48 protein-coding genes and 2 rRNA genes (1 of these 50 cut by a window edge) are annotated in these 47,500 nt (G+C 60.2%); 29 read left to right on the plus strand and 21 right to left on the minus strand.

Annotated elements, in window-relative coordinates; genetic code table 11:
• Together ONZ54_RS00375 and rrf are read left to right on the plus strand one after the other, a co-directional pair.
• Positions 1-1,072: ribosomal RNA gene (locus ONZ54_RS00375) — 23S ribosomal RNA — on the plus strand (it extends 1,814 nt beyond the left edge of the window).
• A gap of 121 nt (positions 1,073-1,193) precedes the next feature.
• Positions 1,194-1,308 (plus strand): 5S ribosomal RNA (gene rrf, locus ONZ54_RS00380).
• Between the two features lie 87 nt (positions 1,309-1,395).
• On the opposite strand, the gene ONZ54_RS00385 is transcribed toward rrf, so the two are convergent.
• Positions 1,396-3,966 carry a bifunctional acetate--CoA ligase family protein/GNAT family N-acetyltransferase gene (locus tag ONZ54_RS00385; RefSeq protein ID WP_271787244.1) on the minus strand — a complete coding sequence of 857 codons (2,571 nt, stop codon included), beginning with the start codon at positions 3,964-3,966 and terminating at the stop codon, positions 1,396-1,398.
• Between the two features lie 91 nt (positions 3,967-4,057).
• Positions 4,058-4,249, minus strand: a complete 192-nt coding sequence (locus ONZ54_RS00390) for a hypothetical protein (protein WP_021140974.1) — start codon at positions 4,247-4,249, stop codon at positions 4,058-4,060.
• Between the two features lie 172 nt (positions 4,250-4,421).
• Here ONZ54_RS00390 and ONZ54_RS00395 point away from each other — a divergent pair, with 172 nt between their 5' ends.
• Entirely contained in the window at positions 4,422-5,282 is an 861-nt protein-coding gene (locus ONZ54_RS00395; protein WP_271787245.1) for a type 2 periplasmic-binding domain-containing protein, read from the plus strand.
• On the opposite strand, the gene ilvY is transcribed toward ONZ54_RS00395, so the two are convergent.
• A complete protein-coding gene (gene ilvY, locus ONZ54_RS00400) occupies positions 5,271-6,164 on the minus strand; it encodes an HTH-type transcriptional activator IlvY (RefSeq protein ID WP_005321302.1) in 894 nt (297 codons plus the stop codon). The two genes, ONZ54_RS00395 and ilvY, sit on opposite strands and share 12 nt — an antisense overlap.
• Positions 6,165-6,352: 188 nt before the next feature.
• On the opposite strand from ilvY, the gene ilvC reads away from it, so the two are divergent.
• On the plus strand, positions 6,353-7,834 hold the full coding sequence (gene ilvC / locus ONZ54_RS00405) for a ketol-acid reductoisomerase (protein ID WP_271787246.1): 1,482 nt from the start codon (positions 6,353-6,355) through the stop codon (positions 7,832-7,834).
• Between the two features lie 169 nt (positions 7,835-8,003).
• Here the strand turns inward: ilvC and pgi are convergent, their stop codons facing one another.
• A complete protein-coding gene (gene pgi / locus ONZ54_RS00410) occupies positions 8,004-9,653 on the minus strand; it encodes a glucose-6-phosphate isomerase (protein WP_271787247.1) in 1,650 nt (549 codons plus the stop codon).
• A 422-nt stretch (positions 9,654-10,075) separates the two neighbouring features.
• Here pgi and ONZ54_RS00415 point away from each other — a divergent pair, with 422 nt between their 5' ends.
• Entirely contained in the window at positions 10,076-10,264 is a 189-nt protein-coding gene (locus tag ONZ54_RS00415) for a hypothetical protein (RefSeq protein WP_034524411.1), read from the plus strand.
• A gap of 161 nt (positions 10,265-10,425) precedes the next feature.
• On the opposite strand, the gene ONZ54_RS00420 is transcribed toward ONZ54_RS00415, so the two are convergent.
• The 4 genes from ONZ54_RS00420 to coaBC all read right to left on the minus strand — a co-directional run bounded on the left by ONZ54_RS00420 (position 10,426) and on the right by coaBC (position 13,885).
• A complete protein-coding gene (locus ONZ54_RS00420; RefSeq protein WP_021140968.1) occupies positions 10,426-11,262 on the minus strand; it encodes a mechanosensitive ion channel domain-containing protein in 837 nt (278 codons plus the stop codon).
• 150 nt (positions 11,263-11,412) lie between these two features.
• Positions 11,413-12,009, minus strand: coding sequence for a nucleoid occlusion factor SlmA (gene slmA / locus ONZ54_RS00425; RefSeq protein WP_005321293.1), 597 nt, complete (start codon positions 12,007-12,009; stop codon positions 11,413-11,415).
• Positions 12,010-12,078: 69 nt separating this feature from the next.
• Entirely contained in the window at positions 12,079-12,537 is a 459-nt protein-coding gene (gene dut / locus ONZ54_RS00430; protein WP_005321291.1) for a dUTP diphosphatase, read from the minus strand.
• 145 nt (positions 12,538-12,682) lie between these two features.
• Positions 12,683-13,885, minus strand: a complete 1,203-nt coding sequence (coaBC, locus tag ONZ54_RS00435) for a bifunctional phosphopantothenoylcysteine decarboxylase/phosphopantothenate--cysteine ligase CoaBC (RefSeq protein ID WP_271787248.1) — start codon at positions 13,883-13,885, stop codon at positions 12,683-12,685.
• 147 nt (positions 13,886-14,032) lie between these two features.
• Between coaBC and radC the strand changes: the two genes are divergently transcribed.
• From radC to ONZ54_RS00465, 6 genes are all read left to right on the plus strand, one after another.
• Entirely contained in the window at positions 14,033-14,707 is a 675-nt protein-coding gene (radC, locus tag ONZ54_RS00440; protein ID WP_271787249.1) for a RadC family protein, read from the plus strand.
• 136 nt (positions 14,708-14,843) lie between these two features.
• A complete protein-coding gene (rpmB, locus tag ONZ54_RS00445) occupies positions 14,844-15,080 on the plus strand; it encodes a 50S ribosomal protein L28 (protein WP_005321271.1) in 237 nt (78 codons plus the stop codon).
• Positions 15,081-15,091: 11 nt separating this feature from the next.
• Positions 15,092-15,259, plus strand: coding sequence for a 50S ribosomal protein L33 (gene rpmG / locus ONZ54_RS00450; protein ID WP_005307500.1), 168 nt, complete (start codon positions 15,092-15,094; stop codon positions 15,257-15,259).
• Positions 15,260-15,352: 93 nt separating this feature from the next.
• Complete coding sequence (locus ONZ54_RS00455) at positions 15,353-15,808, plus strand: hypothetical protein (protein ID WP_021140695.1); 456 nt, start codon at positions 15,353-15,355, stop codon at positions 15,806-15,808.
• A 25-nt stretch (positions 15,809-15,833) separates the two neighbouring features.
• Positions 15,834-16,646 carry a bifunctional DNA-formamidopyrimidine glycosylase/DNA-(apurinic or apyrimidinic site) lyase gene (gene mutM / locus ONZ54_RS00460; RefSeq protein ID WP_271787250.1) on the plus strand — a complete coding sequence of 271 codons (813 nt, stop codon included), beginning with the start codon at positions 15,834-15,836 and terminating at the stop codon, positions 16,644-16,646.
• A 178-nt stretch (positions 16,647-16,824) separates the two neighbouring features.
• Positions 16,825-17,703, plus strand: coding sequence for a VirK/YbjX family protein (locus ONZ54_RS00465; protein WP_271788231.1), 879 nt, complete (start codon positions 16,825-16,827; stop codon positions 17,701-17,703).
• A gap of 78 nt (positions 17,704-17,781) precedes the next feature.
• Here the strand turns inward: ONZ54_RS00465 and coaD are convergent, their stop codons facing one another.
• Positions 17,782-18,264 carry a pantetheine-phosphate adenylyltransferase gene (coaD, locus tag ONZ54_RS00470; RefSeq protein ID WP_005321264.1) on the minus strand — a complete coding sequence of 161 codons (483 nt, stop codon included), beginning with the start codon at positions 18,262-18,264 and terminating at the stop codon, positions 17,782-17,784.
• A gap of 233 nt (positions 18,265-18,497) precedes the next feature.
• Between coaD and ONZ54_RS00475 the strand changes: the two genes are divergently transcribed.
• The gene (locus ONZ54_RS00475) at positions 18,498-19,541 is read left to right on the plus strand and encodes a glycosyltransferase family 9 protein (RefSeq protein ID WP_058395976.1); all 1,044 of its coding nucleotides are present in this window, start codon (positions 18,498-18,500) and stop codon (positions 19,539-19,541) included.
• 61 nt (positions 19,542-19,602) lie between these two features.
• On the opposite strand, the gene ONZ54_RS00480 is transcribed toward ONZ54_RS00475, so the two are convergent.
• Positions 19,603-20,391, minus strand: coding sequence for a glycosyltransferase family 2 protein (locus tag ONZ54_RS00480; protein WP_271787251.1), 789 nt, complete (start codon positions 20,389-20,391; stop codon positions 19,603-19,605).
• Between the two features lie 241 nt (positions 20,392-20,632).
• On the opposite strand from ONZ54_RS00480, the gene waaF reads away from it, so the two are divergent.
• Together waaF and waaA are read left to right on the plus strand one after the other, a co-directional pair.
• Positions 20,633-21,748 (plus strand): lipopolysaccharide heptosyltransferase II, encoded by a 1,116-nt coding sequence (gene waaF / locus ONZ54_RS00485; protein ID WP_271787252.1) that lies wholly within the window; start codon positions 20,633-20,635, stop codon positions 21,746-21,748.
• Between the two features lies 1 nt (position 21,749).
• A complete protein-coding gene (waaA, locus tag ONZ54_RS00490; protein ID WP_271787253.1) occupies positions 21,750-23,015 on the plus strand; it encodes a lipid IV(A) 3-deoxy-D-manno-octulosonic acid transferase in 1,266 nt (421 codons plus the stop codon).
• A gap of 65 nt (positions 23,016-23,080) precedes the next feature.
• Here waaA and ONZ54_RS00495 read toward each other — a convergent pair whose 3' ends face one another.
• From ONZ54_RS00495 to ONZ54_RS00505, 3 genes are read right to left on the minus strand one after another with little or no spacing between them, the layout of a single operon-like run.
• Positions 23,081-24,337 carry a PTS ascorbate transporter subunit IIC gene (locus ONZ54_RS00495; protein WP_096119128.1) on the minus strand — a complete coding sequence of 419 codons (1,257 nt, stop codon included), beginning with the start codon at positions 24,335-24,337 and terminating at the stop codon, positions 23,081-23,083.
• A 53-nt stretch (positions 24,338-24,390) separates the two neighbouring features.
• On the minus strand, positions 24,391-24,678 hold the full coding sequence (locus tag ONZ54_RS00500; protein WP_005321257.1) for a PTS sugar transporter subunit IIB: 288 nt from the start codon (positions 24,676-24,678) through the stop codon (positions 24,391-24,393).
• Between the two features lie 32 nt (positions 24,679-24,710).
• Positions 24,711-25,154, minus strand: coding sequence for a PTS sugar transporter subunit IIA (locus ONZ54_RS00505; protein ID WP_271787254.1), 444 nt, complete (start codon positions 25,152-25,154; stop codon positions 24,711-24,713).
• A 252-nt stretch (positions 25,155-25,406) separates the two neighbouring features.
• Here ONZ54_RS00505 and ONZ54_RS00510 point away from each other — a divergent pair, with 252 nt between their 5' ends.
• The 4 genes from ONZ54_RS00510 (at position 25,407) to ONZ54_RS00525 (ending at position 28,109) form a co-directional block, all read left to right on the plus strand.
• A complete protein-coding gene (locus ONZ54_RS00510) occupies positions 25,407-26,429 on the plus strand; it encodes a LacI family DNA-binding transcriptional regulator (protein WP_271787255.1) in 1,023 nt (340 codons plus the stop codon).
• A 32-nt stretch (positions 26,430-26,461) separates the two neighbouring features.
• A complete protein-coding gene (gene acuI, locus ONZ54_RS00515; protein WP_271787256.1) occupies positions 26,462-27,442 on the plus strand; it encodes an acrylyl-CoA reductase (NADPH) in 981 nt (326 codons plus the stop codon).
• Positions 27,443-27,516: 74 nt separating this feature from the next.
• Positions 27,517-27,639: a hypothetical protein gene (locus ONZ54_RS00520; protein ID WP_005321250.1), complete on the plus strand. Its 123-nt coding sequence runs from the start codon at positions 27,517-27,519 to the stop codon at positions 27,637-27,639.
• A 137-nt stretch (positions 27,640-27,776) separates the two neighbouring features.
• A complete protein-coding gene (locus tag ONZ54_RS00525) occupies positions 27,777-28,109 on the plus strand; it encodes a DUF2799 domain-containing protein (protein ID WP_034283891.1) in 333 nt (110 codons plus the stop codon).
• Positions 28,110-28,136: 27 nt separating this feature from the next.
• On the opposite strand, the gene ONZ54_RS00530 is transcribed toward ONZ54_RS00525, so the two are convergent.
• A complete protein-coding gene (locus tag ONZ54_RS00530; protein ID WP_005321246.1) occupies positions 28,137-28,301 on the minus strand; it encodes a hypothetical protein in 165 nt (54 codons plus the stop codon).
• 105 nt (positions 28,302-28,406) lie between these two features.
• Positions 28,407-28,841, minus strand: a complete 435-nt coding sequence (locus ONZ54_RS00535; protein ID WP_005321244.1) for a flagellar basal body-associated FliL family protein — start codon at positions 28,839-28,841, stop codon at positions 28,407-28,409.
• A gap of 145 nt (positions 28,842-28,986) precedes the next feature.
• Here ONZ54_RS00535 and ONZ54_RS00540 point away from each other — a divergent pair, with 145 nt between their 5' ends.
• Both ONZ54_RS00540 and ubiA read left to right on the plus strand, forming a co-directional pair.
• Positions 28,987-29,523: a chorismate--pyruvate lyase family protein gene (locus ONZ54_RS00540; protein WP_059169545.1), complete on the plus strand. Its 537-nt coding sequence runs from the start codon at positions 28,987-28,989 to the stop codon at positions 29,521-29,523.
• Complete coding sequence (gene ubiA / locus ONZ54_RS00545; protein WP_271787257.1) at positions 29,520-30,389, plus strand: 4-hydroxybenzoate octaprenyltransferase; 870 nt, start codon at positions 29,520-29,522, stop codon at positions 30,387-30,389. The genes ONZ54_RS00540 and ubiA overlap by 4 nt, the downstream gene beginning before the upstream one ends.
• A 58-nt stretch (positions 30,390-30,447) precedes the next feature.
• Here ubiA and plsB read toward each other — a convergent pair whose 3' ends face one another.
• Positions 30,448-32,871, minus strand: coding sequence for a glycerol-3-phosphate 1-O-acyltransferase PlsB (gene plsB, locus ONZ54_RS00550; protein ID WP_219614897.1), 2,424 nt, complete (start codon positions 32,869-32,871; stop codon positions 30,448-30,450).
• 204 nt (positions 32,872-33,075) lie between these two features.
• On the opposite strand from plsB, the gene lexA reads away from it, so the two are divergent.
• From lexA to ONZ54_RS00570, 4 genes are all read left to right on the plus strand, one after another.
• On the plus strand, positions 33,076-33,699 hold the full coding sequence (lexA, locus tag ONZ54_RS00555; protein WP_005321237.1) for a transcriptional repressor LexA: 624 nt from the start codon (positions 33,076-33,078) through the stop codon (positions 33,697-33,699).
• Positions 33,700-34,151: 452 nt separating this feature from the next.
• Positions 34,152-34,439, plus strand: a complete 288-nt coding sequence (locus ONZ54_RS00560) for a hypothetical protein (RefSeq protein WP_005321232.1) — start codon at positions 34,152-34,154, stop codon at positions 34,437-34,439.
• Between the two features lie 209 nt (positions 34,440-34,648).
• A complete protein-coding gene (locus ONZ54_RS00565; RefSeq protein ID WP_005321230.1) occupies positions 34,649-35,275 on the plus strand; it encodes an SCO family protein in 627 nt (208 codons plus the stop codon).
• Positions 35,276-35,297: 22 nt separating this feature from the next.
• Positions 35,298-36,683: an MATE family efflux transporter gene (locus ONZ54_RS00570; protein WP_271788232.1), complete on the plus strand. Its 1,386-nt coding sequence runs from the start codon at positions 35,298-35,300 to the stop codon at positions 36,681-36,683.
• Here ONZ54_RS00570 and trmL read toward each other — a convergent pair.
• From trmL to ONZ54_RS00585, 3 genes are all read right to left on the minus strand, one after another.
• Positions 36,665-37,129: a tRNA (uridine(34)/cytosine(34)/5-carboxymethylaminomethyluridine(34)-2'-O)-methyltransferase TrmL gene (trmL, locus tag ONZ54_RS00575; RefSeq protein ID WP_005321220.1), complete on the minus strand. Its 465-nt coding sequence runs from the start codon at positions 37,127-37,129 to the stop codon at positions 36,665-36,667. The genes ONZ54_RS00570 and trmL overlap by 19 nt on opposite strands.
• An 81-nt stretch (positions 37,130-37,210) precedes the next feature.
• On the minus strand, positions 37,211-38,566 hold the full coding sequence (locus tag ONZ54_RS00580; RefSeq protein ID WP_005321218.1) for an ATP-binding protein: 1,356 nt from the start codon (positions 38,564-38,566) through the stop codon (positions 37,211-37,213).
• The gene (locus tag ONZ54_RS00585; protein ID WP_005321216.1) at positions 38,563-39,258 is read right to left on the minus strand and encodes a response regulator; all 696 of its coding nucleotides are present in this window, start codon (positions 39,256-39,258) and stop codon (positions 38,563-38,565) included. Before ONZ54_RS00585 ends, ONZ54_RS00580 begins: the two co-directional genes overlap by 4 nt.
• Positions 39,259-39,344: 86 nt before the next feature.
• On the opposite strand from ONZ54_RS00585, the gene fieF reads away from it, so the two are divergent.
• From fieF to ONZ54_RS00605, 4 genes are all read left to right on the plus strand, one after another.
• A complete protein-coding gene (fieF, locus tag ONZ54_RS00590) occupies positions 39,345-40,256 on the plus strand; it encodes a cation efflux pump FieF (RefSeq protein WP_005321213.1) in 912 nt (303 codons plus the stop codon).
• 8 nt (positions 40,257-40,264) lie between these two features.
• A complete protein-coding gene (cysE, locus tag ONZ54_RS00595) occupies positions 40,265-41,044 on the plus strand; it encodes a serine O-acetyltransferase (protein ID WP_011899226.1) in 780 nt (259 codons plus the stop codon).
• Between the two features lie 21 nt (positions 41,045-41,065).
• Complete coding sequence (locus tag ONZ54_RS00600) at positions 41,066-42,346, plus strand: hypothetical protein (RefSeq protein ID WP_219591579.1); 1,281 nt, start codon at positions 41,066-41,068, stop codon at positions 42,344-42,346.
• A gap of 258 nt (positions 42,347-42,604) precedes the next feature.
• Positions 42,605-42,814: a cell division protein ZapB gene (locus tag ONZ54_RS00605; protein ID WP_011899225.1), complete on the plus strand. Its 210-nt coding sequence runs from the start codon at positions 42,605-42,607 to the stop codon at positions 42,812-42,814.
• 71 nt (positions 42,815-42,885) lie between these two features.
• Here the strand turns inward: ONZ54_RS00605 and elbB are convergent, their stop codons facing one another.
• Positions 42,886-43,536: an isoprenoid biosynthesis glyoxalase ElbB gene (gene elbB, locus ONZ54_RS00610; protein ID WP_219591580.1), complete on the minus strand. Its 651-nt coding sequence runs from the start codon at positions 43,534-43,536 to the stop codon at positions 42,886-42,888.
• Between the two features lie 400 nt (positions 43,537-43,936).
• On the opposite strand from elbB, the gene polA reads away from it, so the two are divergent.
• Entirely contained in the window at positions 43,937-46,702 is a 2,766-nt protein-coding gene (gene polA / locus ONZ54_RS00615) for a DNA polymerase I (RefSeq protein ID WP_271787258.1), read from the plus strand.
• Positions 46,703-46,786: 84 nt separating this feature from the next.
• Here polA and ONZ54_RS00620 read toward each other — a convergent pair whose 3' ends face one another.
• Positions 46,787-47,326 carry a gamma carbonic anhydrase family protein gene (locus tag ONZ54_RS00620; protein ID WP_271787259.1) on the minus strand — a complete coding sequence of 180 codons (540 nt, stop codon included), beginning with the start codon at positions 47,324-47,326 and terminating at the stop codon, positions 46,787-46,789.
• Positions 47,327-47,500 lie beyond the last annotated feature (174 nt).

The raw sequence follows: 47,500 nt of genomic DNA on the forward strand, positions 1-47,500 counted from the left end.
CTGCCCGGTGCCGGAAGGTTAATTGATGGGGTTAGCGCAAGCGAAGCTCTTGATCGAAGCCCCGGTAAACGGCGGCCGTAACTATAACGGTCCTAAGGTAGCGAAATTCCTTGTCGGGTAAGTTCCGACCTGCACGAATGGTGTAACCATGGCCATGCTGTCTCCACCCGAGACTCAGTGAAATCGAATTCGCCGTGAAGATGCGGTGTACCCGCGGCTAGACGGAAAGACCCCGTGAACCTTTACTACAGCTTGGCACTGAACATTGAACCTACATGTGTAGGATAGGTGGGAGGCTTTGAAGGCGTGACGCCAGTTGCGCTGGAGCCGTCCTTGAAATACCACCCTTGTATGTTTGATGTTCTAACGCAGGGCCCTGAATCGGGCTCGCGGACAGTGCCTGGTGGGTAGTTTGACTGGGGCGGTCTCCTCCCAAAGAGTAACGGAGGAGCACGAAGGTTGGCTAATCCTGGTCGGACATCAGGAGGTTAGTGCAATGGCATAAGCCAGCTTAACTGCGAGACGGACAGGTCGAGCAGGTACGAAAGTAGGTCATAGTGATCCGGTGGTTCTGAATGGAAGGGCCATCGCTCAACGGATAAAAGGTACTCCGGGGATAACAGGCTGATACCGCCCAAGAGTTCATATCGACGGCGGTGTTTGGCACCTCGATGTCGGCTCATCACATCCTGGGGCTGAAGTCGGTCCCAAGGGTATGGCTGTTCGCCATTTAAAGTGGTACGCGAGCTGGGTTCAGAACGTCGTGAGACAGTTCGGTCCCTATCTGCCGTGGGCGTTGGATGATTGAAGGAGTTGCTCCTAGTACGAGAGGACCGGAGTGAACGAACCTCTGGTGTTCGGGTTGTCACGCCAGTGGCACTGCCCGGTAGCTAAGTTCGGAATCGATAACCGCTGAAAGCATCTAAGCGGGAAGCGAGCCCTGAGATGAGTCATCCCTGACCCCTTGAGGGTCCTAAAGGGCCGTTGGAGACCACAACGTTGATAGGTGGGGTGTGTAAGCGCGGCGACGTGTTGAGCTAACCCATACTAATTACCCGTGAGGCTTAACCATACAACACCCAAGAAGTGTTCTAAGGCTTGTAGCAAATCGAAGAACTACTACCTAATTCAGTGATAACGAAGCCAACAGGCAAATCGTTATTCACGTCAGCTTTCTCAGATTGAAGAATTTGCCTGGCGGCCATAGCGCCGTGGAACCACCTGATCCCATGCCGAACTCAGAAGTGAAACGCGGTAGCGCCGATGGTAGTGTGGCATTCGCCATGCGAGAGTAGGACACTGCCAGGCACCCAACACGAAAAACCCCGCTCATCGAGCGGGGTTTTTTATTGCCTGGAATTTATCATTCCTGCGGTGTCCTCTGCGCTATGCCCCTTAGGCTCTCTCCGCACAGGGCAACTCCATATTGACCACCCCATCTTCCAGCTGGATATCGATCTTGAAACCAAGACGCTTGGCCAGATTGATCATGCCGCGATTGCTGGGCATGGTCATGCCGGATAGCTGGCCAATCCCTCTCTCTCTGGCGTAACGTACGATTTTCTCCATCATCAACTTGCCGAGCCCCAGCCCCTTTAGGTCGGATCGCACCAGAATGGCAAACTCCGCATCGGACTGATCCGGGTTTGAAATGGCTCGCACCACCCCCAGAATTTGCTGACTGAAGGCCCCGTCCTGTCCTACCGCGACGAAGGCCATCTCCCTGTCGTAGTCAATTTGGGTCATACGAGCGAGCTCTTCGTGGCCCAGTTCTCCCACGTCAGCAAAGAAGCGTTTGTACCTATCTTCATCGGAGACCTTGAGCACAAACTGTTTGTGAGCGGGTTCATCCTCCGGCCGGATCGGTCGGAGTAGCACATGGCTCTGGTCCTTGAGCCAGGCCCCCTCTTCCAGCTCGGTGGGATAGGGGCGTATCGCCAAGGGGCAACGCTGCTGTGTCATCGGCATCAGTGTCAGGCTGGCATCCAGAATCACCATCTCGGCCCCGCATGCTTGCAATGGATGCAGGTCCAGCTCCTGGATCTCGGGAAACGCCAGCAGCAGTTCCGATAGCTGGCACAACACCTGACCAAGCGCATCGATATCGAGTCTTTCGGGGGTGGCCTGCTCGCGGATCTTGCGGCTCTTGAGGGCGCCGATGACCTGGTAGCGCGCGAGAGCCTGGTTCAGTGGCGGGAGTGCGGCGACCATCTCCGGGGGTTCTGCTCCCGACTCGCCGAGCAGGATGACCGGACCGAAGACGGGATCCTGTTGCAGGCGGATCCTCAGTTCCAGCCCTCCGCTGCGGCGTGCCATGCGCTGCACCAGCAAGCCTTCGATGCGGGCCCCGGCATCGTGCTGTCTGACCCGATCCAGAATGGCATCTGCCGCCTGCGCGACCTCGGCAGAAGTGCGCAGGTTCAGCATGACGCCGTGTACCGCAGACTTGTGGGCAATGTCCGGCGAGCGCAATTTTACTGCTACCGGATAGCCGATCTGTTCAGCCGTCAGGGTGGCTTCGATGGCGTCGGAGACAATCCAGGTCGGCAGGGTCGAGAGCCCGGCGGCTTGCAGTATGGGTTGCACCAGATGGGTATCGAGGGTGAGTTGTTTGCGTTCCAGTGCTTGCCGGATCAGTTGTTGGCAGAGTTCGACGTTGAGCTTGTCCCCCTGCAGGGACGCGGGTGTTTCCATCAGCTGCTTCTGGTTGCGACGGTATTCCACCATATGCATGAAGGCGGCCACTGCACTTTCGGGCGTGCGATAGGTCGGAATGCCCGCCTCGGTGAAGAGCTTGCGTCCTTCCTGTGCCGAGTATTCCCCGGCCCAGTTGGTCAGGATATTGAAGCGCCTGGCTCTGGGATGCTGCCTGAGGTAATCGATCAGACTGCGCGCCAATTCGGCCCCGCGTGCTGTGAGGGAAGGCGCATGAATGAGCAGGATGGCATCTGCTTCATTCCCTTGCAGCAAGGTATCGAGTGCCTGCTGATAGGCGGTGATATCGGCATCACTACCTATGTCTTTTGGTGGCATGGCCAGTTTTCCGCCCCGCTCAAGCAGCACATCGACCGCCATGTTGGCCAGTCCGCGGCCGTTGGAGATGATGGCCAGCCGTTCCCCCTTGAGGGTCAGCGAATGGCTCAGGGTTTCGACCGCGGCAAACAGCTCGTGGGTATCTCGTACCCGCAGCATGCCTGCTCGCCGGATGGCGGCATCGTAGACGTTGTCCAGCCCCTTAGCCGGATCGTGGCGACCGCTCTTGAGCACCAGTATTGGCTTGTTGCGCGAAGCCGCCCGCGCTGCCGAGAGGAAGTGGCGGGCGTCGTGCAACTTGTCCATATAGAGCAGGATGGCGCGAGTGGTGCCGTCGCGAGAGAGCTGATCGAGCAGCTGGCCGAAGTCGATGTCACAGTGATCGCCGAGGGAGATAAAGGCGGAAAAGCCCAGCTCATGCTGTTTGGCCCAATCCAGTATGGTCGTGCTGACGGCCGCCGACTGGGAGACAAAGGCTACCTGCCCAGGTTTGGCTGCGATGGGGGAGAAGCTGGCGTTGATGCCCTGCGCTGGCAGTAACATGCCCATGCTGTTGGGGCCAAGCAGGCGAATGTCATATTGGCTGCTCAGGCGCTGCAACTGTGCCCTCTCTTCCTGCGAAAAATCGGCGGCCAGTATGATGGCGGCCCCGGCCCCTTTTTTGCCGAGCGCTTCGATGAGCGACAGTACCCGTTCGCGTTTGGTGCAGATGATGGCGAGATCGGGGGAGAGTGGCAGGCTGGCAATGTTGGGATAAGCCAGCACTCCGGCGATGGCTTTGTTATGGGGGCTGACCGGCAGTATGGGGCCCTTGAACTGGCCTGCAAGCAGGTGCCTGATCACCACGTGACCCGCTTTCTGCGGGTCGGTCGAGGCACCGATGACGGCGATTGACTGGGGTTTGAAGAGCCGATCCAGGCCGCTTGGTTTCATGGGCACTCCTCATGGCGACCCCCGGAGGCGAGGGTGACGGATGGTGCCAGTGTAATACGCTTTGATTGCCTGTTCTGTGACCGGTTGCGGATCACTGTTTGGTCAGGGCGCTGGCTCGCAGATAAAACTTCATCTTGCCCTGAATTTGGCGCACTGCCGCCAGCGGGCGCTCTTGCAGATAGATATCCTGTTCGTGATCCAGCAAGGTTTGTGGCACTCCCAGACTCTGCAGGTACTCTTCAAACAGCTGTGAGCTGTTGATTTCGATCAGGTGACGCATCATGGCGAGGCTTTTTCCATTCAGGTTGAACACCGAGCCTAGTCTGTGATCTGGATCTTGCTCTGACCATTGTCAGATTTGACACCAAGTCGCTCACACATCTGTGGGTCCATGCATCAGAACTGGGCGCTCACGCGTTATAGTGAGTGCATCAAGATCAGAGGTACGAGGCGCAATGCTCAGGATTTGGCTGTGGTGCATCACACTGTTTGCGGGGAGTGTCCTGGCTGCCGAGTCGCACATTCGGGCCTGGAACCTGCTGTTGGAGCACCCCAATCCGGCTGTGGCGGGCTTGCTGCGGTTGTCGCTCGATCTCACAGTGCCTGAATATGGTCCCTATCAGCTGATTGCGAGTCCGCCAATGGAGCAGGGGTGGGCAGTCAAGGCGTTACAGGAGGGCGTCCTGGTACAGATAGGAGTTTTTGCCCCTGATGAAGAGCGGGAGCGTTCCCTGCTGGCGGTCCATATTCCGTTGGCGAAGGGGTTGCTGGGCTGGCGGGTCTGCCTCATCCGGCCGGGGGATGAGGGGCGCTTTAGCGGCATAGGGTCGCTGGCGGACTGGCATAGCGCCGGACTCACCATCGGTCAGCACAGATCCTGGCCCGATACCCGCCTGCTCAAGGCCAACGGCCTCAAGGTAACGGTGGGCAATCTCTACGAGGCGCTGTTCAAGCGGCGTTTTGACTGCTTTCTGCGTTCCGTCATCGAGATAGAGGATGAACTAAAGCAGCATCCGGAGCTCGCAATCGAGCCCCATCTGGTGTTCCGTTATCCGCTGGCGCTGCTGTTCTTTGTTTCCCCCCAATATCCCGAACTGGCACAGCGCATCGAGCTCGGGCTGCAGCGGGCTCGCCAGTCCGGTGCCTTTGATCAGATCTTTGAAAAGGAGTTTGGCAGCACGATTCGTCGGTTGAAGCTGGACGAGCGGGTCATGCTTGAGCTGCATAACCCGGATCTGCCCGCCAGGAGCCGCATCATGATGGCTGACCCCTCGCTAATCTATGCGCCGGTCACTGCCACCCCGTCAGCGCAGTGAACCTTGGCCGCGCGCCGTATCCCAGAAGGCGCGGATAAGAGGCTCTTCCAGCCGCTTCTTGAGTACTGCGATACCGACGTCGAATGGCTTGAGCGCCGGTCTGGGCTCGACGATGCGCACCTTCTCTCCCATGGGGCTGTGATCGATCACGGCGGCAGGCACCAGCCCGACGCCAAAACCGAGCGCCACCATGGCGACTATGCCCTCGTTGCCCGCCACCTCGGCATAGATGTTGGGGGCAATTCCCTTGTTGCGAAACCACTGGTCACAGCGCTTTCGTGCCAGACCCTGTTCGGAGAGTATCAGCGGCAGTCGCTCCCAGTCCGGCTCACCCTGCAAGAACCACTGGCTCTGTTGCGGTGCGGTACGGGGGGCAATGAATACCAGCGGCACCTGCTGCAGGCTGGCAAATTCCAGCTTGGCGGAGAGCGCATCCGGCCGCGCGGCGATGGCGAGATCGGCCTCGTCGGCCAGGATCTTGTCCACCGCCAGCGCCGGGTCGCCGGTCTCCAGCTTGATCTCCAGTTGGGGGTAGCGGCGGCGGAAGCGCTCCAGCACTTCGGGCAGCAGAAAGTAGCTGGCGGTGACCGAGCAGAACACCCGCAGCCTCCCCTGCAGCGGTTCGTCGCTGCGTTTGAGCTCCTGCTTGAGCTGGCGCCACTCCTGCAACAGGCTGCCGCCAAACTCCCGCAGTTTCTCACCCGCCGAGGTGAGTCGCACGCTGCGGTTGTCCCGCTCGAACAGCACGCAGCCGGTCTCCTGCTCCAGTCGCTGAATGGCGCGGCTCAGGGTGGAGGGGCTGACCGCCATGGCATCGGCACTCTTGCCAAAGTGAAGGGAGTCGGCGAGGTGGAGAAACAGCTCGAGATTGCGAAGATCCATCTTTCTATTCCTGCGGCGGCGCGTTTGCTGACGTGGGGGAGAAACAGCTTGAGATTGCGAAGAATCATATTTCAATTCCTGCAACGTACTGTTTCGAATATATCAGTTCAGGCAATGAGTGTCCCGCGCTATAGTGGTTCAGACAACGCCGTTATCCGGCATGGAATCAATCGAACGGAGCAATCACCATGGCTAACTATTTCAACACCTTGAACCTGCGTCAGCAGTTGGCCCAGCTGGGCAAATGTCGTTTCATGCAGCGGGCGGAATTTGCCGACGGTTGCGACGTGCTGAAGGGCAAGAAGGTGGTGATTGTGGGCTGTGGTGCCCAGGGTCTGAACCAGGGTCTGAACATGCGCGACTCCGGGCTGGATATCTCCTACGCCCTGCGCAAGGCAGCCATCACCGAGAAGCGCGCCTCCTGGCTGAAGGCTACCGACAACGGCTTCGCGGTTGGCACCTATGAAGAGCTGATCCCGACCGCCGATCTGGTGCTGAACCTGACTCCGGACAAGCAACACTCCGACGTGGTGAAAACCGTGATGCCGCTGATGAAACAGGGCGCCGCGCTGGGCTACTCCCACGGCTTCAACGTGGTGGAAGAGGGTCAGCAGATCCGCGCCGATATCACTGTCGTCATGGTAGCGCCCAAGTGCCCGGGAACCGAAGTGCGTGAAGAGTACAAGCGCGGTTTCGGTGTGCCGACCCTGCTCGCCGTCCACCCGGAGAACGATCCCAAGGGTGAAGGCATGGCCATCGCCAAGGCGTGGGCCTCTGCCACCGGCGGCGACCGTGCCGGCGTACTGGAATCCTCCTTCGTGGCGGAAGTGAAATCTGACCTGATGGGCGAGCAGACCATCCTCTGCGGCATGCTGCAGGCCGGTTCTCTGCTCTGTTATGACAAGCTGGTTGCCGAAGGGACAGACCCGGCCTACGCCGGCAAGCTGATCCAGTTCGGTTGGGAGACCATCACCGAAGCCCTGAAGCAGGGCGGCATCAGCCTGATGATGGACCGCCTCTCCAATCCGGCCAAGCTGCGTGCCTTCGAGCTGTCCGAGCAACTGCGCACCCTGATGCGCCCGCTGTTCGAGAAGCACATGGATGACATCATCGCTGGCGAATTCTCCCGCGGCATGATGGCCGACTGGGCTGAGGATGACGTCAAGCTGCTGACCTGGCGTGAAGAAACCGGCAAATCTGCCTTCGAAAACGCTCCGGCGTTTGCAGGCAAGATTGCCGAGCAGGAGTACTTCGACAATGGCGTGGTCATGGTGGCCATGGTCAAGGCGGGTGTCGAGCTGGCGTTCGAGACCATGGTGGCTTCCGGTATCTACGAGGAGTCTGCCTACTACGAATCCCTGCACGAGCTGCCGCTGATCGCCAACACAGTTGCCCGCAAGCGTCTGTACGAGATGAACGTGGTCATCTCCGACACCGCCGAGTACGGTAACTACCTGTTCGCCAACGCCGCCGTGCCCTTGCTGCGCGAGCACTTCATGCCGACCCTGAAGGCGGGCGACTTGGGTGCCAGCAAGGCGGAAGGGCAGAACGTCGACAACCTGGCGCTGCTGGCGGCCAACGAAGCGACCCGCAACCATCCGATCGAAAAAATCGGCCAGGTACTGCGTGGCTACATGAAAGACATGAAACGCATCGCTGTTGGCGGTTAAGCCAGCATTGGGCTGGATGATGAAGGGGCGGGGATGACGATCCCCGTCGCCGGTCGGACTGGACACCCGACCGGCCAGCCAGAAAATCCGGCCCGACAGCTATAAAAGACGGCCACAAAAAAGCCCCGCTCATCGAGCGGGGCTTTTGCATTCAGAAAGGCTGGATAAATCAGGCTTTCCACGCTTTCCAGGTGTTGATCAGACCGTTGGTGGAGCCGTCGTGGCTGGTGACAGCCGCATCGGTGTTGAGCTCCGGCAGTATCTTGTTGGCCAGCTGTTTGCCCAGCTCCACGCCCCACTGGTCGAAGGAGAAGATGTTCCAGATTGCGCCCTGTACGAAGATCTTGTGCTCGTACATGGCGATCAGGGCACCCAGGGTTTTCGGGGTCAGGCTCTTGAACAGGATGGAGTTGGTCGGACGGTTGCCTTCGAACACCTTGAACGGCACCAGATCCTTGACCTGATCCAGGGTTTTGCCAGCAGCCAGGAACTCGGCTTCGACCTGTTCTTTGCTCTTGCCGAAAGCCAGCGCTTCGGTCTGGGCGAAGAAGTTGGCCAGCAGTTTCGGATGGTGGTCACCGATCGGGTTGTGGCTGATGGCCGGTGCCAGGAAGTCACAGGGGATCAGCTTGGTGCCCTGGTGGATCAGCTGGTAGAAGGCGTGCTGGCCGTTGGTGCCCGGCTCACCCCAGATGATGGGGCCAGTCTGGTAGTCAACCGGCTTGCCGTTGCGATCCACGTATTTGCCGTTGGATTCCATGTTGCCCTGCTGGAAGTAGGCAGGGAAGCGGTGCATGTACTGATCGTACGGCAGAATGGCTTCGGACTCGGCACCATGGAAGTTGTTGTACCACAGGCCAATCAGCGCCAGCAGCACAGGCACGTTCTGTTCATAGGAGGCAGTGGCGAAGTGCATGTCCATTTCGAAGGCACCTTGCAGCAGGGCTTCGAAGTGCTCGAAACCGACGGACAGGGCGATGGGCATGCCGATGGCAGACCAGGATGAGTAGCGGCCGCCAACCCAGTCCCAGAACTCGAACATGTTGTTGGTGTCGATGCCGAACTCGGCCACGGCCTTGCCGTTGGTGGAGAGGGCGGCGAAGTGCTTGGCAACGTGGGCCTTGTCACCGGCGATCTTGATGAACCAGTCGCGGGCGGTCAGGGCGTTGGTCATGGTCTCCTGAGTGGTGAAGGTCTTGGAGGCCACCAGGAACAGGGTGGTTTCCGCATCAATCTCTTTGAGCGTCTCGGCGATGTGGGTGCCATCGACGTTGGAGACGAAGTGCATCTGCAGGTGATTTTTGTAGGGACGCAGAGCCTCTGTGATCATCACAGGGCCCAGGTCTGAACCGCCGATACCTATGTTGACCACGTGCTGGATCGCTTTGCCGGTGTAGCCTTTCCACTCGCCGGAAATGATTTTCTCGCAGAAGCCCTTCATCTTGGCCAGCACGGCGTTCACTTCCGGCATCACATCCTTGCCGTCGCACTCGATGGGGCGGTCGGAGCGGTTGCGTAGGGCCACGTGCAGTACGGAGCGCCCTTCGGTCATGTTGATCTTCTCGCCATTGAACATGGCATCGATCGCGCTGCGAAGATCGGTCTCTTTGGCCAGATCAACCAGCAACTTGAGGGTTTCCTCGGTGATCAGGTTCTTGGAATAGTCGACCAGAATGTCGCCGCCAAAGGTGAGGGAGAACTTGTCGAAGCGCTTCGGGTCCTGCGCGAACAGATCCTTGAGTCGAGTCTCTTTGTTAGCTGCAAAATGGGCTTCCAGCGCCTGCCAGGCCTGGGTCTGGGTTGGATTGATATTTTTCATAGGATTACCGATCTTCCAAGTTGTGTTTGAACCTTGCAGGCAAGGCTCCCGCCAAACCTTATTATTCGAGCACTATACCGGGCCCATTATACCGAGCCCATGGCGCGGCCCGTGTAACAGAGCTTTACCAATTGTCTGCCATCGAAGGAGTTTACAACCAAAACGCTGCGATTATGAGTCACTCATGGCCAGGGGATCTTGAGTTTGCTCATACTTCACCCGGCTTGCCCGGGGTGAAAGGGTTTTCATCTATGGCTGCCTGTCTGGCAAGTTTGTATTACAGCTAAAGGAGTATCTGACAGCCGTTTTTCGGCTCGTTTTATGAGCAAACGCAACTTGTCGGGGTTGGGCGTTGGCTAGTATGTGCACCGAATGGACGAGATCTCCCAGGGATGGCCACTGTCTGGAATGAGGAGATCGATATGAAACATGTTTTATCCCTGTTTGCCCTGAGCCTGATCGCTACAGGCCTCATCGGCCTGCTGACCCTGGCGCTGACCGCCGCCGCGCCGACTCTCGAGATTCGGGTGTTGGCCGTGATCGGGGCCGTGCTGGGGGGCTATGCGCTGGTGCAGCCACTGCTCAACCGGGTCGCTCGTCGACTGGTATGAAGATGGGCAAGCCAACCTGGCTGCCCGGATTGACAGGTTTTCGACCCCATGGTGCAAGGTGAGCTGCGGGTCGAATCTTTATGCTTTGCCGCATGACCTGGGTTTCAGAAACGACAATGCCAGCCCCGGGGCTGGCATTGTTGTGATCGTCTGCGCAGGTATCAGGCCTGAGGCTTTTGCATGTGCATGACCATCTGCGGGAAGGGGATCTCGATGCCTTCGGCATCGAAGGTCAGCTTCACCTTTTCGTGGAAGTCGAACCAGACGCCCCAGTAATCGGCAGTCTTGACCCAGGGACGCACTACGATATTGACCGAGGAGTCGGCCAGGGCGGCAACGGCTATGGTGGCTGCCTGTTCCTTCAGGATGCGCGGCTCTTCACTCACCAGGCGCTCGAGGAGCTGTTTGGCCTTGCGCAGGTCAGAACCGTAGCCGATACCGAAGGTCATGTCGACGCGGCGGGTGTCCATGCGCGAGTAGTTGACTATGGTGCCGTTGAGGATGGCGGAGTTGGGTACCACCACCATCTTGTTGTCACCCGAGGTGAGGGTGGTAGTGAATAGCTGCACCGACTGCACGACACCATTGGTGCCCGCCACTTCGATAAACTCACCGGCTTTGATGGGGCGGAAGATGATCAGCAGGAAACCGGCGGCGAAGTTGGAGAGCGAGCCTTGCAGTGCCAGACCTATGGCCAGACCGGCGGCACCGATAATGGCGACGAAGGAGGCGGTTTGCACCCCGACTCGCCCCATGGCTGCAATCACCACGAACACCAGAATGGTGTACTTGAGGATGCTGCCAACGAAATGAACCACGGTGGCATCCAGCTTGCGAGCATGCATCACCTTGGTCACGCCATTGCTGAGCAGGTTGGCGGCGATGTAACCGACCAGCAGGGTGATCAGGGCGGCCGCAATATTGACGGCATACTCGATCAGCAGGCCCTGATTATTGACCAGCCAGGTCTGCGCTTCTGTGATGATTTCGGGTTCCATAGGATGTCCTGTCAGGCAGTAAAGGTTTATGACGCATGAATCTAACACTGGCATGCGACAGTTTGGGTCGCATCTGGTGCTCCCCTCCATTTTTTGCCATAAAAAACAAGGGAGGCCAAGGCCTCCCTTTGTGTATCCACCCGAATGGCGTCAGCTTTGCAGCAGTTGGCTGCGGATGAAGAGCCACTGATCTTCGAAGCCGGCGGTGGGCTTGAGTTTGAACTCGGAGCGGACAAACTGACTGATGCGTCCCTCGGTATAGGCCAGCAGCAGATTGGCGAGCATGGTCTCGTCGAGCTGGAAGCCCTGACCTTCCCGCAGCCGTTTTTCTCGCAGCACCTGCTTGATCTGGGTTTCCAGCTTGTCGAACAGGATGCTGATGCGATCCCGCAGTCGATCGTGCTCACCCAGCAGGGCGTCGCCGTTGAGGATGCGGGTGATGCCGGGATTGCGCTCGGCGAACACCAGCAGCAGCTGAAGGATATGATGGCAGCGGGCCATGGTGTCCTTCTCTTCGGCCATGATCAGGTTGACCCGTGACAGCAGGGAATCCTCGATAAAGTCGATCAGTCCCTCGAACATCCGCGCCTTGCTGGGAAAATGTCGATAGAGGGCGGCCTCAGAGACACCCACCTCGGCCGCCAGACGTGCCGTGGTGATACGCTGGCCAGGGCTGGTCTCCAGCATATGGGCGAGTGCTTGCAGGATCTGATCGCGCCGACTCTGTTTCTGATTACTGCTTGCCATGGATTCCCCTAAAAAAAACAATGGCTTGATTCTGTTATTAGGCACAGGCCCGGGGGCTTGTGTGGTCTGTTATTGGCGACCAGAAGAACCAAAACCGCCTTCACCCCGTTCACTCTGATTGAACTCATCGACCAGTTGGAAGCTGGCCTGCACCACCGGCATGATCACCAGTTGGGCGATGCGTTCACCGGGTTGCATGGTGAAACTGTCGTTGCCGCGATTCCAGACCGAAACCATCAGCTGGCCCTGGTAATCGGAATCGATGAGGCCCACCAGATTGCCCAGCACTATGCCGTGCTTATGGCCGAGGCCGGAGCGGGGCAAAATGGTGGCGCACAAGCCGGGATCCTGAATGTGGATGGCCAGACCGGTCGGTACCAGAATGGTGTCGCCTGGTGCCAGCGTGATGGGCGCATCCAGCAGCGCACGCAGGTCCATACCGGCAGAGCCCGGTGTGGCGTAGGCGGGCAGCGGGTACTCGGTGCCGATGCGGGCATCCAGAATTTTCAGCTCAATTTGTGTTGTCATGAATCGTTCGTTTTTCAATGGGTTCTTGTGTGGACACCCGGAATACTCGGTACAGTCCGGGCAGTCATGAATTGATCGTTGCTCAGTGAGTGTTGATGTGGGCGTCCTGCATGGGCAATGCCAGCGAGGTGCCATGTGTCTGCACTCAGCGCCGGTAGTGACGCGCAATCAGGGCGATGAGGTGGCGAGCCAGCGTCAGCTTATCGGCCAGTGGCAGCGGGGCTTGACCCCCTTGCCAGAACACGGTCAGAGCATTGTCATCGGCATTGAAGCCCTGGCCCGCACGAGACACATCGTTGGCGGCGATCATGTCCAGCCGTTTTTGCTGCAGTTTGTCGAGGGCGTATTGTTCCACATCCACGGTTTCGGCGGCAAATCCGACGGTGAAGGGCTTGTCTGATAACGCCCCCACGGCGGCTATGATGTCGGGATTCTTGACCAGGGTCAGCACCATCTGATCGTTGTCGCCGGTCTTTTTGATCTTCTGGCTGGCGACTTGCTCGGGCCTATAGTCGGCCACCGCCGCGCAACCGATAAAGAGGTCGCACTCGCCGACCCGGCTCATCACCGCCTGATGCATCTGCTCGGCGCTCTCTACATCGACACGCTCCACCCCGCTCGGTGCAGGCAGGGCGACCGGCCCGCTCACCAGCGTCACTTCGGCCCCTGCCTCACGGGCGGCGCGGGCGATGGCGTAACCCATCTTGCCCGAGCTGTGGTTGCTGATGTAGCGCACCGGATCCAGTGCCTCGCGTGTCGGTCCGGCGGTGAGCAGCAGTCTGACGCCCGCCAGCAGCGGCTCGGCGGCCAGTTGCTGGCAGCAGCGCTCAACCAGTTCCAAGGGATCCAGCATCCGGCCCGGGCCCACGTCGCCACAGGCCTGGCTGCCGGAATCAGGCCCCCACAGCAGTATGCCGCGGCTGGCCAGGGTCTTGAGATTGGCCTGGGTGGCGGCGTTGAGATACATCTGCTGATTCATGGCGGGAGCCAGTGCCACGGGGGCCGGGGTTGCCACGCAGAGGGTGGTGAGCAGTTCGTCGGCCATGCCGGCGGCCATGCGGGCCATCAGGTTGGCGCTCGCCGGGGCGATCAGCACCAGATCCGCCCACTTGGCCAGCTCTATGTGGCCCATGCCCGCCTCGGCAGCCGGATCCAGCAAGCTGTCGGCCACCGGATGACCGGAAACCGCCTGCAGGGTCAGCGGGGTGATGAACTCCTTGGCAGAGCGCGTCATCACTACCCGTACCTCGGCCCCCTGATCTTTCAGGCGGCGTACCAGTTCGGCACTCTTGTAGGCGGCGATCCCGCCACTGACACCCAACAGGATGCGTTTATCGGCCAATCTCATCTGCTGCTTCTCTTCCGGCTCACTCTGACTGGTCGGCTAAGATACCACAGGCAACGGACGACGACAGAGGCTGACATGGGGGACTTGTGGCCGGCCTCCCGCGATTTTTTGCTATGTTTTCTCTCAATAGGCATGAGGGAGAGACAAATGAGCATCAAGGAGTGGCCTGAGGATGAGAGACCCAGAGAGAAACTGCTGCGGCAGGGGCCAGCGACGTTATCCGATGCCGAATTGCTGGCCATCTTCCTGCGAACCGGCGTCAACGGCCTGAGTGCGGTGGATCTCTCCCGTCAGCTATTGCAGCAGTTTGGTTCGCTGCGGGCACTGCTCGGGGCCGATCAAGGCGCCTTCTGTCATGCCCATGGACTGGGGCCTGCCAAGTATGCTCAATTGCAGGCGGTGCTGGAGATGGGCAAGCGCCATCTGGCCGAGCAGTTGCAACGGGGCGATGCCCTGACCTCGCCCCAGCTTACCCGGGATTACCTGCAAGCCCAGCTGCGGGATCGGCCGCGGGAGGTGTTCGCCCTGCTGTTGCTGGATAACCAGCACAGAGTCATTCAATTCGTTGAACTTTTTTACGGCACCCTCGATTCTGCAAGTGTCTGGCCCAGAGAAATCGTGCAGATCGCGCTCAAACATAATGCAGCCGCAGTGATTCTGGCGCATAATCACCCGTCCGGCGTGGCCGAGCCCAGTTGGGCCGACCGCCAGATCACGGATCGGATCTTGGCCGCTTTGGCCCTGATCGATATCAGAGTGCTGGATCACTTGGTGATCGGTGACGGCATCACGGTTTCTTTTGCAGAGCGTGGTTGGTTGTAACTGGGCTCTGGCACTGTATTAGTTGATCTTTGATCACGGATGCTGTATAAAATGCCGCCTTCTGTTTGCCCCGCAATCGAAGGCCAGCGGGGCAGATATTTGCTCGAGCAATGAAGTAAGATTTGGAGAGACTGACATGTCTAGAGTATGCCAAGTAACCGGCAAGCGCCCGGCAGTTGGTAACAACCGTTCGCACGCTAACAACGCTACCAAGCGTCGTTTCCTGCCGAACCTGCACACTCACCGTTTTTGGGTTGAGGGTGAAAAACGCTTCGTAAGCCTGCGCGTATCCGCAAAAGGCATGCGTATTATCGACAAGCGTGGCGTTGAAGTGGTTCTGGCTGAACTGCGCGCCAGCGGTGTTAAGGTATAAGGAATTAGATCATGGCTAAAGGTATTCGCGAGAAAATTCGCCTGAACTCCAGCGCCGGTACTGGTCACTTCTATACCACTACCAAGAACAAGCGCACCATGCCCGAAAAAATGGAGATCAAAAAGTTTGATCCCGTTGTTCGTCAGCATGTGATCTACAAGGAAGGCAAAATCAAGTAATTACTTGATACTGCATTCCCAAAAGCCCGGCCCAGTGCCGGGTTTTTTTATGGCTGGAATTCAGTACACTGCCGGTTCAAACGGAGGCTTGCCATGTTGAAATTGAGCCGTAAAGGCTGGAATAACGTGATCATAGTGGCCGTGCTGGCGGTGATCACTCTGCTGCATCGGCTGGAGATGGCCCAGCAGGAGAACAGCGCCCAGCGACCTCGTACCCTGTTGCCGGACAGCGCAGTCGTCCTCACCTGGCAGGGGCCGAGCTGGCAGATAGAGCGTATCGGCCAGGGTTGGCGCAGCGGACCGGATCTGGGGCTCAGCAGTGCCCAGCTGGCGGCCCATATCGAGGCGTGGCAGGCTTGGTTGCTGCCCCCTGGCGATGCAGTGCGCGGCACGCCGGTTACCCTCAAGGTGTGGATCGCCGGTCAGAGCGACCCGATTGAAGTGGGGCTCTATCAGGACAACGGCAAGTTTGCCGCCCTGTTGCCGCCCTCGACCTGGCTCACCCTGAGTCAGGAGCAGTATCGCAGCCTGTTGCGCCCCTCTCCGTAATCCACCCTAATTTGTTGGAGGCCCCATGCCTGAATTACCGGAAGTTGAAGTCAGCCGCCAGGGAATATCTCCCTGGCTCACCGGCATCAAGGTGACCCGCGTCGTGGTACGGGATGGCCGGCTGCGCTGGCCGGTACCTGGCGAAATCCAGGAGCTGGTGGATCTCACCATCCACAGGGTCAGCCGTCGTGCCAAGTATTTGCTGCTGGAGACCGACTTTGGCACCGCCATCCTGCATCTGGGCATGTCCGGCAGTCTGCGGGTGCTGAATATCGGTACGCCGGCCGAGAAACACGATCACGTGGATATAGAGCTCGCCAACGGCAAGCTGCTGCGACTCAATGACCCGCGCCGCTTTGGGGCCCTGCTGTGGACCCGTGAACCCGCCGAGGCACACGCCCTGCTGGCCAAACTGGGCCCGGAGCCGCTGACCGATGCCTTCAACGCCGAGTATCTGCAAGGGCGTGCCAAGGGGCGCGGCACTGCCATCAAGACCTTCCTGATGGACAACCATGTGGTGGTCGGTGTGGGTAACATCTACGCCAATGAGGCGCTGTACGCTGCCGGTATTCATCCCAAACGGGCGGCGGGCAACATCAGTGCCGAGCGACTGGAAACCCTGGTGGCCGAGATCAAGCTGGTGCTGGCTTCTGCCATCCAGCAGGGGGGAACCACCCTCAAGGATTTCACCAGCGCCGATGGCAAGCCGGGCTATTTCGTGCAGCAGTTGCAGGTTTATGGTCGCGGTGGTCAAGCCTGTTTCCATTGCCATACCCTGCTCAGTGAAATACGGCTGGGGCAGCGTACAACCGTGTTTTGCTCCCACTGCCAGCGCTGAATCGCAGTTATTTTGGCCAAACATGGCCAAGTTGTAAGAGAGTATTTCCGGTCTGTTGAATATTTGGGCGCCTGTCACTAGTATCTCGACCGTTCAGGCGGTTTGAGAAAATAAAATGACAGCTAAATCAATGGACTGGGATCATTTATCCCGGCAGGGGCACTATTGCGCCCAAAAAATGGCCCGCTTCCTCTATCCCGATGACAGCGCCCGCAAGACCTTCAATCGCGCCAAGTTCGTGCTGCGCAGCCTGCTCTATCGGCAGCAGATGAGCCGGGTGTTCGAGCTGTTTCAGGCCGAACCGCTCAAGGCCCTGCCTGCCCACTATCCCGAGCTGCTCGACAAGCCGATGCGACCCTATCGGTTTGCCGGCTCCACCGCGACCCAGCGGGCCGAGATGCTGGAAAACCACTATCGACTGCTGCTGGCCCGTTATCCCGAGCTGATAGATCCGCTCTATCTGGACGAGGGCATAGAGCTTGGCCACTATCCCCAGAGTGGATGTCGCATAGTGCTGCGTCACGATGGTACCTTCCGTCGTGAGGCCGAGCTGGCGCTCTCCATCGTCGATCAACAGGGCAAGCGCCTCTATAGCTGCGCCTTCTCGCTGGCGGGCACCCCCGGCAATCTGTCGCTGGTGATTGGCTCGGTACAGGGGCCGGAACCCTGCGTCGAACAGGCACAGGACAAGGTTCGAGCCCTGACCAAGGAGGGCCATGGTTTGCGGCCCAAGTCGCTGGTGGTAATGCTGGTGATGCAGCTGGCCGAGGCGATGGGGGCCGAGCATATCTCGGCGGTGCGGATGAAGGCACACATCTACCAGGCAAAGCGTTACAGCAAGAAGAAGAAAGCCTGTCTGCAGGCGGATTATGACGAGCTGTGGGAGGAATTTGGCGCCATCGATCAGGATGACAACTTCGTGCAGCTGTTGCCTGCGGTGCGCAAGCCGCTGGAGGAGATTGCCTCCAAAAAGCGGGCCATGTACCGGCGTCGTTACGAATGGCTCGACGAGCTGGCGCTCTCCTGCCAGCAGCTGCTGGGGCGCGCGGCGGACTGACTGCCAGTGCGGACAATGGCGAGCGCGGCTTATGTGCGCCGCACTAAACAGGCTACCCTCGGGTAGCCTGTTTGCTTGTTACTTGCCTTGCTTGGCGGCAATCGCCTTGGCGACGATCGGGTCGACAAACTGGCGGATATCACCGCCATGCAGGGCGACCTCCTTCACCAGGGTCGAGGAGATGAAGGAGTTCTCTTCGGCAGGGGTGAGAAAGACGCTCTCCAGCTCCGGCATCAGGCGGCGGTTCATGTTGGCCAGCTGAAATTCGTATTCGAAGTCGGAGACGGCCCGCAAGCCACGGATCAGCACGTTGGCTTGCTGCTCTTTGGCAAAGTCCACCAACAGGCCGGAGAAGCCCACCACCTTGACGTTGGGCAGGTGGGCCGTCACTTGCCGGGCAAGCAGGACACGTTCTGCCAGATCGAACAAGGGGCGCTTGCTCGGGCTGTTGGCTACCCCGACGACCACTTCATCAAACAGCCTTGCGGCACGACCTATCAGGTCGGTATGGCCGTTGGTGATGGGGTCGAAGGTGCCGGGATAAATTACCTTGTTGGTCATGCTCTTGATTCCTGCAACCTGGAAATTTGGTCGCATTATAGGGTCTGTTGACGTTTTGTCGCGACCGGGACGACGTCCGTTTTGTGCGGGACCTGGCGCGAGCAGCCTGGTTTGGTCGTCCAAATCAGTATCGTCTGGTGTCTTCGCTTGAGAATAGCTGTGCATCAGGCAAGAATACCCGCACCGCGCATCAAGCCTCCTTGCATTGGTGACAGGGAGCAAAGGGATTTTTTATGAAACGTATTCTGGTAGTACGCAACGACAAGATTGGTGACTTCATGCTGGCATGGCCGAGTTTTGCCATGCTCAAGCGCTCCATGGATTGTCATGTGACTGCCCTGGTTCCTGCCTACACGGCGCCGTTGGCCCGTCTCTGCCCCTGGATCGACGAAATTATCCTGGATCCGGGTTCAGGAGCCGACAAGGAACAGCAACGTGCCTTGCAGGCGCGTATCAAGGCGGCGGCCTTCGATGCCTCCATCTGCCTTTTTTCCAATTCCCGCAATGCCATGCTGGTGTGGAAGGCGCACATCCCTTACCGGTTGGCTCCTGCGACCAAGCTGGCCCAGGTACTCTACAACCAGCGCCTGATCCAGCGCCGCTCCCGCTCCCAGAAGCCGGAGTACGAGTACAACCTGGATCTGGTGCGTCGCTTTCTCGCCGACCAGCAGGTGAGCGTGGTCGAGCCACAGGGCCCCTACCTCAGCTTTGACCCCCAGAGCCTGCAGCTGGTGCGCGAACAGGTTGCAACCAGACTGAAGCTGGATGCCAGCCGCCCCTGGCTGATGGTACACGCCGGCAGCGGTGGTTCGGCCAACAACCTCTCCATCGAGCAGTACTCGCGCCTCATCATCAAGCTCAATCAGGCATGCCCGGAATTGCAGTGCATCCTGACGGCGGGGCCGGGGGAGGAGAAGATCGCCGAGCAGCTGGCGGCAGAATTGCTGGCTCACGGCGGCAATGGCTGGATCTATCGCTCCGACGAGGGGCTGCCCAAGTTCTGTCAGGTGATGGCCAACGCGGCCCTGTTTGTGGCGGGCAGTACCGGGCCGCTGCACATAGCGGCGGCGCTGGACGTGCCCACCATAGGTTTCTTCCCGGCGCACCGCTCGGCCACTCCGCTGCGCTGGCGTCCGCTCAACAGCGAGGGGCGTCACCTGGCGTTCAGCCCGCCGGAAGACAGCGATCATCCGGAAGACATGAGCCAGCTCGATCCCAAGACAATGGCGGCGGCGATAGCTCGCTGGGCACCGCCCTTCTGGCGAACAGAGAGCTGATAGATACAAACAGGGCCCTTTCGGGCCCTGTTTCGTCATGCTGGCTTGAGCGGCTGCGCAATTAGTTGCCGGTTTGGTCCGGTGCTTGCGGCTGCTGGCGGATCCAGAGGTCTGCGTACTTCGCGAAAGTGGAGTGGGCCGAGAGGATCGCGAGCAAGAGCCCCTGCTTGCCATCGAGGAAGCCGGCCTTGAGCAGGTACATCTTGAGGAAACAGCCCACGGCATGGACCAGTCCCTGGCTGAGGGAGCCCTTCTTGCCACGGGCGGTGCGCTGATCGGCCCAGGCCCTGGCATAGCCGGCGGACTTCACCAGATAGTGCTCCAGATCCCGGTAGGTGAAGTGGAGCAGGTCGCCATGGATATTGACGATCTTCATGTTGGCCCGTACTTCCACCTTCTCGTGTACCAGCACCTCGTTGTAACGGGTGAGCGCCTTGGGATAGAGGCGCAGTACCCGATCCGGATACCAGCCGCTGTGGCGGATGAAGCGGCCAAATACCCAGGAGAGGCGCGGGATGGAGTAGATGGTGTCGCTGGCCGGATTGGCCATGACGGTCGCGATGGCCTCTTTCAGCTCAGGGGTAAGCCGCTCGTCCGCATCCAGCCACAGTACCCACTCTGACTGGACATGGGACTGGGCGAGGCGGCGTTGGCGGCCGAAACCGGGCCACACCGTATTGACGAAGAAACGGGCGCCGAATTCGGCGGCGATGGCGGGGGTCTCGTCCTGGCTGCCGGAGTCCAGAATGACGATCTCGTCCACCAGACCGTCGAGTGAGGCGAGGCAGGCTTTCAGGTTGTCGGCTTCGTTCTTGACGATCAGGACGGCCGCCAGAGTCGGGTTTTTCACGGGTTGAAGGCTCTTGTTGGCGCCCGGCTGGCGGGGCATGCTCAAATTGGCGCCCATTCTAGCCTAAAACGGCAGGCGGAGCATGGTTCCGGCGGTCTGAGTACGTCAGTTTCAAACGGCTTCTTTTTTATTAGAGGTGTACATGGTGCGGGGATCTTCTGTTATTTCTCGGACCATTCTTGGGGCATAATCTCGGCCAGCAATGATTAACCGCAGGGCTTGGCCCCAAGAGAAGCGTGAGATGAAAATATTGGTGATCGGCCCCTCCTGGGTCGGCGACATGGTGATGTCCCAGAGCCTCTACAAGGCGATCAAGACCAATCACCCTGAGAGCGAGTTGCATGTGATGGCGCCAGCCTGGTGCGGTGCCCTGCTGGAGCGGATGCCCGAAGTGGACAAGGCTGTCCCCATGCCGCTCGGCCACGGTGACTTCAAGCTGGGGGCCCGCCGTCGGCTCGGCAAGCAACTGGCGGCCGAGAAGTACGATCAGGCCATCATCCAGCCCAACTCCATGAAGTCGGCGCTGATCCCCTGGTTCGCCAGGATCCCGGTGCGCACCGGCTGGAAGGGGGAGCACCGCTTCGGCCTGCTCAACGACATGCGCAGCAACAAGTCCGCCTTCCCGCTGATGGTGGAAGCCTATCTGGCGCTGGCCTATCCCAAGGCGCAGATGAAGAGCCGGGCCGATATTCCCGCCATTCCCCACCCCTCGCTCAATGTGGATCTCATCAATCAGGGCAAGGCGCTGGAGCGACTCGGTCTGGATCGCGTTCGTCCCGTGCTGGTGCTCTGTCCGGGAGCCGAGTTCGGCCCGTCCAAGCGCTGGCCGGAAGGGCACTACGCCGTGGTGGCGCAGAAGTATCTGGATGAGGGCTGGCAGGTGTGGATCTTCGGCTCCGGCAAGGATGTGCCTGTGGCCAACACCATTCGCGAGCGGATCAATCCGCTGTCGCGCCCCAACTGCCACGTGCTGGCGGGCAAGACCAACCTGTATGAGGCGATCGATCTGATGGCGCTGGCCGGGCGGGTCATCGCCAATGATTCCGGCCTGATGCACATAGCCGCCGCCCTCAACCGGCCGTTGATCGGCGTCTATGGCTCTACCTCGCCGCTCTACACGCCGCCGCTGGCGGACAGGGTCGAGATAGTGCACACCGACATAGAGTGCCGCCCCTGTTTCAAGCGCACTTGCAAGTTCGGTCACCTCAAGTGCCTGATCGAGCTGATGCCGGAACAGGTGATAGAGGCAGGTCGACGGCTGGAGTGCGCCGAGTCGCCAGATCAACCGATCGTGCTGCAAGTGGGTGAGCCGCCACGGTTTGTCTCCGATGCGAGCAAGCGATCGGAGCCGACATAACATGGGCTATCGGCTGCTCTACAACCTGCTGATCCATCTGGGCTTGCCGCTGGCGTTGCTGGCACTCTACAAGCCGAAGAAGGGCAAGCCTGGCTTTGGTGCGCGCTGGGCCGAGCATCTGGGACGGACGCCGGCCAGCGGGCAGGAGGCGCCGCTCTGGATCCATGCGGTCAGCGTGGGTGAAACCCTGGCCATCAGCCCCTTCATCCGTGCACTCAAAGCCGAGCGGCCGGATTTGCCGATCCTGCTCACCACCACCACCCGCACCGGCGCCGAGCAGGCGGCCAAGCTCGGCGATCTGGTGGTGCATCGCTACGCCCCCCTCGATTACCCCTGGGCGGTGGCCGCTTTTCTCAAGTGCATCAAGCCTCGCGCCCTCTGGGTGATGGAGACAGAGCTGTGGCCGAACTGGCTGGCGGCCTGCGAGGCGCGCCATCTGCCGGTGACCATCATCAATGCCCGTCTATCCGAACGCTCCTGCCAGCGCTATGCCCGTTTTCAAGGGGCGTTCGATACCCTCAGCCGGCCACTGACCCATCTGCTTTGCCAGCATCAGGACGATGCCGAGCGCTTTGCACGGCTCGGCGTCGGTCGTGAGCGGCTGGCGGTGACCGGTTCCATCAAGTTCGATATCCAGCTGGGTGACGAGGTGTATGCCAGGGGGCACGCCCTGCGTCAGCAGCTGGGGCAGAGCAGGCCGGTCTGGATCGCTGCCAGTACCCATCAGGGTGAGGATGAGCAGGTATTGGCGGCGTTTGACCTGGTGCTGCAACGCCACCCCCAGGCCTTGCTGATCCTGGTGCCGCGCCATCCGGAGCGCTTCGTTCGGGTGGCCGAGCTGTGCGCCCCTTACGGCTGTGTGCGGCGCACCGGCGGCGCCCCGATCCGCGAGACGGACAAGGTCTATCTCGGCGATACCATGGGCGAGTTGCCGCTGATGCTGGCGGCGGCCGATGTGGCCTTCGTTGGCGGCAGTCTGGTGAAGGTCGGCGGTCACAACCTGCTGGAACCGGCGGCGCTGGGCAAGCCCTGCCTGACCGGCCCTGCCTACTTCAACTTCAGCGACATCACCCGCCAGCTGGTGGCTCAGGGTGGCGCGGCGCTGGTGGCCGATGCCGCCGCGCTGGGGGAGAAGGTGAGCGAGCTGCTGGCCGACGAGGGCGATCGCCGCCAGATGGGCGAACAGGCCCGTGCCGTTGTGTTGCGCAATCAGGGCGCGCTGGCGCGCACCCTCTCTCACTGTCTTGCCAGTCTGGAAAGTGACTGAGCCCAGAGTGGCCATAAAAAACGGAGCGCCAGGCGCTCCGTTTTTGTTTTCCGTACAGGCGTCGGTCAACGCATTATCAGGCCGAGCAGTATGCCCACCACGCCGAAGTCGGCATCGCTGAAGGTGGTGTTGGCAAAGCCAAGATCCCCCAGCACAGGCAGCAGGAACACCGGCAGGAAGGTGATCAGCAGGCCGTTGGCGAAGGCGCCAAGCAGAGCTCCGCGGCGACCGCCGGTAGCGTTGCCGAACACCCCGGCCGCCGCGCCGACGAAGAAGTGCGGTACCACGCCCGGTATGATGACGGTGAGCCCCAGCAGGTAGAGCAACACCATGCCCACCAGACCGGCGGTGAAGCTCGACAGGAAGCCGATCAACACGGCGTTGGGGGCGTAAGGGAAGACGATGGGACAGTCGAGCGCCGGTTTGGCGTTTGGGACCAGCTTGTCGGAGATCCCCTTGAAGGCCGGCACGATTTCGGCGATGACCATCCGCACACCCTGCAGGATGACGTAGACACCGGCGGCGAAGGTGATGGACTGCATCAGGGAGAACATGAACCAGTGCTTGCCCTTTGCAACGCTGGTGACGAACTCGGGCCCGGCAAAGGCGGAGGTGATGAGGAAGATGATGCCCATGGTGAAGGAGATGGCCACCGGGGTATCGCGCAGAAACAGCAGGCTCTTGGGCACCTGTACCTCTTCACTGCTGTGGGCCTTGTTGCCGAACTTGGCGCCGATCCAGCCGGCCAGCACGTAGGAGATGGTGGAAAAGTGGCCGAGAGCCACCTCGTCCGAGCCGGTGATCTGCTTCATGTAGGGGTGAGCGAGGGCCGGGAACAGCACCATGGTCACGCCGACCACCAGGCTGCCTACCGCGATCAGCGGAATGCCGCTCATGCCGCCGGCGGAGAGGATCGCCGCCACCATCATGGACATGAAGAGGGTGTGGTGACCGGTCAGGAAGATGAATTTCCACGGGGTGAGGCGGGCGATCAGTATGTTCACCAGCATGGCGAAGAACATGATCATCGCCATCTCCTTGCCGAACGACTGCTGGGCGATGGAGACGATGGCTTCATTGTTGGGAACCACGCCCTTGATGCCGAAGGCGTGCTGGAAGATGGTGGCAAAATCGCCCAGCGAGTTCACCACCAGAGTGGCACCGGCCCCCAGGATGACGAAGCCCATTATGGTCTTGACCGTGCCCTTGATGCACTCGGTCACGGGTTTCTTCTGGGCAATCAGGCCGATGAGCGCGATCAGGCCGACCAGCACGGCCGGCTCGGACAGCACGTCAAACATCAGAAAATTGAAAAATTCCATGGTCAGCTCCAATCAGATGGAAGAGGCGGCCCGCAGGCCGCGAAGTCAGGTGGTCAGAGAGCGCCCAGTTCGCGCAGGGCGATGGAGAGTTTCTCTTTCATGGCGGCCTTGTCGACCATGTTGTCCAGGGACACCAGCCGACCGTTGACCCCCATGCTGATGAGCTGCTCGGCGATATCGCGGGTAGCCACGAACATCTCGGCGGTTTCGCTGCCGGCGGAGGCGAGATCCCTGTGATCCACCTCGGCAGTGACTGCCAGCTCCTTGAGGATGCTCTTGATGCTCATCTCCATCATCAGGCTGGTGCCCAGGCCGTGTCCGCATACAACCAGAATTTTCATCGTCTCTTCCTTTGTCGGGCGCAGGGCGCCGCTCAGTAGCGCGCCAGAATGCGCAAAATGTCGTCTTTGGTGTCGGCTGCCATGATGGCCGCCACGTCCTCTTCGTTCATGAACAGCTCGGCCAGCTGGGCGATGGTCTCCACGTGGGAGTTGCTGTCGCTGGCGGCCAGGGTGACGAGCAGCCGGATCGGGTCATTGCCCTCGGAGCCGAAATTGACTCCGGTTTTCAGCACTGTCAGTCCCAGGCCGAGACGGTTGACGCCATCTTCCGGGCGAGCGTGGGGCATGGCCAGGCCCGGGCCCAGCACATAGTAAGGGCCGAGCTCCTCGTGGGAGAGAAACAGCGCCGCCACATAGGAAGGCTCTATGGTGCCGTTGGCCAGCAGGGGAGCGGTGGCGAGCTCGATGGCATGACGCCAGTCGCGGGCTCCCGTTTCGATGGAAATGACCTCTTCGGTCAGCAGTTGAGTCAGCATGGCAATGATCCGGCTGGATGAGATGGCGCCAATCTAGCGATCTTGCCCCGCGATAACTGTGAGCCTGATCGCGAAAGTTAGCGCTACCAGATAGCGCTAACATGGAATTGTGATAGCGCTATCATTTATGCCATGAGTGGGATTCATCTTGCCCCGCCACTCGCTCAAAGGGGGTAAAATCCGGTTTGAGCAAATAGTCAGTGCCGCACTTTTGCCTTAAAGTGAGCACCCGTATGTCGAGGAAGGGAAGGGATGTCAGAAGCGAAGAAGCGCCGTAGCACGGGTCGGGTGACCCTCAACGATGTGGCCCAGCTGGCCGGAGTGGGTGCCATGACGGTGTCCCGTGCCCTGCGCACCCCCGAGCTGGTGTCAGACAAGATGCGCGAGCGCATCGATGCCGCCGTGGATGAACTCGGCTACATTCCCAACCGGGCGGCGGGCGCGCTCGCCTCCGCGACGTCCCAGACCATAGTGGTGATAGTGCCCAGCCTGACCGAGCGCGGTTGCGGCGACGTGATCGCCGGGCTGCAGCAGACCCTGCTCGATGAGGGCTACCAGATAATGCTGGGGGATGCCCAGCACCTGAAGCAGCAGGAAGAGAGCCTGCTGACCAGCTTTTTGCAGCATAACCCGGCCGCTGTTGTGCTGTTTGGTGGCGATCCCGGCGAGACCATCCGTACCCGCCTGAAGGCATCCCGCCTGCCGGTGGTGGAGGTGGGCGCCATGGCTCGCAACCCTGTCGACATGAATGTAGGGGTCTCCAACTTCGATGCCGGTTATCAGCTGACCCGTCATCTCATCGAGCGCGGCTATCGCAACATCGGCTTTCTTTGTGCCCGCCAGGAACAGTGGATGCTGCAACAGCGCATGCAGGGCTGGCAGAAGGCACTGCTGGACAACTACCTCTCTCCCGATGCCATCATCAACACCTCTGAGCTGCCGAGTTTCAGCACTGGGGCCGCCATGCTGGGGGAATTTTTGTTGCGCTGGCCCGAGCTGGATGCACTGGTGTGCGTCAACGACGAGCTGGCGGCGGGGGTGCTGTTCGAGTGCCAGCGTCGTCACCTGAGCGTGCCTGGCAAGCTCGCCATCGCCGGATTTGACGATCTGGATGTGGCGCGCGCCTGCTATCCGGCGCTCACGTCGATCCGGATCCCCTATCGCAAAATGGGGCAGGAGGCGGCCGAGCTTATCTTGCGTCAGCTGGCTGGCGAACCTGTCATGGGCACGGCCCTGACCCTGGATTTTCAACTGCAGAAGCGTCAAAGCAGTTGATCCCCGTTTCACACTTCATCAAAGAGGCAACCATGTTCAAGGCTCTGTTACTGGAAAATCAAGACGGCAAGACTGCTGCGACCCTGACCCGGCTGGCCGAGAGCCAGTTGCCGGCAGGCGAGGTGCGGGTGGCGGTGAGCTACAGCTCCCTCAACTACAAGGATGGGCTGGCCATCACAGGCAAGGGCAAGATAGTGCGTCAGTGGCCACTGGTGCCCGGTATCGATTTTGCCGGTACAGTGCTGGAATCAGCCGACAGCCGCTATCAGGTCGGCGACAAAGTCGTGCTGACCGGTTGGGGCGTGGGGGAAGGACACTGGGGCGGCATGGCCGAACAGGCAAGGGTCAAGGCCGACTGGCTGGTGCCGCTGCCCGCCGGGCTGGATGAGCGCCAGGCCATGTGCATCGGCACCGCCGGTCTCACTGCCATGCTCTGCGTGCTGGCGCTGGAGGAGGCGGGCGTTACCCCCGACAGCGGTGAAATCCTGGTGACGGGCGCGGCGGGCGGCGTGGGTTCCACCGCAGTGGCCCTGCTGGCCGCACTGGGTTATCAAGTCGCGGCCCTGACCGGTCGCCCAGAGGAGCAGGGGAAGACGCTGATGGCGCTGGGTGCCAGCCGCATAGTGCCGCGCGGCGAGCTGCTGGAGCCTGCCAAGCCGCTGGAGAAGCAGCTGTGGGCCGGGGCGGTCGATACCGTCGGCAGTCAGGTGCTGGCCAAGCTGCTGGCCCAGATGAACTATGGTGGTGCCGTGGCCGCCTGCGGGCTGGCTGGCGGTTTCGATCTGCCGACCACTGTCATGCCTTTCATCCTGCGCAACGTGCGGTTGCAAGGTGTCGACTCTGTGATGTGCCCGCTGGCGCGCCGCCAGTTGGCGTGGCAGCGACTGGCGCGGGATCTGCCCGCCAGCTTCTTCGAACAGGCGGTGACCGAGATAGCACTGGAGCAGGTGGTGGCGGCTGCCGAGGCCATCACGCAAGGCCGGATCGCGGGTCGCACTCTGGTCAAACTTTGATCCAGCCTTGACTGGCGAGCCCCATTTTTCTGGATAGACTTTGAGGGCGGGTGCACTATCCAAGGAGAATGAGCATGGGTGGACACAAGCCGGATTACGATCTCGATGATGAATGGGAACCGGAATCCTGGGAAGAAGAGCTGGATGAATGGGAAGACGAGAGCTGGCTGGATGATGACCCTCTCGACGATCAGTAATCCACGCATTGAGAGAACAGGCGGGCCTTGGGGCCCGCCTGATTTTTTTGTGCGGCTCACAGGAATGGGGATGATCCCTTGGTCGCCGCCATCAGGCTGACTAGAATGAACTGCCCAAACGACACTCAAGGATGACTATGAGACTCACCATCATACTGTTTGCTGCCCTGCTGGGAGGCTGTGCCTCCAACGATGATCCGTGCGAGAAGGTATGGAGCGATGTGGGGGAGGCCGATGGCAAGCTGGGCTTCACCACTGAACGGGTCGCGTTTCATCAGGACCTGTGTGGCAAGAAGGTGGATGTCGAGCTATGGAAGCAGGGACGCCAGAAGGGACTGGCCTGGTATTGCCGGCCTGAACACCTCTATCTGGCCGGGCGTTCCGGCAGTGAATACCGTGGGGTTTGCCCCAATGACGGGCAGGCGCGCAGATTGTTCGAGCAGGGGCGCCAGGGCTGGACCGATCAATAGCCGCTCACGTGGTGGGGATGTGCAGTCTTACTCCTCTTTCAACCGCAGCGGCTGACACAGATAGCTTTTGTCATTGGCGCTACGAGCACACTTGCCACAGACAAACTTGGGTTTGCGCACGATTTTGCGCAGTGTCTTGAGATCGGTGGGGATCTCGCTGCGGCGCCATTCACACAGGGTTTTGTTGCCCATAACGACTACCTCGACAACTCGGTGGGGGCCTAGTGTAATCAATTTTCATTTCGAAAACAGCGACTGGGCCACCTTGGCGTGGCCCTCGCTTAAGGCTTGTATCTGTTACTGGTAGAGGAACTTGGTGAAGATGAGCTCGCGTACCGCCTTCTTGCCGGTTTCTTTCACCAGCAGCTCGTTGACCTGGGTCAGGCACTCCTTGCGCAGCTCTTCGCGGTTCACCAGGGACTTTATCTGATCGGCGGTCTTACTGCCCATCAGACGTATGATGGCGTCGCGGATCAGGGGGTCGTGCTGCTCCAGCAGCTTGAGATCGCCCTCGTTTTCAGCCATCAGCTCGACCGTGACCCGGATATAGCCGAGGGTTTTGCCATCGCTCAGGTAGTTGGTGATGATGTCGGGATCGAGAGCGTGGTAGGAAAAGCCGGGCTTGGCAGCCGCCTCGGCGCCCTCTGCCGGCGGCTCCTCTTCGGACGAGGCCTGCACATGCAGGGAGCCACAGCTCAGTAACAACAGCAGCAGAATTTTGAAGATCTTCATATAGATGGCTCATCAGCGGCAGGTACCCCATTTTTGATGTTGCCATCGGGGCCGTCAAGCACGGATGTTCTTACAATTCTCGAATGATTTACGGATAATAAACCGGATTTTAACCTGATAACGTAAATCTCCGGATGGTGAAGCCGTGAAGTCCGAGTTGACTGTTCCCCTTATCCAGCTAGCGCCGTGGCGGGTTCCCGCAGAGTGCGAGCTGCCCGAGGCATTGCGGCCCTGGTTGCTGGAGGCCGATTCCATGACCCGGCGTCTGCGTCACCACAATCGCCACTTCTCGGTGCAGCTGCTGGGCAATCGCAGTGTCACCCTCTGCGCCGATGAACAGCAGCTGGTGGCCGCCGAGCAACCCATGGGCTTGTGCCGCGAGGTGATACTGCACGGCGATCGGGGGCCGGCTGTGCTGGGCTGGACCCTGTTTGCCGAAGCCGCCCTGCAAGAGAGCGGGCTGCGCGAGCTGGGTGAGCAGCCCTTGGGCGAGCGTATTTTCGGTGACGAGCCTGCCCGCCGCGATCACCTGCAACTGGCCTGTTTCGAGATTGCGAGCAATCCCTGGTGCCCGGCCGCCACCGTCTGGGGACGTCGTTCCCGTCTGTTTCTGGGGCAATGGCCACTGTTGGTCCATGAACTCTTCTTGCCCTCTCTGTCATGCAACAAGGAGCTGGAGTGAATCTGTTAACCAAGGAGCGGGGACTGGCCTATGTGCAGCTGGCCCGCATTGACAAGCCTATCGGGACCCTGCTGCTGCTGTGGCCGACCCTGTGGGCGCTCTGGCTGGCGGCCGGCGGCCTGCCGGATCTCTGGACCCTGCTGGTGTTTGTGGTGGGCGTGTTTCTGATGCGCTCGGCCGGTTGTGTCATCAACGACTACGCGGATCGCAACTTCGATGGCCATGTGAAACGTACCGCCGGTCGGCCACTGCCCATGGGCAAGGTCAAGCCGCGGGAGGTGCTGGCGCTGTTCGCCGTGCTGGCGCTCATCTCGTTCGCGCTGGTACTGACCATGAACTCCCTCACCATAGCGCTGTCGTTCGCGGCCTTGCTGCTGGCGGTCTGCTACCCCTTCATGAAGCGCTATATTCCGATCCCGCAACTGGTGCTCGGCATGGCCTTCTCCTGGTCCATTCCCATGGCCTATGCGGCTCAGGCCAACGCCTTGCCACTGGTGGCCTGGCTGGTATTTCTCGCCAATCTGCTGTGGACCATCGCCTACGACACCCAGTACGCCATGGTGGACAGGGATGATGACCTCAAGCTCGGCTTGAAATCGAGCGCGATTCTGTTTGGTCGCCACGACAAGCGGATCATCGGCGTGTTGCAGCTGGCCACCCTGCTTATCCTGCTGGCGGTAGGCCAGTTGATGGGGCTGGGGGCTTGGTATTACTGGGGGCTGTTGGGGGCTGCGGCCCTGTTTGTCTACCAACAGTGGCTGATCCGGGAGCGGCAGCGGGAGGCCTGCTTCCAGGCGTTTCTAAACAACAACTATGCGGGGGCGCTGGTATTCATCGGCCTGGTGCTCAACTACCTGTTGCCGTGACGCATGTCAGGATAAAAAGAAGGCCGCATCATGCGGCCTTCTTTGTTTCCGGTCTCTGTCAGAGCCGGTTGCCCGCCTGTATGGTGCGGCGGATCTTGTTGCTCAGCAGCGGCACTATGTTGTCGGCCAGCGCCTGGAAGCGGCCCAGATCCGGTTTGCACTCGGGAGAGAGGTAGCCCTCCTTGCGCAGGGTGTGGATCAGGGTGCTGAACAGCTTCTGGTCGAAGAACTCGGGAGCATTGATGCCGTGCAGGGTGCCGAGGCGCTCCGCCATCATCAGGCCGTCCGCCTCCAGCTGCTCCGCCTCGACATAGGGCTGGGCCAGCACCCGGGTCAACACTATGGCGTAGCGTTGCAGCGTCTCCTGAATGCTCTCGGCCAGCAGCAGCAGGCGCATCTGGTTGCCAGGATTGACCCAGAAGCCGCCATCCCGTGCCTCGACCAGTTGCTGGCGTTGCAGTTCGGCCAGCAGGGCATCGACCAGCTCCGGCAGCTCATCCTCTTCGTAGTGGAGGAACAGCTCCGTCTTGAGCAGCGGATAGATGTCGATGCAGCGGGCGACGATCTCGCCGCGGGATATCCCCTCACAACGTTCGATCAGCGCGGCCACCAGGGATGGCAATGCAAACAGGTGCAGTATGTTGTTGCGGTAGTAGGTCAGCAGGATCGCCTGATAGCGGTCCAGGCTGATGATCTGGCCCAGTTTGTCCTCGCTCACCTCGAACTTGTTGAGCTCCATCGCCTGATCCAGCAGTGTCTTGGCATCCTCAGCCGGAATCGTGCTCTGGGGGCTGTAGGGCACCTGCTTGAGCAGGTCCAGATAGGTGTTGAGCTGTGCCTGCAGTTCATCGCGAGTCAGGGCGTGGCGTTCGGCGGCCAGCAGTGCCAGCGCGCTCAGGGTCAGGCCGTTGACGGCGGCGGCAGCGTTGATGCGGGTCATCAGCAGCTCGGCCAGCCGGGTGACTGTGGGTGCCATCCACTCGGGGCGCTCCTCCTGACCTATGTGGTCCTTCCACTCGGGCACATGTTCATTGAGGTAGCTGTTGAGGGTCAGGGGTTCGCCGAAGTTGACGAAGCCGCGGCCATAGTTGCGCAGCTTGCGCAGTATGCCGAGCACCTGCAGGAAGCTCTCTTTCTCCTTGCGGCTGCCCTTGAGCTCGTTGTGATAGGTGTTCACCTCCATCACGTGCTCGTAGCCCAGATAGACGGGCACCAGGGTCACGGGTCTGTCCAGCCCGCGCATCATGGCCTGCAGTGTCATTGCCAGCATGCCGGTTTTGGGTGGCAGCAGACGACCGGTGCGGGAGCGCCCACCCTCGGTAAAGAACTCCACCGAATAGCCCTTGGCAAACAGCAGGTTGAGGTATTCGCGAAATACAGTGCTGTAGAGCGGGTTGCCCTTGAAGGTGCGGCGGATGAAGAAGGCGCCGCCATGACGGAAGATGGGGCCCGCCGGCCAGAAGTTGAGGTTGATGCCCGCCGCTATGTGGGGCGGCACCATCCCCTGGTGGTAGATGACGTAGGAGAGCAGCAGGTAGTCCATGTGGCTGCGATGGCAGGGCATATAGACGATCTCGTGCCCTTCTTGCGCCAGCTGGCGTACCTTCTCGGCGCCGTTGACCGAGAGGCCGCGATAGAGCTTGTTCCACAGCCAGCCGAGGAAGCTTTCACTGAGGCGGATCAGCCGGTAGGAGAAATCGGAAGCGATCTCGTCCATGTAACCGTGGGCGCGCTTTTGCGCTTTCTCCAGGCTGATGCCCTCGCGCTGGGCCTCCTCTTCTATGGCCTGCTGGATGACGCTGGAATCCAGCAACTGCCTGAACAGCAGGTTGCGGTTCGGCAGCTTGGGGCCGGTGGCCGCCAGCTGCTGGCGGCTGAAGTGGGTGCGGGCCACCCGCGCCAGTTTGTGGGCGATAGCCTCGTCGGTGCCGTGCTTGTCGGCCATCTGACGCAGGGAGAGCGGCGGGGAGAAGCGCACCAGGTTCTCGCGGCCCTTGAGGATCACGATCAGTGCCTTTTTGAGGCGGTTCGGTGCCAGGCTGCTGATGATGTTCCAGCCGGAGGCCTCTTCCCCTTCCCGGCCGGGGGCGCGGCCCCAGAACAGGGTGACAGGCACTACCTGGATATCCAGTGCCGGATCCTGCTTGTGCAAATCCAGCAGCTGGTGGAATTCCTGCAAGAAAGGCAGCGGCTTGCTGCGCTTGCCAAACAGGGGAGGCGGACGGTCCAGACAGACGTAGCGCGGCAGCAACTGGCCGTTCAGCTCCAACGGGGTGAAGGGGCCGGGCAGGCCGAGATCCTCGCAGCACTGTTGCAGCGTCATCAGATCGGTGATCGAGCTGGTTTTCAGGGCATAGACTATGGGTCTGGCCGGATCCAGCTTGAGCTCTGTGATGGGATTTTCCGGCAGGCTCTTGTGATTGACCAAGCCACTGACCGGCCATTGCAAGATGGCTCTGGAAATCTTCTGTCCAAGGGACATGTGCGTCTGCTCTCCAAAAAAATGCGGCGTGAGCATAACAAATCACCGGCGGCTTGTCGCCGAGAGGTACGATGAGTCGGCTGCACAGCCGTAAAACCATGGCAAATAAGGGGTTGGCCGCGACAAATGTCAGCCGCGCCTTGCCTTGGCCACTGCACTGTATATACTGCCAGTGTGCTGTATAAAAAAACAGGTGCCAATGTTATGAAACCCCTTACCCCACGCCAGGCCGAAGTGCTGGAACTGATCAAGGTGAATATGAGCGAGACCGGCATGCCGCCGACTCGTGCCGAGATTGCCCAGAAGCTTGGTTTCAAGTCGGCCAATGCGGCCGAAGAACATCTGAAGGCCCTGGCCAAAAAAGGGGTCATCGAGATCATGCCGGGGACCTCTCGTGGCATCCGCCTGCTGATTGAAGAGGAAGCTGTGCTGGAAGAGACCGGCCTGCCTCTGATCGGCAAGGTCGCGGCCGGTGAACCCATACTGGCTCAGGAGCATATCGAGAGCCACTATCAGGTGGATCCTGCCCTGTTCCATCCGCGGGCAGATTTCCTGCTGCGGGTGCAAGGCATGAGCATGAAGAACATCGGCATCCTGGATGGCGATCTGCTGGCTGTCCACAAAACCCAGGAAGTGCGCAACGGCCAGGTGGTGGTAGCACGTCTCGACGAAGACGTCACCGTCAAGCGCTTCCAGCGCAAGGGCAGCCAGGTGTGGCTGCTGCCTGAAAATGAAGAGCTTGAACCCATCGCCGTTGATCTCTCCTGCCAGCAACTCACCATAGAGGGACTGGCCGTCGGCGTAATCCGCAACGCCGACTGGATGTAACAGCGCGGCCTCCCTCGGGAGGCCGTCTCGCTTCTGTACCCCTTTCCCCATGATTTCAATCAGATCCTGATACCCGTGATTTTTGTCTGTCGCGCCCGTCCGCATCCGCCTCATTTCAGATATATCCTTGGCTAAGGCAGTCACTTGCTTGATCTGCCCCGAATGCTCGACAAGACGATCCTCTCCCACTTGGCAGGTGGCAGGAACCAAGGTCAGCAGGGATGCATAACAACAGCCTCATGCGGCGCGCCGGACAGCAACGGCGCTACCAGCCCAGTTGATGGAGGCGTTCGCGGGATAGAAGGGAGGGTGGCCAGCATTGCACCGGCGGCATCTGCCGTCTGGAGGATAAAGGCACACCTGCGCAGTCGACACGCGGCAGTCATCGATCTGGCCACCCAAGGGGGCTGTCGATGCCGACCGGCGTGACCTGTTGGTCAAGGAGGACAGGTATGGCTTCAAGCTCGCCATGGGATCCGGGTCTGGCATCGCCCGCTTCTTCCATCACCCGTTTCATCAAGGGTAACCGGATGACCCGTTTCTATGCTCTCTGGGTACATCACAAGGGGGCCTGCTGGACTGTCTGGCTTGGCTGCCCCAAAGACAAGATAGTCCGCCTGGTGCGGCTGTTTCACCGTCATAGCGACACGGGACAAACGGATCTTCCCTGGACGGCTCCCGTCATACCGCTGCGTGCCCTGACAAAGCGCGCCCATGAGCGCCGCAGACAACAACCCTGATGTTTCCTGGCCCTTGTCTCACAGCCCCACCTTGATGGTGGGGCTGTTGTTTTATGGCCCAGCCCGGCTGACCAGTGGTGATGGGAGCCTCTTTTGACCCAAGCGGCATCCGGTGCAAGGGATAACCCGGAGCGCGATGGGCTGGGTTACAATGGGCCATCCATTCGTGCCCACTCTGCGGGCATGTCGCAGTGAAAAGGTCTGTTGTTATGGTTAAACCGCGTTATCCCTTGCTGTTCCTGCTGCTGGTCGGGGGCATGATGGCTGCATTCCACTGGAGCCGGCCCTCCCTGCCCGAGCAGGCCGACTATTATCCGGCGGGGCGGGACATCAATCCGTTTGCCTTTACCGACGAGGAGGGGCAGCCCTTCGTTCCAGCCAGTCTGGTGGGGCACTGGACCTTTCTGTTTGTCGGCTATACCTTCTGCCCGGATATCTGCCCGACCACGCTGGCGGATCTGCGCTCCGTCTATCCGGCGCTGAAGAAGATTGCACCGGACAGCCAGGTGGTGTTCATTTCGGCGGATCCGCAGCGCGATGACATCACTCGCCTCAAGACCTATACCGCTTTCTTCCATCCCGAGTTCAAGGCGGCAACCGGCCCCCACGAGAAGTTGTTCCCGTTTGTGCGAAACCTGGGCCTCATCTACTCCATTGCCGAACAGGGAGAGAAGGATTACCTGATCGACCACTCCGCCTCCATAGTGCTGATCAATCCGGAAGGCAAGCTGGAAGCCGTGTTCCGCCCCCAGATGAGCGAGGGGCGAGTACCCCACGTGGTCATGGAAACCCTGGTCTCCGATTTCGCCAAAATCGTGCGACTGGAGGGCGAATGATGCCGGATGAGTGGCTGCTCTCATGCTGATCCCGTCCTGGTTGACAGACAGGCGGCGCCATGGGGCCGTGTTTGCCCTGGCATTGCCCATGGTGCTCTCCAATATCACTACCCCATTGCTGGGGCTGGTGGATACCTGGGTGATAGGCCAGCTCGGTCAGGCCTGGTTTTTGGGAGGCGTCTCGGTCGGGGCTACCCTCATCAATCTCATCTTCTGGCTGCTCGGCTTCTTGCGCATGTCCACCACAGGGCTGACCGCCCAGGCTCATGGCGCCGGTAGTCCAGATGGCCAGCTCGACACCCTGGCGCGGGCGCTCGGTCTCGCCGTCGGGCTGGGCGTGCTGCTCTTGCTCTTGCTGCTGCCCCTGCTGCCCGGGCTAATTGCACTCAGTGGCGGGTCAGCCGAGGTGCAGATTTATGCCAGCGAGTATGTGTCGGTACGGATCTGGAGTGCGCCTGCGGCGCTCTGCAATCTGGTGATCATGGGCTGGTTGCTGGGCATGCAGGATGCCCGCAGCCCCATGCTGTTGCTGATCTTCACCAACCTGATCAACATGGCGCTGGATACCTGGTTCGTACTGGGGCTGGGCTGGCAGGTGAAAGGCGTGGCCGCCGCCTCTCTGCTGGCAGATTACAGCGCCCTGGGGGTCGGGCTCTGGCTGGTGAGCCGCCATCTGCGCCGCCTCTCGCCCGAGGTGTGGCAGGGGGCCTGGCAACGCTGGCGTCAGTGGCCCGCGCTGTTGAGATTGCTCAGCCTGAATCGGGATATCTTCATCCGCTCCCTCTGCCTGCAGCTCTGCTTTGCCTTCATGACCTTGCAGGGCGCGCGTTTGGGGGATGTGGCAGTGGCCGCCAATGCGGTGCTGCTCAACTTTCTGATGCTCATCTCCTACGGGATGGATGGCTTTGCCTATGCGGTGGAGGCCATGGTGGGCCGCGCCATCGGCCGGCGGGATCGGCAGGCGCTGCGCGAAGCCATTGTCTTGAACCTTGGCTGGGCGCTGATCATAGCGATTGGTTTCAGCCTGCTGTTTGCGGCGGGCGGCAGCCAGCTCATCGCACATATTACCGACATACCGGCGGTGATCGCCGAGGCAAACCGCCAGTTGCCCTGGCTGATCCTGATGCCGTTACTGGCGGTCTGGTGCTTCCTGCTGGATGGGGTCTTCATTGGCGCTACCCGTGCCAGGGAGATGCGTAACAGCATGCTGGTAGCGGCGTTTTGCGGCTTCTTCCCGGTCTGGTGGCTCTGTCAGGGCTGGGGCGTTGCCGCCTTGTGGGCCGCCATGGGCGCCCTGATGGCGGGCCGAGGTCTGACGCTGGGGTATCTGTGCTGGCAACTGGAACGTGATGGCCGCCTGTTGCATTCACCCCATGGGGTGAGCCAGGTTCAGAGCGAACCCTCATAACCTAGCTGGCGCCAGCTCTCGTATACGAATACCGCCACCGCATTGGAGAGATTCATGCTGCGGCTCTGGGGCAACATGGGGATGCGCAGCCGCTGTTCGAACGGCAGGCTCTCTATGATCTCCAGTGGCAGACCTCGGCTCTCCGGGCCGAACAGCAGGGCATCACCGGGCGCGAACTGCGCTGCAGAATGGGCGGTACTGCCCTTGGTGGTGCAGGCAAATACCCGCTCGGGAGCAACGGCAGCCAGAAATGCCTCATAGCTCGGCCAGCGTTTCACCTCGGCAAACTCGTGATAATCGAGCCCGGCCCGCTTCACCCGCTTGTCATCCCACTCGAACCCCAGCGGTTCTATCAGATGCAGCCGGTAGCCTGTGTTGGCGCAGAGGCGGATGATGTTGCCTGTGTTGGGCGGGATTTCCGGTTGGTAGAGCACGATATCGAGCATGGCGGGATCCTGATGCGGGCCGAGATGGGGCGGAAAAGGGCGCCAGCATACCCAGCGCCCGCCTGGATGAAAAGAGATGGCTCAGCCAATAGGCAGACGTATGGTGATAGTCAGCCCGGTGGGCTGATTGCAACTGGCGCGAATGGTGCCGCCATGGCGCTGGATTGCCTCCGAGGCGATGGCCAGCCCCAGCCCGGTGCCGCCGGTCTTGGCGTTGCGGGCATCATCCACCCGAAAGAAGGGCAGAAACAGCTGCTCCTGTTGCGCCACCGGCACACCCGGGCCGTCATCACGGATGGTGATGACCCACTCCCTTCCTTCCCGATACCAATCCAGTTTGATGAACTTGTGAGCGTACTTGAGTGCGTTGCGCAGGGGATTTTCCAGCGCCCGTGCCAGCAGCTCGGGCCACATCCTGATCGACTCGGTCGGCAGTGGCGGCAGCCGGAGTTGCTTGCCGCTCTGGTTGGCCTCGAACATGGCGTCGTCCAGCATGGGCTCCAGCAGTTCGGCCAACGGCATCACCACGGGTGCCTCCACATGCTGCTGTACCCGTGACAGGTCGAGCAGGTCGCCTATCAGCTTGTCCAGCCGCCCAATCTCCGACTCTATCCGTGCCAGCTCGTTGCTGTCGCCCTGCTTGCGGCGGATCAGCGCCTGCGCCAGCTGGATACGGGTGAGGGGGCTGCGCAGCTCGTGGGATATGTCGGACAGCAGCTGTTTCTGCTTCTGGATCATGCTCTTGAGCGTGTCGACCATGTGGCTGACGTGATCCGCCAGTTGGCCGATCTCGTCACGCCGCCCCAGATTGGGGATCTGTACTTCCAGGTTGCCCTCCGCCAACTGGGAGACTGATCGCTGCAGCTGCAGTATGGGACGGGTCAGTCGCCAGGCCAGCAACAGGCAGAGCGGTGTGCTGACCAGCATGGCGATCCCCAGGATCTGGATCGGGTGATCCAGGATCTGGATAAACAGGAACAGATAGGAGTTTTCGACATTGAGGCCGAAGTAGACGTGATAGGTCTGACCGTGGTGCTCCATCTCGAAGGGACCGGCGATGGCTCTCTGGTGCTCGCTGCCCAGCATGGGTTTGGCCGGGTTGTCCGAGTCGACCATGAAGCGGACGACGAACTTGCTGAGCCGCGTGCTGGATTGCATCTGGCCCTTCTCGTCGCGCAGGTAGATATTGTCCACCGGCAACAGACCCGCCGCCTCTATGGCCTTGGCCAGATCGAAATCCTGATTGGGGTCGGCACCCCGCTGCAGGGCCTTCAGGTTGTTGTTCATCCGCACCATCTCGTGGGCGGGTAACGGGATTATGTTGCGGGGATCCAGGGTCGGCAGTATCACGACAGCGGCGACCACGACCAGCAGCATGAACCAGAACCAGAGGAAGATCTGGGTGGAGAGGCCATTGAAGGTGCGGGCCGTGTTCATGCCTGTTCCAGCCACAGATAGCCGCGTCCGCGCACCGTCTTGAAGCGGGGCTGGCCATCGGTGCGCTCCGGCAGCTTCTTGCGCAGGTTGCTCAGGTGCATGTCGATGGCGCGATCGAAGGGTTCCAGCTTCTTGCCGAGCACCAGCTCCGAGAGCTGGCTCTTGCTGACGATCTGGCCGGGATTGCGCAGCAGACACTCCAGCAGCCCGAATTCGGTGGCGGTGAGCTCCAGCAGCTGTTCGCCGCTGCTGGCTTGCTGCAAGCCCGGTTGCAGCACCAGATCCATGAAGCGGATCTCTTCGGAAGTGCCGCCACGCTGGGGTTGCGCACTCTGGGTCCGGCGCAGTATGGCGCGGATCCGGGCCAGCAACTCTCTGTCATCAAAGGGCTTGGCAAGGTAATCATCGGCGCCGGCCTCCAGCCCGTTGACCCTGTCCTGGCTGTCGCCCCGCGCAGTCAGCATCAGCACCGGGGTGTCGTGGGTCTCACGCAGCTTTGCCAGCATGGCGAAGCCGTTGAGCCTGGGCATCATCACGTCAAGCAGCACCAGGTTGAAGTCCTGCTCTGCCAGCCGCAGCAACCCCTCTTCGCCATCCTCGGCGACAGTCACCTGGAAGCCTTCCAGGGTCAGAATTTCGGTGAGCAGCTGAGTCAGCTCGAGATCGTCGTCGACCAGGAGTATTTTGTGCATCTAGGGTCATTCCGCTGATTTTTCGCGCCAAAGTGACGCAGGGGTCAGGGTATAATAGATTTTTAACCGCAAGAGGAAAGCCGGTTTTGAGCCATCAACAATATTCCCGCTGGGTGACGCTGGCCAGCATGGCCGCCGTTACCACTGCCACCCTGCTGATCACCGGCAAGCTGATCGCCTGGCTCATGACCGACTCCTCAAGTCTGCTGGCGTCGCTCACCGACTCCTTCATGGATGTCAGTGCCTCCATCATCAACCTGCTGGCCATTCGCTATGCGCTGGCACCGGCCGATGATGAGCACCGTTTTGGCCACGGCAAGGCGGAATCGCTGGCGGGTCTCATTCAGTCCGCTTTTATCTCTGGGTCGGCCCTGCTGCTGGTGATGCACGGCATCTCCTCCCTGCTCAATCAGGCCCCCATTCTGCGACTCGAAGCCGGTATATGGGTCAGCGGCGGCTCCATAGTGCTGACCTTGCTGCTGGTCAGCTTCCAGGGTTTTGTCATCCGCAAGACCAATAGCGTGGCCATCAAGGCCGACATGATGCACTACCGCTCCGATCTGTTGCTCAATGCCGGCGTCTTGCTGGCGCTGGTACTGGCGGGGCGGGGCTGGTTCTGGGCCGATGGCCTGTTTGCCATCCTGATCGGTCTGTTCCTGCTGTGGGGCGCCATCCATATCGGCTATGAGTCTGTGCAGGCGCTGCTCGATCGTCAGTTGCCAGCCGAAGAACAAGCGAGAATAATGGCCCTCTGCTGTGAAGTCGAAGGTGTCCACGGGGTGCATGATCTGCGTACCCGCCAATCCGGTCCGACCCGTTTCGTTCAGTTGCATCTGGAACTGGACGATCAGCTCCCTCTGGTCAAGGCCCATCAGATTGCCGATGAAGCCGAACTGGCGGTGCGTCAGGAATTTGAACGCATGGATGTCATTATTCATATGGACCCCATCTCTGTGGTGCACAAGGAACAGCAAGGCACTCCATCAGAACAACAGTAGGCTGCAACATGGATGATCTGGTTGCCAGAACCTGGCAAAAAATTGAGCGAGAAGCGGCATGCATGGCGACCGAAGAGCCCATGCTGGCCAGCTTCTTTCACTCCACGATTCTCAATCACAAGAACCTGCGTTCGGCTCTCAGCTTCCAGCTGGCCAACAAGCTCGACAGTGCCACCATGCCCGCCATCGCCCTGCGTGAGGTGATCGAGCTGGCCCTGCGCAGCGAGCCCGAGTTGCTGGCAATGGTGGCGGCAGATATCTGCGCCGTGCAGGAGCGCGACCCGGCGGTCGATCTATTCTCCACCCCGCTGCTCTACCTCAAGGGTTTCCATGCCCTGCAGGGGTATAGGGTTGCCAACTGGCTGTGGCGTCAGGGTCGTCGCTCGTTGGCGCTCTACCTGCAAAACCAGATTTCGGTGGTATTCGGGGTCGACGTGCACCCGGCTGCACGGATCGGCAAGGGCATCATGTTTGACCATGCCACCGGCATAGTGGTCGGTGAAACCGCTGTGATTGAAGACGATGTCTCCATCCTGCAGAGCGTGACCCTGGGAGGGACCGGCAAGGAGAGCGGCGATCGCCATCCCAAGATCCGCGAAGGGGTCATGATAGGGGCGGGCGCCAAGGTGCTCGGCAATATCGAAGTGGGGATGGGTGCCAAGATAGGTGCCGGCAGCGTGGTGATCAACCCTGTACCCCCGCACACCACTGTCGCCGGCGTACCGGCCAAGATAGTGGGCCGCCCGGAGTGCGACAAGCCTTCGCTGGATATGGATCAGTGTCTCTGATCCCCTGACCGAGACGATTCGATGGCCAAGCGCTGGTCAGGTTACCTGATCCTGGGGATGTGGCTGCTCAACCTGCTGCACCTCTATCTGGGATTCTCCCCCTGGCCGGCGGCCATCGCCGCCTGGGGGGCATCGCTCCTCACCTGGCCCTGGCTGGTGGGGGCGGCCAAACGGCAGGCCCTGGCCCTGTACGGGGCCGCGCTTGCGCTGCTGATCTTCTCATGGTGGCGAGGGGCCAGTTTCAATCCGGGCGACTGGCTGTTGCCCAACATCAATATGCTCACCATGTTTGCCGCCGTGAGCACCCTCAACCTGGCGACATCGGGCCTGCTGACCGGTACTGCCTCCTGGACCGGGCGCAAGGGGCTGTGGAGCACCATGGCCAGCCTCAATCTGCTGGGATCCGTCATCAACCTCTCTGTGCTGTTCATCATCGGCGATCGGTTGGAACGTAACGGCACCCTGGAGCGGCGCCAGGTAATGGTGCTGAGCCGGATCTTCTGTGCGGCGGCTTTCTGGTCCCCCTTCTTCGTCGCCATGGCAGTGGCGCTCACGTACGCGCCGGGTCTGCAGCTCTCCAGCATAATGCCGTTTGGCGTGATTGCTGCTCTGCTGGCCATGGGGCTGACCGCATGGCAGGTGGAGCGGCTCGGCGTACAGGATTTTGCCGGCTATCCACTGCGACTGCAGACCCTGGGGCTGCCGGTGGCCTTGGCGCTGCTGGTGCTGCTCATCAAACAGATCTGGCCAGCGCTTGGCATTCTGGCTGTGATCGCCCTGGTGGCACCGCTGCTGGCGCTGCTGTTCATGCCCAGAGCCGGGCGAGGCGCCGCCCTCAAGCGGCAGGTGGTGGAGCGTTTCCCTGCCATCGGTGGCCAGCTGGTGCTGTTTCTGGGGGCCGGTTTGCTGGCAGCCGGCATCAACAGCGCTCTGTCTGTGCTCGAGCTTGGCGGTGAGCACGGGCTGCCACTCTTCAACCACTTCGGCTGGCTCGAGTCATCCCTGACGTTGCTGCTGATCCTGCTGGTGGCCATCGTCGGTGTGCATCCGCTCATCAGCATCTCCGGGCTGGCGCCGCTGTTGTGGCCCTTGTCACCGGATCCCAGCCTGCTCGGCATGTGCTTTTTGCTGGGGTGGGGGCTTGCGACCGGGACCAGCCCGCTCTCCGGCTCCAACCTGGCATTGGCATCGCGCTACAACCTGAGTGCGGGGATGATCCTGCGCTGGAACCTGCTCTATGGCCTGCTGATGTACGGGGTCGCCTGCTTGCTGTTGGGGGCTTATGTGGCGCTGCACGGATGAAGGCATAACTGGGGGAAGTGCCCGGCAACATGCCCGTGGTGACTGGATTGGCAGGGCGTTGCCTGCGGGTTATGAGGCTCTTGTATCGGCCTGGGCGCAGGATGCGAGAAAAATAGACGCATATTTAGACAATACATCTATGGAAGGCGCATTTTACAGCGCGCTGGCTTGTTTGTGCCGATGTGCTCGGGGTATGCTGGCTTTACGCGCTTGAATCGCCCTCTGTGGGGCATCGCAATTGAACATACAGGTATGCATATGTCACTAGAAGTCCTTGAGCAACTCGAATCCAAAGTACAATCCGCCGTCGACAACATCTCCCTGCTGAAGATGGAGCTGGACGAACTGAAAGAGCAAAACAGCAAGCTGCAAGACGAGAACCATCTGCTGCGCAACGAGCACGTGGCATGGCAGGAGCGTCTGCGTGCCCTGCTGGGCAAGATGGAGCAGATGGGCGAATCCATCTAATCGGCAGCCAGCTGCAAGATTGAAAACGGGCCGCTCCATGAGCGGCCCGTTTGTTTTTGGCGGGGTGGTGATTACAGCGCCAGCAGCTGCTTGACCGTCTTCTCTATGCCATCTGCCGCTTCCACAATGTTGTTGGCCAGCATGTAGGCGGGGGTGGAGATCACCTTGCGCTCCTGATCCACCACGAACTCGTTGACCGGGCAGTTGAGATGGCTGCCCCCCATGGCCTCCATGGCGTTGGCGGTGCCTTCGTCATGACCTATGGTCGCCAGAGTGCCGGCGCCATAGATGAGCGGTATCATGGCGGGCGCGATGCAGATATAGGCTGCCGGCTTGTTGGCATTGGCAAAGCTCTGGCAGGCTTTGAGGACATCCGGCTGAATTTGGCACTCGGCTCCCTTGATGGCGAAGTCGCACAGGTTCTTGGCGGCACCAAAGCCGCCGGGCACCAGCAACGCATCGTAATCGGCCGCATCCAGCTCTGCCACATCTCTGATCTGACCGCGACAGATACGAGCGGCTTCAACCAGCACGTTGCGGCTTTCCCCCTCGTTCACGTCACCGGTCAGGTGGTTGATAACATGGAGCTGCGCCACGTTCGGAGCGAAGCATTGGGTAGTCGCACCCTGGCGGGCCAGCGCCAGCAAACTGATGACGGCCTCATGGATTTCGGCACCATCAAAGACGCCACAGCCACTCAAAATCACGGCCACTTTTTTCATGGCAAACCCCTCGTTGTTGAAAATGTGAGCCAGGATAGATTGTTGTACTTTTGTATGGTTATCGTTCGCCATCCGCTGGTCAAGTCATCTCGCTGTGCTAGGATTGTTTCGTTTTCGATCCTGCCGTATCTACTCCCTTAAATCTTTTTCCACATTGATCGAGATCATCTCAACCGTCTCAAGATCAGTTTTTACGATCTCATCGTATTGTTTTATATGTACTTTTATATTGTTATGCACAGCTTTGTCACTGTGGTCCGTACTGAGCCCCATTTTTGAACACAGAGTTATCCACAGTGCGCCCCTTTTCAATGGCCTGTTGATGGTGGCGCTAGCCCCCTTGGTGTGAAGGGGGCCCTGTGGCATCCTAGCGGCTGTTTATCTCTGGCAGGACGATTTCATGGCCCCTAGCAATCCCCTTATTCTGGTCGACGGCTCTTCTTATCTTTACCGCGCCTTCTTCGCCTCCCAGCAGGCTGATCTGCGTACATCGACCGGTTTGCCGAGTGGTGCCGTACGAGTCATGGCCAACATGATGCGCAGCCTGCGCAAGCAATACCCTGACTGCCATGTGGCCGTGGTGTTCGACGCCAAGGGCAAGACTTTCCGTGACGACATCTATCCCGAGTACAAGGCTACCCGTGCCAGCATGCCGGACGATCTGCGCAGCCAGGTCGCCCCAATCCATCAGATGATCAAGGCGATGGGCTTCCCCTTTTTGATGGTCGAAGGCGTCGAGGCTGACGATGTGATCGGTACCCTGGCTCGCCAGGCCACCGAGAAGCAGCTGCCTGTGTTGATCAGTACTGGCGACAAGGACATGGCGCAGCTGGTCTCCGACCACGTCACCCTGATCGACACCATGAAAGATGTGAAGACAGACAGGGAAGGGGTGATTGAGAAGTTTGGCGTGCCGCCCGAGCTCATCATCGACTATCTGGCCCTGATGGGGGACAAGGTGGACAACATCCCCGGCATGACGGGTGTCGGCGAGAAGACAGCGCTGGCCCTGCTGCAGGGGATTGGCAGCATAGACGATATTGCAGCCAACCTCGACAAGGTGGCGGCCCTCGGCTTCCGCGGCTCCAAGGCGTTCGCCGACAAGTTCCGTGAGCAGGAGGAGCAGGTTCGCCTTTCCTATGTACTGGCGACCATCAAGACCGATGTCGAGCTGGAACAGAGTCTGGAAGAGCTGCAGCTTGGCCCCATCGACAAGGAGTCACTGCTGGCAGTCTACCGTGAATACGAGCTTCGCAACCTGATCAAGGAGCTGGAATCCGGTGGTGAAGAGGGCAGCGAGAGCGCCGGACAGGACGACGCTGGCGATGACAACACCGCTCCGGTTGCCGCCATCGAAACCGACTACCGCTGTATTCTGGACGAAGCCGAGTTTGACGGCTGGCTGGAACAGCTGAAAGTGGCACCGCTGTTTGCCTTCGATACCGAAACCACCAGTCTCGACTACATGGAGGCGCGCATCGTCGGCGTTTCTTTCGCAGTCGAAGCGGGCAAGGCGGCCTATGTGCCGTTCGGTCACGACTATCTCGGGGCGCCGGTGCAGCTGACCGAGGCCGTAGTGCTGGGCAAGCTCAAGCCGTTGCTGGAAGATCCGACCCGTCTCAAGGTGGGTCAGAACCTGAAGTACGATCGCAACGTGTTGCTCAACCACGACATCGACCTGCAGGGTATCGCCTACGACACCATGCTCGAGTCCTACGTGCTCAACTCTACCGCCAGTCGTCACGACATGGATTCGCTGGCCAAACGCTATCTCGGGGTCGAAACCACCTCTTTTGAAGATATAGCGGGCAAAGGGGTCAAACAGCTCACCTTCAACCAGATTGAGCTGGAGCAGGCAGCCCCCTATGCGGCGGAAGATGCGGATATCACCTTGCGTCTGCACCAGACCCTGTGGGGCCAACTGGAAGCCGTGCCTGGCCTGTGCCAGGTATTCAGCGAAATCGAGCTGCCGTTGCTGCCGGTACTGGCGCGGATGGAGTTGCTCGGGACCACTATCGATCCCAAGCTACTGCACCAGCAGAGCCAGGAGATAGAGCTGCGGCTGGCCGAACTGGAGCGTCAGGCCCATGAGCTGGCCGGGCAGGAGTTCAACCTCTCCTCGCCCAAGCAGTTGGGGGAGATCCTCTTCACCAAGCTGGGTCTGCCGATCATCAAAAAGACCCCCAAGGGTGCACCATCCACCGCGGAAGAGGTGCTGGCCGAGCTGGCCGAGACCTACGAGTTGCCGCGCCTGCTGATGGAGCACCGCACTCTGGCCAAGCTCAAGTCCACCTATACCGACAAGCTGCCGCTGATGATCAAGCCCCAGACAGGGCGGGTACACACCTCCTATCATCAGGCGGTGGCGGCCACCGGCCGTTTGTCCTCCTCTGACCCCAACCTGCAGAACATTCCGGTGCGCAACGAACAGGGTCGCCGGATCCGGCAGGCCTTCATCCCGAGCGCCGGCTACAAGCTGGTGGCGGCGGACTACTCCCAGATCGAGCTGCGCATCATGGCACACCTCTCCGGTGACAAGGGCTTGTTGACCGCCTTTGCCGAGGGCAAGGACATCCACAAGGCAACGGCCGCCGAGGTGTTCGGGGTCGCGCTCGATGCGGTTACCACCGACATGCGTCGCAGCGCCAAGGCGATCAACTTCGGCCTCATTTATGGCATGAGCGCCTTTGGCCTGGCCAAACAGCTGGGGATCGGTCGCGCCGAGGCGCAGAAGTACATGGACCTCTACTTCGAACGCTACCCGGGTGTGCTGGAGTATATGGAGCGTACCCGCCAGCAGGCGGAAGCGCAGGGCTATGTCGAAACCCTGTTCGGCCGTCGTCTCTATCTGCCGGATATCAAGTCCCGCAACGCCGGTCTGCGCAAGGGCGCCGAGCGGGCGGCGATCAACGCCCCCATGCAGGGGACGGCCGCCGACATCATCAAGCGCGCCATGATCAACGTAGATGGCTGGATCCGCAGCATCGAGGATGAGTCGATCCGCATGCTGATGCAGGTACACGATGAACTGGTGTTCGAGATCCGCGAAGAGAAGCTGGAAGAGTACACTGCCATCATCAAGGAGAAGATGTCGGCCGCTGCCGAACTGCATGTGCCGCTGCTCGTCGAAGCGGGCACGGGCGACAACTGGGATCAGGCCCATTAACTTTCGGCACTCTGTTGCTATATAGATAGCTATATAAGAAGAGAAGCCCGGCATCATGCCGGGCTTCCTGTTTGTGGGGTCTGCTCAAGCCTCTTGCAGATACTCGTCCTTGAGCAGGACATAGTTGTCGGCTGAGGTCTTGAGAAATGCGATCTCGGCAGGTTTGAGTGGGCGGACCTGCTTGACGGGGTTGCCCATATAGAGGAATCCGGATTCGAGTCGCTTGCCTGGTGGCACCAGACTGCCGGCCCCGATCATCACGTCATCTTCCACCACAACCCCATCCAGGATGATGGCTCCCATGCCGACCAGCACACGGTTGCCTATGGTGCAGCCGTGCAGCATGGCCTTGTGGCCGACGGTGACATCTTCTCCGATCAACAGCGGATAGCCGTCAGGGTTGCTGGCGCTCTTGCGGGTAAGGTGCAACACAGTGCCATCTTGAATATTGCTGCGGGCACCGATGCGGATATGGTTCACATCCCCCCGCGCCGCCACCATGGGCCAGATGCTGGCATCTTCCGCCAGATCTATATCCCCCACCAGAGTCGCGCAGGGATCCACATATACTCGTTTACCCAGTTGTGGGCTTTTTCCTTTGTAAGGTCTCAGTCGCAAGTCCATCTTGGCCTCCTTGTTTTTGGCCATTCTAGCAATCCGGAACCCGCTTCTGTGGATAAGTTTGTACAAAAGCTGTGGTTGGTTATGAATAACTAAAAAAGTGCCGATTTTTGCAATTTTATTGCCGATAAGGGGTTGCCAGAAAGATTCAACTCCCTATAATGCGCCTCCATCGAC

The organism is Aeromonas salmonicida (assembly GCF_028355655.1).
In the GTDB taxonomy this organism is placed as follows: Bacteria; Pseudomonadota; Gammaproteobacteria; order Enterobacterales; family Aeromonadaceae; genus Aeromonas; species Aeromonas salmonicida.

What these genes read in the sequence shown, in the direction of transcription:
- ONZ54_RS00385 (WP_271787244.1), bottom strand. Translation starts at nt 3,966, where the DNA reads ATGAAACCAAGCGGCCTGGATCGGCTCTTCAAACCCCAGTCAATCGCC.
- ONZ54_RS00390 (WP_021140974.1), bottom strand. Translation starts at nt 4,249, where the DNA reads ATGATGCGTCACCTGATCGAAATCAACAGCTCACAGCTGTTTGAAGAG.
- ONZ54_RS00395 (WP_271787245.1), top strand. Translation starts at nt 4,422, where the DNA reads ATGCTCAGGATTTGGCTGTGGTGCATCACACTGTTTGCGGGGAGTGTC.
- ilvY (WP_005321302.1), bottom strand. Translation starts at nt 6,164, where the DNA reads ATGGATCTTCGCAATCTCGAGCTGTTTCTCCACCTCGCCGACTCCCTT.
- ilvC (WP_271787246.1), top strand. Translation starts at nt 6,353, where the DNA reads ATGGCTAACTATTTCAACACCTTGAACCTGCGTCAGCAGTTGGCCCAG.
- pgi (WP_271787247.1), bottom strand. Translation starts at nt 9,653, where the DNA reads ATGAAAAATATCAATCCAACCCAGACCCAGGCCTGGCAGGCGCTGGAA.
- ONZ54_RS00415 (WP_034524411.1), top strand. Translation starts at nt 10,076, where the DNA reads ATGAAACATGTTTTATCCCTGTTTGCCCTGAGCCTGATCGCTACAGGC.
- ONZ54_RS00420 (WP_021140968.1), bottom strand. Translation starts at nt 11,262, where the DNA reads ATGGAACCCGAAATCATCACAGAAGCGCAGACCTGGCTGGTCAATAAT.
- slmA (WP_005321293.1), bottom strand. Translation starts at nt 12,009, where the DNA reads ATGGCAAGCAGTAATCAGAAACAGAGTCGGCGCGATCAGATCCTGCAA.
- dut (WP_005321291.1), bottom strand. Translation starts at nt 12,537, where the DNA reads ATGACAACACAAATTGAGCTGAAAATTCTGGATGCCCGCATCGGCACC.
- coaBC (WP_271787248.1), bottom strand. Translation starts at nt 13,885, where the DNA reads ATGAGATTGGCCGATAAACGCATCCTGTTGGGTGTCAGTGGCGGGATC.
- radC (WP_271787249.1), top strand. Translation starts at nt 14,033, where the DNA reads ATGAGCATCAAGGAGTGGCCTGAGGATGAGAGACCCAGAGAGAAACTG.
- rpmB (WP_005321271.1), top strand. Translation starts at nt 14,844, where the DNA reads ATGTCTAGAGTATGCCAAGTAACCGGCAAGCGCCCGGCAGTTGGTAAC.
- rpmG (WP_005307500.1), top strand. Translation starts at nt 15,092, where the DNA reads ATGGCTAAAGGTATTCGCGAGAAAATTCGCCTGAACTCCAGCGCCGGT.
- ONZ54_RS00455 (WP_021140695.1), top strand. Translation starts at nt 15,353, where the DNA reads ATGTTGAAATTGAGCCGTAAAGGCTGGAATAACGTGATCATAGTGGCC.
- mutM (WP_271787250.1), top strand. Translation starts at nt 15,834, where the DNA reads ATGCCTGAATTACCGGAAGTTGAAGTCAGCCGCCAGGGAATATCTCCC.
- ONZ54_RS00465 (WP_271788231.1), top strand. Translation starts at nt 16,825, where the DNA reads ATGGCCCGCTTCCTCTATCCCGATGACAGCGCCCGCAAGACCTTCAAT.
- coaD (WP_005321264.1), bottom strand. Translation starts at nt 18,264, where the DNA reads ATGACCAACAAGGTAATTTATCCCGGCACCTTCGACCCCATCACCAAC.
- ONZ54_RS00475 (WP_058395976.1), top strand. Translation starts at nt 18,498, where the DNA reads ATGAAACGTATTCTGGTAGTACGCAACGACAAGATTGGTGACTTCATG.
- waaF (WP_271787252.1), top strand. Translation starts at nt 20,633, where the DNA reads ATGAAAATATTGGTGATCGGCCCCTCCTGGGTCGGCGACATGGTGATG.
- waaA (WP_271787253.1), top strand. Translation starts at nt 21,750, where the DNA reads ATGGGCTATCGGCTGCTCTACAACCTGCTGATCCATCTGGGCTTGCCG.
- ONZ54_RS00495 (WP_096119128.1), bottom strand. Translation starts at nt 24,337, where the DNA reads ATGGAATTTTTCAATTTTCTGATGTTTGACGTGCTGTCCGAGCCGGCC.
- ONZ54_RS00500 (WP_005321257.1), bottom strand. Translation starts at nt 24,678, where the DNA reads ATGAAAATTCTGGTTGTATGCGGACACGGCCTGGGCACCAGCCTGATG.
- ONZ54_RS00505 (WP_271787254.1), bottom strand. Translation starts at nt 25,154, where the DNA reads ATGCTGACTCAACTGCTGACCGAAGAGGTCATTTCCATCGAAACGGGA.
- ONZ54_RS00510 (WP_271787255.1), top strand. Translation starts at nt 25,407, where the DNA reads ATGTCAGAAGCGAAGAAGCGCCGTAGCACGGGTCGGGTGACCCTCAAC.
- acuI (WP_271787256.1), top strand. Translation starts at nt 26,462, where the DNA reads ATGTTCAAGGCTCTGTTACTGGAAAATCAAGACGGCAAGACTGCTGCG.
- ONZ54_RS00520 (WP_005321250.1), top strand. Translation starts at nt 27,517, where the DNA reads ATGGGTGGACACAAGCCGGATTACGATCTCGATGATGAATGGGAACCG.
- ONZ54_RS00525 (WP_034283891.1), top strand. Translation starts at nt 27,777, where the DNA reads ATGAGACTCACCATCATACTGTTTGCTGCCCTGCTGGGAGGCTGTGCC.
- ONZ54_RS00530 (WP_005321246.1), bottom strand. Translation starts at nt 28,301, where the DNA reads ATGGGCAACAAAACCCTGTGTGAATGGCGCCGCAGCGAGATCCCCACC.
- ONZ54_RS00535 (WP_005321244.1), bottom strand. Translation starts at nt 28,841, where the DNA reads ATGAAGATCTTCAAAATTCTGCTGCTGTTGTTACTGAGCTGTGGCTCC.
- plsB (WP_219614897.1), bottom strand. Translation starts at nt 32,871, where the DNA reads ATGTCCCTTGGACAGAAGATTTCCAGAGCCATCTTGCAATGGCCGGTC.
- lexA (WP_005321237.1), top strand. Translation starts at nt 33,076, where the DNA reads ATGAAACCCCTTACCCCACGCCAGGCCGAAGTGCTGGAACTGATCAAG.
- ONZ54_RS00560 (WP_005321232.1), top strand. Translation starts at nt 34,152, where the DNA reads ATGGCTTCAAGCTCGCCATGGGATCCGGGTCTGGCATCGCCCGCTTCT.
- ONZ54_RS00565 (WP_005321230.1), top strand. Translation starts at nt 34,649, where the DNA reads ATGGTTAAACCGCGTTATCCCTTGCTGTTCCTGCTGCTGGTCGGGGGC.
- ONZ54_RS00570 (WP_271788232.1), top strand. Translation starts at nt 35,298, where the DNA reads ATGCTGATCCCGTCCTGGTTGACAGACAGGCGGCGCCATGGGGCCGTG.
- trmL (WP_005321220.1), bottom strand. Translation starts at nt 37,129, where the DNA reads ATGCTCGATATCGTGCTCTACCAACCGGAAATCCCGCCCAACACAGGC.
- ONZ54_RS00580 (WP_005321218.1), bottom strand. Translation starts at nt 38,566, where the DNA reads ATGAACACGGCCCGCACCTTCAATGGCCTCTCCACCCAGATCTTCCTC.
- ONZ54_RS00585 (WP_005321216.1), bottom strand. Translation starts at nt 39,258, where the DNA reads ATGCACAAAATACTCCTGGTCGACGACGATCTCGAGCTGACTCAGCTG.
- cysE (WP_011899226.1), top strand. Translation starts at nt 40,265, where the DNA reads ATGGATGATCTGGTTGCCAGAACCTGGCAAAAAATTGAGCGAGAAGCG.
- ONZ54_RS00600 (WP_219591579.1), top strand. Translation starts at nt 41,066, where the DNA reads ATGGCCAAGCGCTGGTCAGGTTACCTGATCCTGGGGATGTGGCTGCTC.
- ONZ54_RS00605 (WP_011899225.1), top strand. Translation starts at nt 42,605, where the DNA reads ATGTCACTAGAAGTCCTTGAGCAACTCGAATCCAAAGTACAATCCGCC.
- elbB (WP_219591580.1), bottom strand. Translation starts at nt 43,536, where the DNA reads ATGAAAAAAGTGGCCGTGATTTTGAGTGGCTGTGGCGTCTTTGATGGT.
- polA (WP_271787258.1), top strand. Translation starts at nt 43,937, where the DNA reads ATGGCCCCTAGCAATCCCCTTATTCTGGTCGACGGCTCTTCTTATCTT.
- ONZ54_RS00620 (WP_271787259.1), bottom strand. Translation starts at nt 47,326, where the DNA reads ATGGACTTGCGACTGAGACCTTACAAAGGAAAAAGCCCACAACTGGGT.